At 34.8% G+C, this 57,671-nt stretch carries 57 protein-coding genes; 45 read left to right on the plus strand and 12 right to left on the minus strand.

What is annotated here, in order from left to right:
- Positions 1-41: 41 nt before the first annotated feature.
- Positions 42-1,253 carry a CobW family GTP-binding protein gene (locus TRESU_RS03210; protein WP_013700879.1) on the minus strand — a complete coding sequence of 404 codons (1,212 nt, stop codon included), beginning with the start codon at positions 1,251-1,253 and terminating at the stop codon, positions 42-44.
- A gap of 296 nt (positions 1,254-1,549) precedes the next feature.
- Here TRESU_RS03210 and TRESU_RS03215 point away from each other — a divergent pair, with 296 nt between their 5' ends.
- The 3 genes from TRESU_RS03215 (at position 1,550) to TRESU_RS03225 (ending at position 10,507) form a co-directional block, all read left to right on the plus strand.
- Positions 1,550-3,610, plus strand: coding sequence for a methyl-accepting chemotaxis protein (locus TRESU_RS03215; protein ID WP_013700880.1), 2,061 nt, complete (start codon positions 1,550-1,552; stop codon positions 3,608-3,610).
- A gap of 223 nt (positions 3,611-3,833) precedes the next feature.
- A complete protein-coding gene (locus tag TRESU_RS03220) occupies positions 3,834-6,713 on the plus strand; it encodes a PD-(D/E)XK nuclease family protein (protein ID WP_013700881.1) in 2,880 nt (959 codons plus the stop codon).
- Positions 6,710-10,507, plus strand: coding sequence for a UvrD-helicase domain-containing protein (locus tag TRESU_RS03225; protein WP_013700882.1), 3,798 nt, complete (start codon positions 6,710-6,712; stop codon positions 10,505-10,507). The genes TRESU_RS03220 and TRESU_RS03225 overlap by 4 nt, the downstream gene beginning before the upstream one ends.
- Positions 10,508-10,510: 3 nt before the next feature.
- Here the strand turns inward: TRESU_RS03225 and TRESU_RS03230 are convergent, their stop codons facing one another.
- Positions 10,511-11,257, minus strand: coding sequence for an acyl-[acyl-carrier-protein] thioesterase (locus TRESU_RS03230; RefSeq protein WP_013700883.1), 747 nt, complete (start codon positions 11,255-11,257; stop codon positions 10,511-10,513).
- A gap of 268 nt (positions 11,258-11,525) precedes the next feature.
- Between TRESU_RS03230 and TRESU_RS03235 the strand changes: the two genes are divergently transcribed.
- The gene (locus TRESU_RS03235; RefSeq protein ID WP_013700884.1) at positions 11,526-12,638 is read left to right on the plus strand and encodes a lipoprotein TP_1001-related protein; all 1,113 of its coding nucleotides are present in this window, start codon (positions 11,526-11,528) and stop codon (positions 12,636-12,638) included.
- 13 nt (positions 12,639-12,651) lie between these two features.
- Here the strand turns inward: TRESU_RS03235 and TRESU_RS03240 are convergent, their stop codons facing one another.
- The 8 genes from TRESU_RS03240 to TRESU_RS03275 all read right to left on the minus strand — a co-directional run bounded on the left by TRESU_RS03240 (position 12,652) and on the right by TRESU_RS03275 (position 19,043).
- On the minus strand, positions 12,652-13,359 hold the full coding sequence (locus TRESU_RS03240; protein WP_013700885.1) for a tRNA-uridine aminocarboxypropyltransferase: 708 nt from the start codon (positions 13,357-13,359) through the stop codon (positions 12,652-12,654).
- Between the two features lie 85 nt (positions 13,360-13,444).
- A complete protein-coding gene (gene rpsU / locus TRESU_RS03245) occupies positions 13,445-13,657 on the minus strand; it encodes a 30S ribosomal protein S21 (RefSeq protein WP_013700886.1) in 213 nt (70 codons plus the stop codon).
- Between the two features lie 113 nt (positions 13,658-13,770).
- Positions 13,771-15,285, minus strand: a complete 1,515-nt coding sequence (locus tag TRESU_RS03250) for a phosphohexomutase domain-containing protein (protein WP_013700887.1) — start codon at positions 15,283-15,285, stop codon at positions 13,771-13,773.
- Between the two features lie 74 nt (positions 15,286-15,359).
- Positions 15,360-16,148 (minus strand): NAD(+) diphosphatase, encoded by a 789-nt coding sequence (gene nudC / locus TRESU_RS03255; protein WP_013700888.1) that lies wholly within the window; start codon positions 16,146-16,148, stop codon positions 15,360-15,362.
- Between the two features lie 134 nt (positions 16,149-16,282).
- Positions 16,283-17,053, minus strand: a complete 771-nt coding sequence (locus tag TRESU_RS03260; protein WP_013700889.1) for a DUF4469 domain-containing protein — start codon at positions 17,051-17,053, stop codon at positions 16,283-16,285.
- Between the two features lie 206 nt (positions 17,054-17,259).
- A complete protein-coding gene (locus TRESU_RS14065; protein ID WP_013700890.1) occupies positions 17,260-17,991 on the minus strand; it encodes an ImmA/IrrE family metallo-endopeptidase in 732 nt (243 codons plus the stop codon).
- On the minus strand, positions 17,991-18,323 hold the full coding sequence (locus TRESU_RS03270; RefSeq protein ID WP_013700891.1) for a helix-turn-helix domain-containing protein: 333 nt from the start codon (positions 18,321-18,323) through the stop codon (positions 17,991-17,993). The genes TRESU_RS14065 and TRESU_RS03270 overlap by 1 nt, the downstream gene beginning before the upstream one ends.
- 387 nt (positions 18,324-18,710) lie before the next feature.
- Positions 18,711-19,043, minus strand: a complete 333-nt coding sequence (locus TRESU_RS03275) for a helix-turn-helix domain-containing protein (RefSeq protein WP_013700892.1) — start codon at positions 19,041-19,043, stop codon at positions 18,711-18,713.
- An 80-nt stretch (positions 19,044-19,123) separates the two neighbouring features.
- Between TRESU_RS03275 and TRESU_RS03280 the strand changes: the two genes are divergently transcribed.
- The 22 genes from TRESU_RS03280 (at position 19,124) to TRESU_RS03375 (ending at position 36,873) form a co-directional block, all read left to right on the plus strand.
- The gene (locus TRESU_RS03280; protein WP_081454750.1) at positions 19,124-20,722 is read left to right on the plus strand and encodes a site-specific DNA-methyltransferase; all 1,599 of its coding nucleotides are present in this window, start codon (positions 19,124-19,126) and stop codon (positions 20,720-20,722) included.
- A gap of 72 nt (positions 20,723-20,794) precedes the next feature.
- Positions 20,795-22,792, plus strand: coding sequence for a DEAD/DEAH box helicase (locus TRESU_RS03285; RefSeq protein ID WP_013700894.1), 1,998 nt, complete (start codon positions 20,795-20,797; stop codon positions 22,790-22,792).
- A 95-nt stretch (positions 22,793-22,887) separates the two neighbouring features.
- Positions 22,888-23,673: an IS110 family transposase gene (locus TRESU_RS03290; RefSeq protein WP_013700895.1), complete on the plus strand. Its 786-nt coding sequence runs from the start codon at positions 22,888-22,890 to the stop codon at positions 23,671-23,673.
- A gap of 374 nt (positions 23,674-24,047) precedes the next feature.
- On the plus strand, positions 24,048-24,578 hold the full coding sequence (locus TRESU_RS14070) for a hypothetical protein (protein ID WP_013700896.1): 531 nt from the start codon (positions 24,048-24,050) through the stop codon (positions 24,576-24,578).
- A gap of 395 nt (positions 24,579-24,973) precedes the next feature.
- Entirely contained in the window at positions 24,974-26,206 is a 1,233-nt protein-coding gene (locus tag TRESU_RS03300; RefSeq protein ID WP_013700897.1) for an integron integrase, read from the plus strand.
- Between the two features lie 180 nt (positions 26,207-26,386).
- Positions 26,387-27,178, plus strand: coding sequence for a hypothetical protein (locus TRESU_RS03305; RefSeq protein WP_013700898.1), 792 nt, complete (start codon positions 26,387-26,389; stop codon positions 27,176-27,178).
- Positions 27,179-27,284: 106 nt separating this feature from the next.
- Entirely contained in the window at positions 27,285-27,995 is a 711-nt protein-coding gene (locus tag TRESU_RS15295) for a DUF6998 domain-containing protein (protein ID WP_013700899.1), read from the plus strand.
- A gap of 103 nt (positions 27,996-28,098) precedes the next feature.
- The gene (locus TRESU_RS03315; protein ID WP_013700900.1) at positions 28,099-28,896 is read left to right on the plus strand and encodes a hypothetical protein; all 798 of its coding nucleotides are present in this window, start codon (positions 28,099-28,101) and stop codon (positions 28,894-28,896) included.
- Positions 28,897-29,000: 104 nt separating this feature from the next.
- On the plus strand, positions 29,001-29,642 hold the full coding sequence (locus TRESU_RS03320; RefSeq protein WP_013700901.1) for a hypothetical protein: 642 nt from the start codon (positions 29,001-29,003) through the stop codon (positions 29,640-29,642).
- A 197-nt stretch (positions 29,643-29,839) separates the two neighbouring features.
- The gene (locus tag TRESU_RS03325; RefSeq protein ID WP_013700902.1) at positions 29,840-30,352 is read left to right on the plus strand and encodes an NUDIX hydrolase; all 513 of its coding nucleotides are present in this window, start codon (positions 29,840-29,842) and stop codon (positions 30,350-30,352) included.
- A gap of 70 nt (positions 30,353-30,422) precedes the next feature.
- On the plus strand, positions 30,423-30,710 hold the full coding sequence (locus tag TRESU_RS03330; RefSeq protein WP_013700903.1) for a BrnT family toxin: 288 nt from the start codon (positions 30,423-30,425) through the stop codon (positions 30,708-30,710).
- Position 30,711: 1 nt separating this feature from the next.
- Positions 30,712-30,924 carry a BrnA antitoxin family protein gene (locus TRESU_RS03335; RefSeq protein WP_013700904.1) on the plus strand — a complete coding sequence of 71 codons (213 nt, stop codon included), beginning with the start codon at positions 30,712-30,714 and terminating at the stop codon, positions 30,922-30,924.
- Between the two features lie 111 nt (positions 30,925-31,035).
- Positions 31,036-31,839, plus strand: coding sequence for an Lcl C-terminal domain-containing protein (locus tag TRESU_RS03340; protein WP_013700905.1), 804 nt, complete (start codon positions 31,036-31,038; stop codon positions 31,837-31,839).
- 468 nt (positions 31,840-32,307) lie between these two features.
- Positions 32,308-32,727, plus strand: a complete 420-nt coding sequence (locus TRESU_RS03345) for a hypothetical protein (RefSeq protein WP_013700906.1) — start codon at positions 32,308-32,310, stop codon at positions 32,725-32,727.
- Between the two features lie 6 nt (positions 32,728-32,733).
- Positions 32,734-32,883, plus strand: coding sequence for a hypothetical protein (locus TRESU_RS15080; protein ID WP_169309733.1), 150 nt, complete (start codon positions 32,734-32,736; stop codon positions 32,881-32,883).
- Between the two features lie 86 nt (positions 32,884-32,969).
- Positions 32,970-33,212 (plus strand): DUF7683 domain-containing protein, encoded by a 243-nt coding sequence (locus TRESU_RS03350; RefSeq protein ID WP_013700907.1) that lies wholly within the window; start codon positions 32,970-32,972, stop codon positions 33,210-33,212.
- A gap of 21 nt (positions 33,213-33,233) precedes the next feature.
- Complete coding sequence (locus tag TRESU_RS03355; RefSeq protein ID WP_013700908.1) at positions 33,234-34,052, plus strand: hypothetical protein; 819 nt, start codon at positions 33,234-33,236, stop codon at positions 34,050-34,052.
- 188 nt (positions 34,053-34,240) lie between these two features.
- Positions 34,241-35,362 carry an SH3 domain-containing protein gene (locus TRESU_RS03360; RefSeq protein WP_013700909.1) on the plus strand — a complete coding sequence of 374 codons (1,122 nt, stop codon included), beginning with the start codon at positions 34,241-34,243 and terminating at the stop codon, positions 35,360-35,362.
- Between the two features lie 172 nt (positions 35,363-35,534).
- Positions 35,535-35,870 carry a TM2 domain-containing protein gene (locus TRESU_RS03365; protein ID WP_013700910.1) on the plus strand — a complete coding sequence of 112 codons (336 nt, stop codon included), beginning with the start codon at positions 35,535-35,537 and terminating at the stop codon, positions 35,868-35,870.
- A 64-nt stretch (positions 35,871-35,934) separates the two neighbouring features.
- Positions 35,935-36,195 (plus strand): DUF2752 domain-containing protein, encoded by a 261-nt coding sequence (locus TRESU_RS14605; protein ID WP_013700911.1) that lies wholly within the window; start codon positions 35,935-35,937, stop codon positions 36,193-36,195.
- 76 nt (positions 36,196-36,271) lie between these two features.
- Complete coding sequence (locus TRESU_RS03370) at positions 36,272-36,499, plus strand: DUF2281 domain-containing protein (protein ID WP_013700912.1); 228 nt, start codon at positions 36,272-36,274, stop codon at positions 36,497-36,499.
- A complete protein-coding gene (locus TRESU_RS03375; protein WP_013700913.1) occupies positions 36,496-36,873 on the plus strand; it encodes a type II toxin-antitoxin system VapC family toxin in 378 nt (125 codons plus the stop codon). Before TRESU_RS03370 ends, TRESU_RS03375 begins: the two co-directional genes overlap by 4 nt.
- A 505-nt stretch (positions 36,874-37,378) precedes the next feature.
- Here the strand turns inward: TRESU_RS03375 and TRESU_RS03380 are convergent.
- Entirely contained in the window at positions 37,379-37,753 is a 375-nt protein-coding gene (locus TRESU_RS03380; protein WP_013700914.1) for an HU family DNA-binding protein, read from the minus strand.
- Between the two features lie 359 nt (positions 37,754-38,112).
- Here TRESU_RS03380 and TRESU_RS03385 point away from each other — a divergent pair, with 359 nt between their 5' ends.
- The 6 genes from TRESU_RS03385 (at position 38,113) to TRESU_RS03410 (ending at position 45,165) form a co-directional block, all read left to right on the plus strand.
- The gene (locus TRESU_RS03385) at positions 38,113-38,334 is read left to right on the plus strand and encodes a helix-turn-helix domain-containing protein (protein ID WP_013700915.1); all 222 of its coding nucleotides are present in this window, start codon (positions 38,113-38,115) and stop codon (positions 38,332-38,334) included.
- 88 nt (positions 38,335-38,422) lie between these two features.
- On the plus strand, positions 38,423-39,331 hold the full coding sequence (locus TRESU_RS03390) for a DNA adenine methylase (RefSeq protein ID WP_013700916.1): 909 nt from the start codon (positions 38,423-38,425) through the stop codon (positions 39,329-39,331).
- 1 nt (position 39,332) lies between these two features.
- Positions 39,333-40,400, plus strand: a complete 1,068-nt coding sequence (locus TRESU_RS03395) for a DNA adenine methylase (protein ID WP_013700917.1) — start codon at positions 39,333-39,335, stop codon at positions 40,398-40,400.
- Complete coding sequence (locus TRESU_RS03400) at positions 40,312-41,790, plus strand: hypothetical protein (protein ID WP_215904939.1); 1,479 nt, start codon at positions 40,312-40,314, stop codon at positions 41,788-41,790. Before TRESU_RS03395 ends, TRESU_RS03400 begins: the two co-directional genes overlap by 89 nt.
- A 1-nt stretch (position 41,791) precedes the next feature.
- Positions 41,792-42,925, plus strand: a complete 1,134-nt coding sequence (locus TRESU_RS03405; protein ID WP_013700919.1) for a DNA methyltransferase — start codon at positions 41,792-41,794, stop codon at positions 42,923-42,925.
- Positions 42,922-45,165, plus strand: a complete 2,244-nt coding sequence (locus TRESU_RS03410) for an AAA family ATPase (RefSeq protein WP_013700920.1) — start codon at positions 42,922-42,924, stop codon at positions 45,163-45,165. Before TRESU_RS03405 ends, TRESU_RS03410 begins: the two co-directional genes overlap by 4 nt.
- Before the next feature lie 403 nt (positions 45,166-45,568).
- Here the strand turns inward: TRESU_RS03410 and TRESU_RS03415 are convergent, their stop codons facing one another.
- On the minus strand, positions 45,569-46,876 hold the full coding sequence (locus TRESU_RS03415; protein WP_245535692.1) for an IS110 family RNA-guided transposase: 1,308 nt from the start codon (positions 46,874-46,876) through the stop codon (positions 45,569-45,571).
- Positions 46,877-46,993: 117 nt separating this feature from the next.
- Between TRESU_RS03415 and TRESU_RS03420 the strand changes: the two genes are divergently transcribed.
- The 13 genes from TRESU_RS03420 (at position 46,994) to TRESU_RS03480 (ending at position 57,348) form a co-directional block, all read left to right on the plus strand.
- Positions 46,994-49,285 carry a hypothetical protein gene (locus TRESU_RS03420; protein WP_013700922.1) on the plus strand — a complete coding sequence of 764 codons (2,292 nt, stop codon included), beginning with the start codon at positions 46,994-46,996 and terminating at the stop codon, positions 49,283-49,285.
- Positions 49,286-49,442: 157 nt separating this feature from the next.
- On the plus strand, positions 49,443-50,306 hold the full coding sequence (locus tag TRESU_RS03425) for a hypothetical protein (RefSeq protein WP_013700923.1): 864 nt from the start codon (positions 49,443-49,445) through the stop codon (positions 50,304-50,306).
- A gap of 359 nt (positions 50,307-50,665) precedes the next feature.
- Positions 50,666-51,145, plus strand: coding sequence for a hypothetical protein (locus tag TRESU_RS03435; protein WP_013700924.1), 480 nt, complete (start codon positions 50,666-50,668; stop codon positions 51,143-51,145).
- A 426-nt stretch (positions 51,146-51,571) separates the two neighbouring features.
- Positions 51,572-51,985: a hypothetical protein gene (locus TRESU_RS03440; RefSeq protein WP_013700925.1), complete on the plus strand. Its 414-nt coding sequence runs from the start codon at positions 51,572-51,574 to the stop codon at positions 51,983-51,985.
- Positions 51,986-52,101: 116 nt separating this feature from the next.
- A complete protein-coding gene (locus tag TRESU_RS03445; RefSeq protein WP_013700926.1) occupies positions 52,102-52,713 on the plus strand; it encodes a hypothetical protein in 612 nt (203 codons plus the stop codon).
- 172 nt (positions 52,714-52,885) lie between these two features.
- Positions 52,886-53,221, plus strand: a complete 336-nt coding sequence (locus TRESU_RS03450) for a TM2 domain-containing protein (RefSeq protein WP_013700927.1) — start codon at positions 52,886-52,888, stop codon at positions 53,219-53,221.
- Between the two features lie 64 nt (positions 53,222-53,285).
- A complete protein-coding gene (locus TRESU_RS14610; RefSeq protein ID WP_013700911.1) occupies positions 53,286-53,546 on the plus strand; it encodes a DUF2752 domain-containing protein in 261 nt (86 codons plus the stop codon).
- Between the two features lie 76 nt (positions 53,547-53,622).
- Positions 53,623-53,850, plus strand: a complete 228-nt coding sequence (locus tag TRESU_RS03455) for a DUF2281 domain-containing protein (protein ID WP_013700912.1) — start codon at positions 53,623-53,625, stop codon at positions 53,848-53,850.
- Positions 53,847-54,224, plus strand: a complete 378-nt coding sequence (locus TRESU_RS03460) for a type II toxin-antitoxin system VapC family toxin (RefSeq protein ID WP_013700913.1) — start codon at positions 53,847-53,849, stop codon at positions 54,222-54,224. Before TRESU_RS03455 ends, TRESU_RS03460 begins: the two co-directional genes overlap by 4 nt.
- A 172-nt stretch (positions 54,225-54,396) precedes the next feature.
- Complete coding sequence (locus TRESU_RS03465) at positions 54,397-54,849, plus strand: hypothetical protein (RefSeq protein ID WP_013700928.1); 453 nt, start codon at positions 54,397-54,399, stop codon at positions 54,847-54,849.
- The gene (locus TRESU_RS03470) at positions 54,846-55,586 is read left to right on the plus strand and encodes an NERD domain-containing protein (RefSeq protein ID WP_013700929.1); all 741 of its coding nucleotides are present in this window, start codon (positions 54,846-54,848) and stop codon (positions 55,584-55,586) included. The genes TRESU_RS03465 and TRESU_RS03470 overlap by 4 nt, the downstream gene beginning before the upstream one ends.
- A gap of 94 nt (positions 55,587-55,680) precedes the next feature.
- Positions 55,681-56,478 carry an IS982 family transposase gene (locus TRESU_RS03475; protein ID WP_013700930.1) on the plus strand — a complete coding sequence of 266 codons (798 nt, stop codon included), beginning with the start codon at positions 55,681-55,683 and terminating at the stop codon, positions 56,476-56,478.
- Positions 56,479-56,679: 201 nt separating this feature from the next.
- Positions 56,680-57,348: a hypothetical protein gene (locus TRESU_RS03480; protein WP_013700931.1), complete on the plus strand. Its 669-nt coding sequence runs from the start codon at positions 56,680-56,682 to the stop codon at positions 57,346-57,348.
- The last annotated feature ends 323 nt before the right edge of the window (positions 57,349-57,671 follow it).

The raw sequence follows: 57,671 nt of genomic DNA on the forward strand, positions 1-57,671 counted from the left end.
AGTTTCAGCAGCTTAAACAAAATAAACTGCTGAATGTGCTTTTATTTTGCAAGGCATTTGTCAAGTTCTGCGGAAATCTTTTCTTTGTCTAGATTCTGACCGATTATACAGAGCTTAATCATTCTGTCGCCTACATCTTTATCCCATTCATCCTTTATTTTTGGATTTTCTTCAAGGATTTTTTTCTGCTCAGCTGGTGAACAGGCAGCAACCCACTGTCCGGAATATCCAGCTTGAATCTGTCTGCCGGATGTTTCAAACACCCAAGCCATCTCTGGCTCATCTGCAAACCACATAAGACCTTTGCAACGGATTATATTTCGAGGCCATGTGTTTGCATATTCATCCAAAAGCTGGCGATCAAACGGTTTTCTTCTATAATAGATGAAAGTTCCTATTCCGTACTCGTCTTCACTTTCTCCTTCGTGACGGTGCTCATGATGATGGTGATGCCCGTGTTCTTCATGGTCGTGCTCATCGTGTTCGTGGTGATGATGTTCTTCGTGCTCTTCTTCACGGTGATGGTGCTCTTCGTGATGTTCATCTTCAACTTCGTCTTCTTCAAGATGCTTGCACCAACCTGCGCTTGCATAAACGCTGTCAAATTCAAAGGAATTTGTTCCCATGATTTCTTTTACATCTACATCGCCATGGCTTGTTTCAATTATCTTTACACCTGGGTGAAGAACTTCGATAACTTTGCGTACTTTCTTGAATTCTTCATCAGAAACCAAGTCTTTTTTGTTGATTACAAGAGTAGAACAGAATTCAATCTGCTGAACAAGAAGGCTTTCTACGTCTTCTTCCTCAATGGAATCCTTTTTCAAGAGCTTGTCTCCACCTGCAAATTCATCTACAAGACGTGCTGCGTCAACAACACCTACAACATTGTCAACATTTCCGTTCTTTATTGTTTCAAGTTCCTGAACAATAGGCATTGGCTCGCATACACCGCTTGCTTCAATCATAATATAGTCGAATTTTCCGCTCTTTATGAGATTCTCTATATTCTGTGCGAGCTGAGTTTTGAGTGTGCAGCAGATACATCCGTTTGTTAAAGGAACAATGCTTGATGTGTCTGTAATTTTTGCCCCGTCGGCAATAAGTTTTTCGTCAAAATTCACTTCACCGATGTCATTTACAATAACTGCGACTTTATATCCTTCCTGATTTGAAAGAACTTTGTTTAGAAGAGTTGTTTTTCCTGCTCCAAGATAACCGCATAGGAGTGTTATAGGTGTTAATTTCTTCATAAATTCCTCTATAAATATGTTTTGGACATCTCTAAAAACTCAATTTACAGTTCACTTTTAGAGATGCCTACGAGTTTTAATTTGTTATAATAGCACGAATTAAAACATCGCATTTTCAGAGTTGTTTCTAAAAACTGAAACTTTTAGAAACTCCCTTTGTGTAAAAGATAATACTAAATTTTAGATAAAAAGACAAATTTAAATGAAAATAACTGACTTTTTAAGTTTTGAACACTTTGATTTTTTCTGATATGGATTTATAATATAAAAATCAAGAGTATTTTATAGGTGAGAATATGAAAAAAGGAAAACTTTCAGTCTCGATTGGAATTCAGACATCTCTTATTATAATATTTTTAGTTGCCATTCAGCTTATTGTTATTGTAAATTTAACAAAAAAAGACTTGCTGGAAGACGCTTATTCTAAGTATTCAGAACTTGCAAGGTCTTATTCTTCTGAAATCTCTTCTGTTCTTGAAAAATCTAAAGTTGGAATGGATGTATATGTCAATGCTGACGTTTGCAAAACTGAAAATCCAGCTGAAATAGTTTCTTGGTTGCAAGCCCATGCATATTTAAGAAGAGCCTGGTTTGATTATGTGGCTTTTGTTGATCAAGATGGAAACTTTGAATCAGATATAGGAACTCACACAGTTGTAACAGACCGTGATTATTTTAAGGCGATAATGCAGAATGGAGCCGATTCGTTTATAGACAATCCTACTCCTTCTAAAGTTTCTGGAAAACTAGTTATTCATATTAACCGTGCGCTTAAATTGGACGGAAAAACAATTGGTTTTTTCTCTGGAGTAACAACTTCTGAACGTTTGAGCCGTTTTGTAGAGAATACAGAAATTGGAAATGCTGGAGTTTCTGCCCTTATTTCTGAGAATGGACTTATAATAGCTTCTTCTGGAGATTCAAAAGTAGTTGACAAGCTTTTTGCGACAGAAGATGCAAAGAAAATCCTTTCTACTTCAAGTGTGAACGGCGACGGCATTATAAATACTGCCAACGGAAAATATTATCTTTTCTATTCTATAGTTGAAGGAACTGACTGGCGCAACTGCATAGTTATTTCTGAGGCGGAAGTTCTTAGCATTTTTAGAAAAATTTTTTCTATTATAATTATTTCAAACTTTGTCATTGGAATTGCTGTAATTTTTGGAGTGATTGTCAACTTAATCCGAAAGACGCAGCCTCTTATAGTTCTTGAGCAGTCTATAAATAAGATTGCTTCAGGAAATGCTGATTTAACCAAACGAATTGAGCTTAAGAGAAAAAAGAACGATGAAGTTGGAAGCATTATAGATAGTTTTAACGGCTTTATGGAAAAACTGCAAAGCATAATTGTTGTCATAAAGCAGCTGAAAGATGAACTTCTAAAAGTTGATTCAGACTTGGATGCAGGAACTCAGGATACAGCAACTTCTATAAGCCAGATAATTTCTAATATCAAAAATGTTGAAAACGGCATAAACAGTAACTCTGAGAGTGTGGATCAGACAACAACTGTTCTTGATAAAATTTCCATTGGAATTGACAATCTTAATAATATGATTGAAAGCCAGTCGGCCTGTGTTACAGAAGCGTCTGCGGCTGTTGAGCAGATGATTGGCAACATAAATTCTGTAAATTCTTCTATTGGAAAGATGGCTGCTTCATTTGAAAGCCTTGAGCAAAGCTCTTCTGAAGGTGTGAAAAAGCAGGATGATGTGAACTCAAGAATTCTTGTTATTGCAAGCGAGTCTCAGTCTTTGCAGGAAGCGAATGCCGTTATTTCAAGCATTGCGGAACAGACAAATCTTCTTGCAATGAATGCTGCAATCGAGGCCGCTCACGCAGGCGAGGCAGGAAAAGGATTTAGTGTTGTTGCGGATGAAATCCGCAAGCTTTCTGAAACTTCATCTGAACAGTCAAAGACAATCGGAAATCAGTTGCAGAAAATAACTGATGGAATTGAAGAGATTGTTTCTGCCTCAAAGATTGCATCCGAAACCTTTTCTGCTGTTTCAAATGAAATGGTGGAAACAAACAATCTTGTGTCTCAGATAAAAAATGCCATGCAGGAACAAGGAGAAGGTTCACGTCAGATTTCTCTTGCGCTTACACAAATGAACGACAGCACTGTGCAAGTAAGAGAATCTTCCAAGCAGATGTCGGAGGGCGGAAAGGAAATTCTAAATGAAATAAAAACTTTGCAGAATTCAACTTTGAGCATGAAACAAGGAATGAGCGAAATGTCCGCCGGCGCAAGAAAAATAAACGAAACTGGAAACGCATTGTCTGGAATTTCTAACCTTATGGCGCAGTCTATAAAGAAGCTTGGAAACGAGGTTGATTTGTTCAAAGTATAAAAGAATACAAAAAAAATTTATTGCTAAATAAATTGCATGAGCTGGAAAATGACACTGTTTATTTTCCGGCTTTTGTATTGTAAGTTTGCTATTCCCCAATTTAACTGGGGAAATCTTTTTTTTATGAGAAAAACTTCACTGAAAAATCAAGTTGCTGGAAAAAATCCATAAAAAATTTAGATTTTGTCTAAAAATAAGAAATTATGTGCTATATTATTAGTCTATGAATTTTAGTGAAGATAAGATTTCAGAAGTTATTTCGGCAAATATAAAGAATGTTGATTCACTTTTCGTTTTTCCCACTGATGTTGTTCAGACAAGCTGGATAAACTGGGCTATAAAAAATCCGGACGAGTCTGGCGTGCGGGCCTTTAATCTTGACCAGTTTACAGCATGGGATAAATTCAAGTCTGATTATTTAAAAGCTTCTGATGAAAATCTTATTTGTATTCCTCCTGTTGTACGGAAGGTTTTTGTTCAAAAAATTCTTTCAGAAAACAATGAGATGCATTTCTTTAAAAGAATTGTTTCTTCTGCATCAGAGTTCAAGGATAATGTTTTTAGCTTTACAGATTGGATCGCAAAAATTCTTCCCTCATTAAAACTTTGGAATGAGCACTTTGAAAAATATTGCGCCGCAGGAAAAATTCCTGATGATGAAGATGATGATTATAAAAAACTTTTTGAGCTTTACAAGGAATTTTTGAAGCAGAACAATTTTTACGAGCCTTCTTATTTGGATTCAAATTTCAAGAAGAATGAAAAGCAAATTTTTATTTTTTATCCAGAGATTCTTGAAGACTTCGCGGAATTTCAGAATATTCTTTGTGCGGAAGAAAATGTAACATTGGTTTGTATTCCCAAGAATGCGCAGAGCGGCAGGTGTGTTTTTTATAATGATGCGCGAAAAGAAATTAGAATGCTTGTTCTTAGGCTTAGACAACTGCACCTTGAAAAAATTGACTTGCGTACAGTGGCTGTCAATGTTCCCTGCTTGGAAAATATCAGACCTTATTTGGAAAGAGAACTTTCAATTTATTCTGTTCCTTTTACTGTACGGGCTGGAGTTCCATACACAAAGAATTGCGGAGGAGATATTTTTCAGAAAATAAAAGACTGCGCTTCTTCCGGCTTTTCGTATGACAGCGTGCGTTCGTTTTTGCTTGATGGATATATTCCGTGGAAAAATTTTGATTTAAATGAACGTCTTGTAAGAGCAGGAAATGAAAAAAGATGTGTGTGCAGCTATGAAGAAGGTGAATCCATCAAAGATATATGGCTTTCTTCACTTGATGATGAAAGTGCAGAAAAAGAATTTTATCTAAAAATCAAAGATACTGTTTTGCAATTTGAAAATGCATCTAGTTTTCAAAAGCTGAAATTTGCCTGGGACAGTTTTAAAAGTAAATTTATTGATGAGAAAAAATTTAGTGAAGAGCGTTATACAACAACAGATAAAATTTTAGGACGAATAATTACTGACTTAAACAACCTTATGTCTATTGAACGTGATTATCTTTCAAAAATAAATTACAAATTAAATTCTGCATTTGATTTTTTTATAAATGAAATTAACCAGAAGACTTATACACCTAATGAAAAGAAATATGGAGTTAATATTTTTCCTTATAGGCTTTCTGTTTGCGCGGATTTTGAATATCAATTTGTAATAAATGCGACTCAAAGAGATGTTTCTGTTCCTTTTAGAAAACTTGGATTTATAAATGATGTTGAAAAACGTGCGTTGCTTGAATTAAATGAAAAAGATGTTTCTGTTGATTTTATAAAGCTCTATTGTGCTCAGCAAAGAAACTTAAAAAATAAGCAGATGTTTTTTTCTGCGTCAAAAAAAACATTTTCTGGTTCTGCGATTATGCATACCGCGTTTGAATCCTGTGAACAATCAGATGAAAAAGTTCTTGAGCAATTTGATTTTATTAATAATGAAAAAAATGATTTTAAAGACGGCATTGTTTCGGAACGTGCTTTTTCAGAAATGCAGCAGAAATCTTTTTATAACTGGAAAAATATTTTTGCATCAGGTGATTCTTCTTGCATGTCTGATTCACTAAAAAATAAAATCAATGCTGAGCTAAAAGATAAAGGAAAGAATTCAAATCCTGAAAAAGTAAAAATTTCTCAGACTGAATTAAAAAGTTTTTTTCCTTGTCCAAGAAAATTTATTTTTACAAAAGTCTTAAGTTTAAAAGAAGATTCTTTAGATGTGGATCTTATAAAAAATTATGAAGCTGGTGTTCTTATTCATAAAATAATTGAACTTGTATGCAAAAATTTTCAGGATAAAAATGGAATTTACAAAGGAAAAATACCTATCTTCAATGAAGAGACTTCTGGGCATATAGAGCAGTTGATTTTTTCTGCTTTTGATGAAGCTAAACTTCATGCAGGTTTTTCAAGAAGTCCGCTTGCTCTTAAAATTATTGAAAGCCAGAAAGGGCTTATCTGTAAAAATGTATTTTTGTTTTTTAAACAGTTTTGCGCGTTGCCGGATTATTCTAGTAAAAAAGGAAATAAAAGTTTTGGAGGATATTTTATTGAAGGAGTTGAGCTTGAAAAAGAAGTTCCTTGCAGTTCAAATCAGTTTGACTTCTTTGGAAAGATTGACTGTGTGCTTTTAAATCCTGATGAGCCTGATGAGCTTTTTATCATTGATTACAAAACTGGTTCTGCGCCTTCTATAAAAGATTGCATTTTTAATGCGGATTCAATTCCCGTATTAGGAGACTTTCAAATGGCTTCGTATGTAAAACTTTTGGAAAGCAAGGAAACAAAAGTTTGCTCTGCTATGTTCTATAAAATTAAAAAAGATTCTGCAGACAATTTTGATGTTGTGCAAATTATTTCAAAAACACCGAACGCAAGAAGCCATAACATAGATAGAGAAGGCTTTGAAAAAACTTTGTCTGAGTTTGAAATTTTTGCAGAGTACTTTTATGAAAAATCATCTGGATTTGATTTCGAGCCTAAAAATTTTCAAGCGGACAAAGAACATGGCATAAATGTCTACAAAGACTGCATGAAGTGTGGACTTAATTCAATTTGCAGAACATCATTTAATATTGCAAAAAAGGAAATTTTATGAGCGTTGATTATGATTTTTTAACTGAACCTTTAACTGAAAATCCTGATAACTCAAAGTCGCCTGATATTTTTCAAATTAAGGCAATAACAAAAAAAGATAATGCAGTTGTTTCCGCTGGCGCAGGTTCTGGAAAAACTGATGTTCTTGCTTTGCGTTATGCTTTTTTACTTATGACAGATGAGAATATACATATAAAAAATATTCTGGCTCTTACTTTTACAAAAGAAGCTGCTTCTGAAATTTATGACCGAATATATAAAAAACTTAATTCATTTGTAAAATTTCTTGATAATGACAAATATCCAAAGCAGGTAAAACTTGCAAAAAGAGCATTGGATGAATTTGCAGATGCTAAGATTCAAACACTTGATGCTTACAGTGGTTCTCTTGTAAGAATTGCTGCCAGCCGCTATGGAATTCGTCCCGACTTTACAACTGGCTCTTCGTCTTGCGACCGTGCAGTTGAAGATGCTGCCCTTCCGTTTGTTTTAAAGCATAGAACTGAAGAATGCTTTAATGTTTATTCTATGCCTGGAAAAATTGAAGATTTTGCTGCGGGTTATTTTGCTTCTCCAGTTCTGGAATGTACTTCTGTTGCTACAAGAAAGAACTTTTTTTCGGATAATTTTCAAATACAAAAGGCGCAAATAATTGAAGAATGGAATTCTTTTTTTGCTGAAAATGAAAACTCTATAAAGTCGCAGTTTGAAAATATAAAATCACTTTTAAACGAAGCTGATGAAAAAAATGCTTTTACAAGTGAATTAAAAGAATTGGTTGAAAAAAATGATTTTACAGAAAACGGAAATAATTTTTCATTTGATTATTTAAATGAAGAAAATGCAAATTCTTTTTCTGCAGCTGCTCAGGTTTTTTATTCAGGTATAAATTCCGTTTGCTCAATAAGCATGAATAAAGGCGGAAACAAGGAACCAGTAAAAGAAATCAAGGAAACTATAAAAAGAATAAGAGAAACAATTCCTGTTGTTGTTTCTGTTGTGAATTTTATAAAAAACTTTTCCGCGCAAAAAAGGATGTTTGAGCTTCTTGATGAATTTCTTGAAGAAGTAAATAATACCAAGCGCATTTCTGGAAATCTTTCTTTTAAGGATGTTGGAGACTTGGCTTTGAGAATTCTTATCGAGCAGCCGGACATCAGAAAACAGCAGAAAAATCTTATAAAGAAAATAATGATAGATGAATTTCAGGATAACAACAAAAAAAACAAGGAGCTTTTGTTTCTTATTTCTGAAAATGACGGAAAAGAACTTTTAATTGAAAACAAAACTGAAGCCGAATTTTTTGCTGAGCTTGAAAACAATATTTCCGCAGAAAAGCTTTTTTTCGTTGGAGATGAAAAGCAATCAATTTATAAATTCCGAGGAGCAGATGTAAGTGTATTCAATCAGTTAAAAAAATCCTTAAAGGACAATTCTGGTTCTCAAGAAAATGTTAACTTGAACATGACAAATAATTATCGCTCTTCTGTTCCTTTGCTTTATTCTTTTAATCTAATGTTTGGAAACTGCAATGACAGCCATCCGTTGAATGAAACAGAAATTCCTTCTTTGTTTTATTCAGAAGAAAATGGGATTGAAAATTTAAAAAGCTATGAAGCTGAATACAAGCACAATGCTTTGAAAAAAAACGAACTTCCTTGTTCTGTTGATGCAAGCAATGTTCCTGTTCATTTGTGCCTTTTAAATACAGGAGAAAATGAGGACGGAAATAACTTTGCTGATTTTGTAAACTACGGAAAGTGTCTTAGCGAAAATGAAACAGAAGCATATTTTATAGCCAGAAAAATTTATGAGCTTTCAAAAATTGATTCTAACTTTAACAATTACGCAATTCTAGATAATTCTCGTTCAGGAAGATTTTACTTGCAAAGGTATCTTTCTCTTTTTAACATTCCTTATACGGTTGACCGGCAGACAAATGTTTTTTCAGAAGGAATTGTAAATGATTTTTACAGCTTTTTAAGATTTTGCGTTTATCCTTCAGACTCAAATGCGTTTGCGGCTTTTCTTGCTTCACCGTTTGCAGGAATAAGCATTCAAGGCATTCAAAATATTTTGTCAGCATCAGTTAAAAAAACAAAAAATTCTGAAATTATTTTTTCCGCATTTGAAGAGAATGACGAGATTTCTCTTTCTGATTCCGATATGAAAAAATATTTGGCTGCAAAAAAATTTTATGAAGAACTGCGGGACAATATTCTTTCTCAAAGCCTTACAAAATCGCTTGAACTTTTGTGGTACAAAACCGGATATTACTTTGAAACAATTCTAAACAGAAATCTTACGCTTTATGCAGAACAGTTTGATTTGCTTTATGAAACTGCACGCCAAGCTGAAAACGAAGGCAAAAGCATTTCTTGGTTTGTTGATCAGCTTGGAATTGCAAAGAAAAAAGAAATTTCATCTTACATGAATGATGAGAGTGTTGAACTTGAGCTAAAAGAAATTTCTTATCCAATTGAAAAACCAGACGCTGTAAAAATTATGACAATTCATCAGAGCAAAGGCTTGCAGTTTAAGCATGTCTTTGTTATTGGAATTTGGGGAAATCCTAAAACGCAGATAACAGGAACTTTCTTTTTTGATGAAGACGGATTTGACGAAAAAATTGCAACGGGAGTTTCTTTGTGCGCTTTAGACGAAGGCGGAAATTATTTTTCGGTGCGGCAAAAAGAGGATTCTGCTTTAAGAGAACTTGCTGAACAAAAGAGAAAAATTTATGTTGCAATTACACGTGCGGAAGAAGATGTTCATTTGGTCGGAAGTTTTTCAAGAAGCAAGGAATTAAAGAAATTTGACGAATCCGATAATGCTGAAAAAAGGTATGACGGTTCGATTTCCTTGATGCACAAGCTTTGCCGTTTTTATTATCAGAAGGAACTTTACACCGACAATGATTTTTCTTTTGAATCTTATTGCAATGAGCCTGTATTTAATAAAAATGGCGCACCTTTTGATTTTATAAAAATAAATCCTGTTTCTACAAAAGTCCGTGCGGATGAAAAAACAAATTTAGATGAGCTTAGACAAAAAAAGATAAAACTGTTTTCTGCTTTCTATGACAAAATTCCTTTTGAAAAAGACAATGATTTTCCTCATGAATTTTCTGATAAAACTCAAACACCAAGTGGCCTTGAAAAACTGCCTCCAAAAACAACTGTAAAAGTTGACGGCGCATTTAAAATAAATGAAGAATACTCTTCTATTGATTCGATTTTAAAATCAGCGACTGATATTTCAGAAGACAATGAAGAGGATTCTGCTTATGCTGAATTTAATTATGCTGACTTTGGAAAATTCGCCCATTCTTATCTTGAATGTCTTGTTTCTACTGGAAATATTTTGAATGCTGAAAACTTCATTGACAGGATTGTTTCAAAAAAACTTTCTGAAAATCAAAAAGCTAAGGAAATTCTTTTAAAGGCTATTGTGTCTATGTGTGAGTGTTTTGAAAAAACTTATCTTGGAAAAAAAGTTGCAGATGCAAAAAAATCCAATCGACTTTGCAAAACAGAAAATAAATTCAAGTTTCTTATGGATGACACGATTTTTACAGGTTCAATGGACTTGATTTTTCAAGATTCAGATCAAAAGCTTTTTATTGTTGACTATAAAACAGACCGCGCTGTAAAGCCAGAACTTTATATTGAACAGCTTTCTTGCTACCGTAAAGCCGCTTCTGAAATTTTCCATGTCGATACAAAAGATATAGAAACTTTTCTTTATTATCTTCGCTACGACAAGGAAATTGATATTTCAGCTTATACTTTATAATTTTTAGTATGAAATGACTGCTTCAAAGGAAACTGATTCCGGCGTTTTACCAAGGAATGTTATTTTGTTTTCCTCTTTAAAACCGAAGATTTCCACTTTATCATTCAGCATTGCTTCCTTTGCGAAATTTATTTTGAAGTCTTTTGGTTTTCTTCCGCGGAATTCTTCTGGAATCGCATCTTCAACAAACGCCGCGTATCTTGCGTTGTTTGTGTGCCCGTTTGCATCCAAGTCTGAAAACTTAATTATCCTTGTGTCCCAAAGCTCGCTTTTTTCAGGCTGAAGGATTTTGTCCGGTTTGTCGCAGTCAAGGTCAATGCAAAATTCCGGAGGCGTTCTTAACGTGAATTTTTTTAGCGGAAGAATTCGTCGTTCGTTTATATCAACTAAAAGCCATGATGATTTTCCAGAAACTAAAATGTTTTTGTTTTCATCAAGAATTTTATAGCCACGCATAAACTGAAGTGCCTGCGGTTTTTCCTCCCAAGTTTCAACTTCTATAAATTGATTTTCTTTTGGCCACTTATGAATTCTATATGAGCATCTTGAAACAAGAATTCCAAATCCGTTGTCTTTTAAAATTTTGCGCGACATTCCGCGTTGCCTGTAATCTTCAACTGCAATATCAGAAGTTATTTTTAAAAGCTCGTGCAAGCTCAAGTCTTTGTTTGCGTTGCATTGGCTGAAATAAATATTTGACTGAACATGAAAAATATTTTTGTCTTCTTCAAAAAAAGATTTGTATTCCATAGAAAAAGTTTAATGAATTTTTTATAAAAATGGAATCACAATGCAGTTTTTTTTATTTTCAAGTAATAAAAATATAAGAGTGTTTTGTGCATCAAAAAATACAGGAGCGTGTAATAAAAACTTTGTATAAAATATCGTCAAAGTTTTTATTCACAAGTTTGCGTTGCAAACTTCTTTATTAACTGCATATTCTCATTTCATTGCGAATATGCTTAAAAAGTCAAATCAAAAGTTGATACTTTCTCATTGACTTTTTATTGGAGCGCTTATGAAATTAAATCAATTTGTAAAAAAATTGGCTCAGATGATTTTTGTTTCCGCAGGGCTTTTGTTTGCTGTTACTTTTTCTGTTTGTCCTATGTCGTGCCGTTCTTCTGTTGAAAGTCTTGAACTTTTGTCTGGGGATTTTTCTGTTCCCAATATAACAAAGTTTTGTGCCACGTCTTCTAATTCTGCACGTCTGGATTTTTCAAGAGAAGTCGAGCTGAAAAACACAGAGCTTTTTTTGTCAGATAAAATTTCAAGTTTAGGAAATGTAGAATGTAAATATGAAGAAAAGTCAGTTTTGCTTGAATTTCAAAATGAAACCGCAATTGGAATTGATTACAAAGTTGAAGGCATGGCTTTTGATTCTGCTGGAAATTCCTTGACGTTCAGTGTTCCGTTTAAAGGCTTTAACAATAATCCTGCGAAAGTTATAATCACGGAACTTAGAAATTCCTATGGAACTAAAACTATAAAAGAAACGAAGGAAAAAGTTCATCGCAGCGAATTTGTTGAGCTTTATGTGTTGAAGGGCGGAAATCTTTCTGGACTTGAAGTTATAAGCGCGGCAAATGGCGATAAAACGAAATTCATTCTTCCGGCAGTTGAAGTAAATGAAGGCGATTATGTTACCATGCACATGAGAATGATTATTGCCGAAGGTCTTGATGGCGAAGGAATGAACAATGAGTTTGGGGACAATTTAAAGCTTTCCAAGCATGAGGATTCTTGCGATACTGCCAGGGACTTGTGGAGCGAATGTACAAAAAAGCCTTTTGCTGCCAGTGATATAGTTGTTTTAAGAGATTCCAATACTTCTGAAATTCTTGATGCTGTTGTTTTTGCAAAATCAGATTGCGCCGAATGGAAAAAAGGAATTTCTGATTTTGCTTCTATTGTTTCAGAAAGCGGAATATGGCAGGGAGGCGCTTGTCTTGAAAATGCGATTTGTTGCGATAACATTTCCCCCACAAGAAGTCTTTCGCGTCAAAATTTAAAGGAAGCTGTCGCCTCATATAAAAAAGGACAAGTGATAGCAAATGGAAAAGACTGTTGGATTGTTGCAAAGACTGCAACTCCGGGATACGGGAATTCAAATATTCCGTATGTGAAATAAAAAAAAACGGCTGCTAGAAGTTTGGAATTTCTTTTTTTCGTGTGTATTTCCAGTCTTTTGCATGGCTATTTGGAAGTTTTCCTTCTATGCGGTCGTTTTCTTTTTGAAGTTGAAATTTTATCATCTGCTTAAAAACTGTCATAAGGGGCTCTGGCGAAATTTCTTTATTCACAATTCCTGTTGATTGCAATTCTTTAATCAGATAGTAGCAAGTTTCAATTGTAGAAACGCAATATTCCTGTGGTTCGTGTTTAAAAGTGAAAATACTTTTGTAGTTTCCAGTGAATGAAAATTTCGGTAGAGAATTTATATTTGTGCTGAAGCGCAATATTTTTTTTGAGCAGAACCAAGTTGAGTCTACGATTATTGCAAGCAGTTTTTTTCCTTGTATTGTTTCTTTAAATCCTTCTTTGCTGCAAGTCCAGGCGTCTGGTGAAGGGTAGAGCAAAACGGGATAATACTGCGGGTCATTCAAAAGTTCTTCAAGGCGTTTGTTTTTTGTGAAATCGATTCCCATAAGAATTTCACTTTCTGGAAGACAAAGGGAAGCTAAACGTCCTGTTCCTGTGCGTTGTTTTTTCGCTTCTTTTGGATGCATTAAAAAAACAAATTTAATTCCGCAGTTTATAGGAGCTGTGTATTTGCAGTAGCATGAAGAAATCGGCCGCATACATTTAAAGCAAAGCTGTCTGTAATTTTCATTGTCGTCCTGAATTTTCATAAGCTCCTCTTTTTGAAAAAATGAAATTTTATTTGCTTGTTTTAAAATGTAAAAACCCCGGAGATTTCCAGGGTTTCAATCACAATTAGTAAGCTGATTTAGAATCATGCGGCTTGTGGTTTTTTTTCAAAAGCTTACGAGCCAATGATTTGTTTTTGCGATTGAGGATTGTAGAAGGCTTTTCGTAATATTCGCGCTTTTTGTATTCACGGATAATTCCTTCTTTTTCAACCATTCTCTTAAAGCGTTTGATTGCCTTTTCGAGGTTTTCATTCTCATCAACATTGATTGTTGCCATGTCTTTGTTCACCATCCTCACCAACGAAATATCGCAGGGAACTAAATTATGAATAAAAAACTGAATTATGTCAATGCAGAATCTGTTTTTTACACAAATTCCGCATTTTTTTTTCAGTTATCCAGAACGGTTGTGTCTAGCAATTCAAAGCCTGAAAGAAGTTCCTTTGCTGTTTTTACAATTGCATCTTTGTCTTTTTGAGTTTTTCCTTCTATATTCAATGGCATTACAGGGTCGTGAAGCGAAAGCCGCAGCAAAAGCCAGCCTTCTGCATTTTTATCATGGAATGAAATTCTTACGCCTTCAAAATTTTCAGGAAGGTTGAGTTTGTTTTTTATTGCGCGGGATTTGAATTCTTCAAGGACTTTTTTTCCGTATTGCTTGAAATCTTCTGCCTTGATTTTAAATCTGCATTCCGCTTCAATTCCAGCCGGTGGAAGTTCTGAAATGAAACTTTCAATTTTTTTGTTTTCTTTGGAAGCTTTTGCAAGCGAAGAAATAAGTTTTACAGCAAGGAAAGCTCCATCGTCAAGATAGTAGTTGTCTTTTAACGCTCCATGCCCGGAAGTTTCCATTGCAAGCGGAGAAACGATTCCCTTTTCATTTAGCTCGCGGCATTTGTCAATTACATTTTTATATCCGCGCATATAACGAAGATGTTTTAAGCCAAGTTTTTTTTCAAGGAAGAAAGTCAAACGGTCGCTTGTTACAGAATCGGTTACAATTGTACTGCCCGGAAAATCCGGTGCGAGTATAGCTGAAAAAAGCGCGATTATAGAATCACGGTTTACTTCTTCGCCTGTGTGAAAAACTGCGCTCATTCTGTCAACGTCAGTGTCAAAAATCAGCCCAAGGTCTGCTTTGTTTTGTACTGTGGCTTTTTGAATTGCCTGCATTGCCTGCTTGTTTTCTGGATTTGGAATGTGGTTTGGAAACATTCCGTCCGGTTCAAGAAATTCGCTTCCTTCTGTGTTTGCTCCAAGCGGAATTAAAATTTTGTCTACAAAGAATCCTGCATCTCCGTTTCCTGCATCGACAACGATTTTTAATCCTGCAAGCGGCTTTTCTGATTCAGTTGAATTCAGTTCTTTGCAAATTGTCTGCTTTAAATGTTCCGCATAAATCGAAAGCAAGTCAAAGTTTTCCGCGAATGGAGATGAGTTTTTTTGCGGAGTTAAATTTTGCGCGGTCTTTAAAATTTCCTCAATGTCTTCATGCTCAAGTCCGCCGTCAACATTGAAAAATTTTATTCCGTTTCTGTTGAATGGCAGGTGGCTTGCAGTAATCATAAGTGAACCGTCAAACTTTGTCTGGTCAAAAACAATCGACATGAACATTGCCGGTGTTGTTGCAAGACCGCAGTTTACAACTTTTGCTCCAGTTGAAGAAATTCCTTCCGCAGCTGCAAGCGCAAGTTTTTCTCCTGTGATGCGGGCATCTCGTCCGATTCCGATTTTAAGTTCGTTTGCTTTTTTTCCACATTTTTTTTCAAGCCACAAAACAAATGCCTGGCCTATTAAGTTTGCTGCTTTGTCTGTAAGATTTACGTGTTCACCTTCGACACCTTCTATTGCAATTCCGCGGACATCGCTTCCGTTTTGCAGTTTCATCAAATTAAGTTCGGACATATTTTTCCTCTGTAGAAATTTCAAAATATCTTTTATTCTATATGTTTTTTTTGCTGTGGTCAAACTCTGTTTTTTCAGCTTTTAAAAATTCCATTTATCAAATTCCAAGCTACAGAACCGGGGCGTGGCAGCTGTGATTCTGGCGGAAGTTCAGTTCTTTTAAACCAGTGCGCTTCAAGAATTTCAGACTCTTGAATTTTTATTTCGCCGCTTTTGTATTCCGCCGTGAACGCTAGCATGAGCTGATCGGGAAACGGCCATGCTTGGCTTCCGCAGTATTTTATTCTTTGAACTTCTATGTTTGTTTCTTCTTTTATTTCACGCGCCACGCATTGCTCAAGAGTTTCACCTTGCTCAACAAAACCTGAAACGCAGGCGTAGTTTTTGTATGCGGAATTTTTATTTTTTACAAGGAGAATTTCTTCTCCCTTGGAAACGAGCGTTATTGTCGCAGGCTCTATCCGCGGAAAAAATTTTGTTTTGCAGTCCGGACATTTTCTTGCGGATTCAGTTTCATCATCAATTAATTTTCCTTTGCATGAGGGACAGAATTTAAATGCGCTTCTTTGCTTTAAAATGCTTGCGGCTCTTGAAGCTAGGAATGCGGTTTCTTTATGCTCAAAGCAGAATTGCCGGACGGAAATAAATTTACAGTTTTCAGGAGCCGAACAATTTTCTTTTGCCAAAGCTGCGGCGAACGAAAGATTTTTTTCTATATACCAGTCGTCTGAAAAAGTTTCATTTGCAAAAAATTCAAATTCTTTTTTTGAAATAAAAGAATTGTCTTTTACTAAAATTTCATTTCCTTTGCAGACAAAAAAATAATCTGCGTCAAGACAATTCGGCTTTGTAATAATAGGCATAAAAATTCTCCAGTCAATTTTTAAAACAGTAGCAACAAAAAAGACCGCCACAAAAAATGACGGTCTTAGTCTAGCAAAAGACTTTGCAAAAGTTCAAGTGTTAATTAGTGTATGTAAAGCACTAATTAATTTTGCTATTTTATTTCAACTGCATCAGAGACGGTCGAGACAAGTTCCTTTCGCTTATACTTCAGATTTGAAGTGCATCTTGTTTTCAGCACAATGCGGTACGTGCCGGCAGAAAGTGACTTTGGCAATGGAAAAAGCAGAGTTCCGGGCTTGTTTACGGAAAGTTTTGCCGTTACTGGAATCCAGTCCGTGCCGCTTTCGTCAATTGACGCAGTTTCTCCGGTGGCAGGAGCAAACCAGATTCCACCGCCTTCACCGCCAATCAGAAGTTTTTTGCCTAAAATCTGCACAGAGCCGTTCAACGAAAGATTTCCGTCATCATCCCCTGAGTCGATGTCAACAATTCTGCTGATAGTCGCGGCCGGCTCAGAATAAGACTCATGCTCAACCGTAACATTTGAGATTGCGGACTTTGTAAGCTCTGACGGAATAAATTTTACCGTGATGTTCGGCGAAAAACTGCTTCCGTCAGTTGAGCCTTTGCAGGCGATGTAGAACACGCCAAGGTTCAGGCAGTTTACAGAGTTTCCGCCTCCAAGCGATTCTGTAATGACTTTTTCAAAAGCATCGCAGACGGAATAAACCGTGCCGATGTCCAGCTGAGGAACCTTGTTCGCCACAAGCTGAATGACATTCCCGACGGTATGGGTGTTTCGGACTATTCTTCCAACATACTTGTCGGAAGAATCCTTTGAAAAATAGTTGCGCTGTAACTTTACAGACACACGGCCGTTAGGATTCTCAATGGAATCCATGAGATTTGATTTGGCTGCCATAGGGCATTGCCTCCTCTAATATAGAAGATTGTGGCAACGGCTCTTGCATACGGGGGATCAATAATGATAGTATCAAACAACCACATTTGGTATCGTTATCGATGCCGCAAAGTCTGGGAGCCGCTGCCTGTCGCATAACATGCAACTGTTTTCAGACTTTTTTATTTTAATTTTTATGCCGAATATACTATCGGCTTTATTTTCCGCTAATATCCTTCTGCAAGCCATCTGTTCCGCTCTTCCTGCATTTCCTCTTCATATCTGTATTCTTCCTCATAGCTTTTTCGTCTTGGAGAAATCTTTTTTATAAAATCAGCGAATTTCAGCAGAACCGCATTGTCCAAAGACTTGTCCCTGGTCCAATAAGAAACGTATCTTTGAGAATTCCGCCTTAAAGTCTTTATGCGAATTTCAGATGCGGATTCTGACACTCCAAAAGAAGTCTGCAAGAACTCTTTTGTTATGCGGCAGCCAAACGACTTCAGGCGGTTTATTATGGCTTCCGGCATTAAAAGGCAAGATGCAAAATAATTCGCCTCGATTTCGCTTTGTTCATAAAGCTGCTTGAGCCTTGAATCCTTTTTCTTTCTGTATTCTGTAATATGCTCAATATCATGTCCTAGCACAATATGACCGATTTCGTGCGCAATGCTGAATGCAATTCGGACAGAAGGCATATTCTGATTGTAGAAAATGATGTATCTTCCGCAAAACTCGACAGCTTCTGCATCTTTTGAATTGACGACATCATCCGCATTCATTCCTTTCTCTTCTATCCAGGAGAACGGCATTAGAGCAATTGCAATCTCTTTTCCGATTTCGTCCACAAGCAGAAAGCAGTCTAAAGGAAATTTCTTTATTATGCGGGATTTTATCAAAATCTCATTCACACGCTCTTCTATGTCTGTCTTGTAATCTGCTGAAAATTCTCCGTTCACTATTCCCCTCCAAATGCTTCTGTAAACGCGAGGCGCAGAATGCCTTCCGCACGCTCAAGGTCTTTTTCGCCAAGTTTGCTAAGTCCTCTTTGAATCGAGTTTATTTTTGCGTTTGCAACATCCACTTCTCCTATGCCCAATAAATAGTCAGTTGTTGTTCCAAGAACATCACAGATTTTTTCAAGAGTTTCTTTTCTTGGAACAACGCCCCTTGTCTCCCACATTGCGACTCCGCTTTTTGTTACTCCTACCTTATCGGCAAGAGCTTCCTGAGAAAGTTTCCTAGACTCCCGCAGCTCGCGGACTCTCGCCATAAATTTCTCATTTCCCATCTCTTTACCCTGTCTTTAATAAGATACGTCTGGGCAAGGCACGCTTACGCTCAAAACCCTGACCCAGCCGTTTTTAAGTTTTGTATAAACCTTAAATAAATCAAAATGTTCAAATATTTTGAACCTACATATAATATACAACAGCCAAAACAGGAAGTCAAGAATAAAAATCAAAAAGTTCAATAAGATTTAACCAATATACTAAAACGGAGGCAGTTACTGCACTAATATGGGTGTTGATTAGCGCACTAATTGGGAGACGATTAGTACAGTAAATGGGTGGCAATTACTGCACTAATAAGAAGGCATTTAGTGCAGTAATGGGGAGGCGTTTAGTGCGGGATTTTAGTGGCAATTTGCAGGGAAAGTTTTTCTTCACTTATTTCTCTAAATACTAACATTTATCGATTTGCTTAAATCTAAAATCATCTGCTCGATATTTTTTCTTGGAGCTGCCGGAATTTCTTCCAGAGCCTGAATTGTGGTTTTATATTTACGTAAAAGTTCGTTGTCTTTTTTTGAGTCTTTGCCGGTTACAAGGTATTCGACTGTTGTGTTCAATTTGCTTGCAATTTTTACGGCATTTTCTGCGGAAACCTCGCTTTTACGTTCAAACGATTTATGCAAACTCTGTAATTTTATTCCTGTAAGTATTGAAAGTTCTTTCTTTGTTTTTCCTTGAAAAATCAATTCGTTTTCAACATTTTCCCAAAAATCCATTTTTATAGATTATGGACTGTTGTCTAATATTTCTTTAATTTGTCATACTATAGTCTATTTTTATAAAATACATTAGACTAATGTCTAATTATTCTTTCTTTTCAGGACAAATCAACATGGATTCAACAAGACAATCTCTGATAGACGAAATAAAAAAGCGCGTTCAGGACAGGATTCTTGAGCGGACAAACGCCGACCTTCTGATAAAGCTCATTACTAACGCGGATTCTTTGGACGAGGCGATTAACATTGCGGCTCTTGGAACGACTTACAAGAGAACGGGGCTTCACTTTGACAAGCGGCTTGAAAAAATGGGAAATGCAATCCGATACTTTAAGAAAAACGAGAAGCTTTCTTTCCGCACCGATGACGCAAAGCCGGTCAACAAACTGATTATCGGCGACAACTATCAGGCTCTGCAAAACCTTCTGATTCAATACAGAGGCAAAATCGATGTGATTTATATTGATCCGCCCTACGGAAAAGACAGCATGGGCGAGTTTGCAAAGACGAATTACAACAACGCCATAACAAGAGACAATCTTCTTTCCATGCTTTATCCGCGGCTTGTACTGGCACGGCAGCTTCTTTCTGACGAGGGCGTGATTTTCTGCAGCATAGACGACAAGAATCAGGCTTACGTGAAATGCCTTTTTGATGAGATTTTCGGGGAAACAAACTTTGCAGGAATTTTTCCATGGAGAAAACGAACAGCTAAAAGTGATGTTCCTTTTGGAATATCGCAGGATTACGAATACATTCTTGTTTTTGCAAAAAGCGAATTTTTCAAAGCCAGCATAGAAGGCGGAAACAGAAAATATTTTGAAACGCCGGATTTTCCAAACAGACCTTGGCGATTTCATGATATGACAACACAAAGAACTTCTTTAGAAAGGCCAAACTCAAATTTTACAATTATAAATCCAAAAAACAATGAAACATATCCTGTAAACCCACAAGCAGTTTGGCGTATTACAAAAGAAGGTTTTCCAGAATATTTAAAAGAAAATAGAATTATTTTCCCTGACGATTATGATTTTTTAAAAATTTCAAAACCTGTATTGCGTTATTGGAAAGATGAAGATGAGAAAAAAGCCAAAGATGATTTTGGAAAAATCGCAGTTTCCACCAAATTACCAGATTACGTTGGAATGTCCCAAGACGGAACAAAAGAAATTTCAAATATTTTAGGAGAAAAATCATTCGGCTATCCGAAATCTGTAAAACTTATAAATTTCCTTATAAAAATCTCTTCAAATCAAAATTCCATAATTCTCGACTTCTTCGCAGGCAGCGGCACAACAGGACACGCGGTTCTTGACCTGAACAAATCGGACGGCGGAAACAGGATTTTCATTCTCTGCCAGCTGAACGAGAAAACGGACGCAAATCCCGACGGAATCGCATACGATGTAACCTCAAAGCGGCTCAAGCGGATCATGACAGGCGAGTGTTACGACGGCTCAAAGGATTTTCCGTGGTTACAGGACAACGAGCCTTACGGCGGAAATCTTGATGTCTACGAAATAGAAGAAATTTTTAATTCTGAATCAACCGAAGGCAAAACTCCGTTCGACGTGATTGACGAGACTTTGTACGGCAAGGAAAAATTCCAGACAGTAAAAGAAAAAATCGAATGGGTCTGCCAGAATTTCGACAAGACACAGACAAAATTATAACTGGTGCTGAGCCTGTCGAAGCCACGCATTTCAGTCATTTCGGCAATCTCAATGACCATGGGAAAATAAAATATGTTACAGGAAGCAAAGGACTTACAGAATTCGGCGGTCTCAAAACTTGTGAATGTTGTCGGACAAAAAGAAAAAAGCGAATACACGTTCAAATCTCCTACGGGAAGCGGCAAAACTTATATGATGGCGGACTTTATGAACCGCATAATCTGCGCGAACCCGGACGTGATTTTTCTTGTCTCAACGCTTTCAAAAAGCAGCCTTGCCGAGCAGAATTATAAATCGTTCAAAGCATTGTCGGAAAACGGAACTTTCAGCCGCCTGAATCCGTTCCTGATAAATTCTGACTCCAGCGGCGAGGGAAATATTTTCATTCCTCTGGACTACAACGTCTATGTTCTTCCGCGCGATTTGTACAAGGACAAGTCAAAGCTAAAGGACACAGGAATCTTCAAGAATTTTCTTCTGTCAATAAAAGGCAGTTTTTCTTCGCCTCAAAAAAAGCGGATTTTTGTGATAAAAGACGAGTGCCACATCGCCACAAGCAACCTGGACGAGCTTAAAGACTGTTTTTCCGTAGTGATAAATTTTTCCGCGACGCCAAAGCTAAGCCGAAGCCAGACTCCAGATGTTGAAATCACAAACGAGGAAGCCGAAAACGCAAAGCTCATAAAAACCGTGGAGCAAGGAAGCGAGACCGATACTCTGGAAAACGCGCTTGACAAGTTTGAAAAAGTAAAGGGCGAATACACAAACCTGCTTTCGGTAAATCCGTGCTTTATAGTCCAGATTTCAAACAAGGACAAGGCGGAAGAGGAACTTGAGAAAAATATTTTTCCAACGCTTCAAAAAGAAAAGTTCCAGAATTTAAAATGGGTTTACATTTCAGGAAAAGAAAAGGAGTGCGACACAAACGATTCGGGCTTGAAAAAACTTTCTGTTTCAAAATGGAAAGACTACATGAAAGAAAAAACTTCCTCAATTTCCGTGATTATTTTCAAAATGGTGATTTCTGAAGGCTGGGACATTCCGCGCGCGTGCATGCTTTATCAAATCCGCGACTCAAAAAGCAAGCAGCTTGACGAGCAGGTTATGGGACGCGTGCGCAGAAACCCTCATCTTCTTGATTTTGAAACGCTCTCAAAAGAAGCGCGGAAACTTGCCTGCACTTCCTGGATTTGGGGAATAATGCCGAAAACTGAAAACGCCGCCCGGAACGTGAATCTTTACAGCGGATACAACATTGAAAACGAAATCAGAATCACGCCGACCAAACTGAAGCCAATAAATGAGGCGAAAAACTTAGACTTTGAAGAATATGTCAAAAACTTAAAAGACGACAAAATCACGCACAAAAGCATTTTTGATATGTATCAGGATTTGCAGAAATGCGACGGCGACATTCAGGCAATGTGCTATGAATATGCAAAAAATTATTCTGACTGGAGAATTTTTGCAGAAAACCTAAGCTCGATAAAAACAAAACGCAGCGAATATATTTCGGACTATTCAAAAAGCATGTACGCCTGCGGCAATGTCAGTTTTCCGTCTTTCAGCTGCTACAACGAAAGCGAAAGAACACTGACTTTGAACGACTGGGTTTGGCGCAGAAAAGACAATGAAAGCGATTTTTCATTTGACAGCGAAGCCGAAAGAAAATGGGCGGAACTCTTGAAAGACATACGCTCCGCTTCAATTCAGCAGACAACAAGCGAACTGTTCGGCAACAAATTTCTTTGGGGAAAGAATTTTCCGTTCAATTCGGAAATAAAATTCGAATATTATCTTGACGGAAACATTCACTCATCTTACCCGGATTTTGTGATGAAAGACAAAAAAGGTCGGATTCATATTTTTGAAGTAAAAAGCGTGAACAAATCCGCCCAGCTGAACATCGACGAAGCTGAATACGCAAAAAAAGTGAACGCATTGATAAGCTGCTATCTTGAATGTTCAAGAAAAACGAATCACATTTTCTATCTTCCAGTTCTGGACAAATCGCAATGGCAGATTACAGTCCTGAAAAACGGAGAGAAAAGCACGATAGACAATATGTAGTGCCAACCAGTTTGTAAAAACGTGGATTTAGCGTCAAAATGTTAATGATAAAATTAACAGTATGGGCATTACCTCATACAAAGTGGAGACACTACATGAAAATTATAACACAAAACGAAAAGATTTTGTATATTGGGATTGATGTTCACAAGGACACCTATTCACTTTGCAGCTTTGATTTTCACAAGAATGAACTTTCTGATGAAATGACAATCAAGGCAACAACGAAAGCTGTAATAAAATACCTGGAGGCAATAAAGAAAAAGCACACTGAAAAATTCTTCAAATGGATAAAGACCGTTCAGTTCTCAGAAAAATGGATGCAGGAGGCTTTCAATGAGTATCTTGCGGAAGTTTACAGTCTGAAAGCAAAAATTGAATTGATGGATATGAAAATCAGAGAAATTGCAGAGCTAGAAATCATAAAGGATAAGGTTGATAAGCTTGTGTGTTTCTCAGGTATTGATATAACTACAGCTGTGGAAACAGTCGTGGAAATCCATGATTTTACAAGATTTGCGACGGCAGCTCAGTTCGTAAGTTATCTTGGTCTTTGTCCTGGAGAAGATTCCAGCGGAAAGACTAAGAATATGCTTCCGCTCACCAAGGCAGGAAACTGCAGAATCAGAGCGCTGTTTTGCGAGTCGGCGAAGGCAATAAAACGGACGAATCCTTACGGACAAAAATCAAAGAGGATTCTTGAAAGACAAAAGAATGCAAGTCCTGAAATTGTGGCGTATGCGGATAAGGCAACAAAACGAATCAGAACGAAGATGAGGCATCTTGAAGAACGTGGAAAAAATTACAACGTATCTTCAGCGGCTGGAGCAAGAGAGCTTGCATGTTTTGTCTGGGGAATGATGAACGGAAAAACAGCTTAGTTCATTATTCATATTTTAAGTTTTTGAAATAAAGAAAAGGTGGCGGAAACGGGGCAGATTTGAGTTATCTTCGTTTATCCTATGGGCTAAACAGTAAGAAATTACTGCGAACTCCCGCTTAATAGACAGAAAGAACTTTTGGCGGATCATTGACCTGTCGGTAATGGTGGAAACAAAGTTTCAACCTAAATCCACGAATATCAGGATGGTCTAGTGCCGAAAATCTTGATTTCTAAAGCCTTTTCTTTTTTTATATTAAAGTTTGTTTTGTCATTGACAAATGGCACAACATATCAGGAGATCCAAGAATAAAATATCAAAATATTTCCATTCCTGAAAAAGGACAAATTGTAACTGCAAATTTAGGAATGAATATGATTACACAAGGAAAATCTAGTGTAGCAGTAGGAGTTCGTATAAATAAAGAACAGCTAAATGGCTTTGTAAAAGTCGGAGATTATATGCCGACTCAAGAAAATAACGAAAAAATTGTTTTTGAGAATTATCCAAATGGAAATCATATAACAGGAAATACTTTCGGGATTACAGATTATATTTTAGTTTATTACAAAAACACTAATGAACTTAAATATGAAATGTATGGCGGAAGTATGAAAGTAAAAAACTTCAGTGATACAGTTACTAATTTTGAACTTAGAGATGTATATTCTGTTTCTGCAGATAATTTCCAACAAACATTGATTTATCTAGGAAAATCTGGTCAGACAATCAAACTCGCATATAGAGAATTTAACGGAGATTTTATAAAACCAGCTTTTTCTACTGAAGTATCATACGATTTGTCAGAAACAAAAAAAATTGGTTATATGAATTGTGAAATGGAAATTCTGGAAGCAACCAATTCTTATATAAAATATAAAGTAATAAAAAATTTTAATGATTAACCAATAAAGTCTTACTTTAAATAAGTAAAACACATAACAAAGGTTCGTAGCCGACAGGCAGTCAAGCTGCCTGCGGTACAACCAGTTGATATGGTGAGCCAAAAGTCAATATGTAAAAAACAGGAAAAGAACAGTGTCCGCTCTTGTCCGGTAGTGACCACTATGATATTCGTACATAGGCCGAGGCCCGCTCCAGGTCAATGATCTGCCGTAGAACCCTTTTGCTATGTTAACAGGAATCAGATTCTGAAAATCAGAAAATGTCCTAAAACTGGTTTCGAAGATGGTTGTTTATGTACTGCAATCCCCGAATCACTTCGTCCCCTTCCTGAAAATACCGGCCTGCTGTTTTTTTTAATTTGTTAAAACCAAGTTTTTGCATTATTTTTAGAGATATGCAAGTATTAATACAGCCATATGGCAAATCTGAGATTTCTCTATCGTTTCTGTCTGGTTTTACAGAACCTGTATTAAATGCTGTACGAAGGCTTCCCAACCGCAGGTACGAACCCTCACAAAGAATCTGGATTATACCGGATAGTCAGGAATGTATCGATTCGCTCTTACAGAATCTCTACTTAACGGGGCTTTTCACTTATGAGGATGTTAATGAAAATCAGAATTATCCGAGAAATACAAACGACGAATTAATTAATGATTATGTTCAAAATGAAACAAAAAAACTTGAAGAAGTGTTGAAGGTTCGTCATTATTCAAAATGTACAATTGACCGCTATAAAAAATGGGTTCAACTTTTTCTTACTCAAAATAGTGCATCGGAAAGCAATTGTAATAATCAGTCTGCACAGAAAGAAATAAATGAATATTTAAAGTTTCTGGCACTAAAAAAGAATGTCAGTGCATCAACGCAGAATCAGGCTCTCGCAGCGCTTCTTTTCTATTATAGATTTGTAAAAAATGAGCCTATGGAAAAATTAACGAATGTTGTCCATGCAAAGAAAAAAACAAGAATTCCTGTTGTCTTTAGCCGGCAGGAAGTTTCTAAAATCATTGGAAATCTGACAGGAACAAAAAAACTTATAGCAAAGCTTCTTTATGGAACCGGACTGAGACTAAATGAGGCTTTGTCGCTTAGAATCTTAGATTTAGATTTTGACAGAAATGAAATAATTGTTCGTCACGGAAAAGGCGACAAAGACCGCCATGTAATGATTCCCCGAACGCTCATTTGCGAATTAAAATCTCATATAGAAAATTTACGAAAAATTCACGAAGAAGATTTAAAGGCTGGTTTTGGCTCCGTAAAACTTCCCCAGGCTCTTTCTGATAAGTATCAGGGCGGAAGCAAGGAATTTAAATGGCAATGGCTTTTTCCACAAAAAAATAGATGGAAAAATCCCCAGACAGGTGAGGAAGGCAGATGGCATTTAGATGAATCACTTATGCAGCGTGCCGTAAAACAAGCCATTTTGGAAGCTGGCATCAATAAAAACGCAAGTTGCCACACCTTTCGTCATTCTTTTGCAACTCACTTGCTGGAAAACGGATACGATATAAGGACAATCCAGGAGCTTCTTGGTCACAGCGATGTGAGTACCACAATGATTTATACCCATGTCCTAAATCGCGGAGCCGGTGGTGTAATAAGTCCTCTGGATAAAATGTAAAACTTACCAGTATCCGTGTAAAAATCTGTACACATTCGTGAAAGTGTTGTATATTAAGGAATAAGTAAAATGATGTAAGATTTTACACTGACACTTTTTGCAGTGTAAACTTCTTACAACTGATACGGAGAAATTTTGTTATGCTCACAGCCCACTGGGCTGGTGAGGAGGAGTAAAAAAATGAAAAGAAATTTGATATTGATTTTTGTACTTCTGCTTGCGTTATTTAATTCTTGTCAAAATGAAACAGAAAATGGAAATCTAGTTGGAGATAAAACTTCAACTGATATTTCCGATGATGCAAAAAAAGAAAATGAAGAAGATAATATTGGAACTGCCTATATTATGAATGGTTCATTATATAATATTAATTGGTATGTTCCTGATGTTAGCAATGACACTCAATATTTTTCTTTTACAAACTCAAAAATATACTATAGATTTCATTATAATAAGAACTCTACTTTTAGTAGTTTAGGCTCATCCAAAGTTGGTAATATAACGTTTTTAAAAACAGATTTATCAAAATTTGAATATCGCTGGGATGGAAGTATAAGTGGTTCCGAAAAAACAGAAAATATTTTACTTCTCGATAAAGATGTCTTGGTTGTAAATAGTGGATTCGACTGTACAAATGAAATCGCAAAAACTCATATTTGTTATAGAGATTTATCAGCGTATACAAATGATATTCCATTTATGGGTTTTGGAAAAACTGCTCAAAACAGCTATTCCGAGTGGTTTATATTTACTCCATCTGGAAATTGCTATAAGCGATATTTAAATTTTCAAAGTAATGAATTATTAATTGTAAGTGGAACATGGGAAAAAACTGATGACCAGACATATAAAATATTTTGGTCTAAAAATAATAAAAGTAAATATGATATTTTAAGAGGGACACAGTTATATCAAAATGCAAGTGGAAATATAAGTTCTGTTCCTGTAAATTTATATGTTACAAGATATTAAATAGCATAACAAAGGTTCGTAGCCGACAGGCAGTCAAGCTGCCTGCGGTACAACCAGTTGTTATGCTTACACGCCACTGGCGTGATCTAAAGTGGAGGAATTATTTATGACTTTAACAGAAAATATTTTGAAACTATTCGAAATAGTTAATGATTTAAGGAAGAATTTTCCAAATAAAGAATTTACTTTAGATGGTCGTTTAGTTGGCGATATTGGCGAAATCTTAGTTCAAGAAAATTATGATGTTCATTTATATTCTACTTTAGAAAAAACATACGATGGCTATGATTCGTATAATAGAAAAGTTCAAATAAAGGCAACATTTAAAGATAAACTAAGTTTTCCTTGCAATAAAAGTGAAGTTCCTGATTATTACATTGGGATAAAAATTAATTCTGATGGGTCCTTTGAGGAAATTTACAATGGAAAAGGTTCTTATATTTGGGAATTAGTAAAAAGTCGACAAAAGACAAAAACTTCTTCTTTTCAAATTAGTGTTTCATCTCTGAAAAAATTAAATGATAGTGTTGATGTTTTTGATAAAATTGAAGAAAAAAATAATAAAATGAGCGAAGATTCTATTGGTTCATCAATGTATACAATTGGAGAAAGAAAAAACAATAAATATTTGAAAGAAATAGATATCTCTATACTTACTGATTCTATTATGGAAAAATATAGTAAACAGTTAGATTACTGTAATTTAGATAAAGAAGCTTTGGAGGGGAAATATTATGATAGAAAAGGATGGGTTTATTATGGAGAAGGTCCGTTCCATTGTTTTGATTTACAGATTAAAGAACTTGTAAAAAATTAGCATAACATGCACTTCAAAGCGGACGGCAAGTCAAGCTTGCCGCCGTTTAAGTGCGTAGTTATGTGGACGCCCGCACTGGGGCGCTTTTGGAGAAAGAAAAAAAATGAATGGTCCAATAGTTCTAAATATTGCTTTATGTTTGTATGGAAATGCATTTCAACAAAATGAAATAATCCCTGATTTTTTTAGTAATTCAACAGCACAATTTTGTAAGAAAATAGAATTCTCATTAATTAGAAAAAGTCTTTTAGGAAAAACGGAAAAAAAGATAATTTATGAAAATCCAAATAACTTTTTTGATAAACTTGGAGCTTTATATACTCAGTTTAATTTATATTATGAAAGTATTAATAAAAATGATGGTCTTGAAGAGAGAATGAGTGCTGGATTTATTGGTGGCGGTGGAAAGTGGAATTTAGTATCTAAAAATGAAAAAGACACTTCCGTATGGACAGCCTTTTGGGATGTTATTGATCAGAATAATCCAAATAAAAAAATATGGGGTGTAAACTATATAAAAACCGGGAATCAATATTTATGTAATGAAGATGATGATAATTATATAAATAATTTTTATTCAGCTTTAGAAGAAATCTATAATTTTACAATAAAAAAGAATGATTCTGCTTTTGCAAATTGTTTTAAAAATGCAATGACAACGTTAAATTCTAATGGAAAAGAATTATTCGGCTATCATAAAGATTTAGTTCCAAATTGTTATAAAAAAATTGAATACCTGCTTGATGCATGTCAAAGTGCTTGGGTATTCGGTGGAATGGGCTCTTGGAATGATATATGGATAGAAGATGAAAATATTTTAAATGAATATAAAATTGTATCTAATAATTTATATTCTTCGCTTATATCAACTATAATTCAAAGTGTAAATAGTGTAATATAGAGAATAACACATAACACAGGTTCGTAGCCGACAGGCAGTCAAGCTGCCTGCGGTACAACCCATTGTTAGGTGGACGCCCGCACTGGGGCGCTTTTGGAGAAAGAATGAAGAAAAGATTTATTTTTATTGCAAATTTGATTTTGGTTTCGACGGTATTTATTTCCTGTTCCAATTTTAATATATTCAAGGATATTACTTTTGGAAGCGACATGAAAAATGTGGAAAAGATTCTTTCGCAAAACAAGATAAAATATAAAACCTATCCTGCCGCCCCAATGTTGGATATAGACTTAGAAAATCCTGAAGAGATTGCTGATGCACTTAGAAATAAAAGTGCGGGATTGCTTGGCGATATGCTTTATAAAGAATCTATTTATTACTTAAAAAGTATTTGTGGTATTAATTTTCAATCACAAATATTCTTTTTTAATGATAAGTGTACTAACATAAGCCTTCGATGGCATATAAAAAGCAATCCTTCGCTGAGAAACGGTTATATAGCTTCGGAAAAATTAAGAACATATATCACTCAGCAATATCCAGAAAAAAAATTTGAACCTGCAGAAGATAAATTTCACGATGAAACATATGTAATGCAAATTTCAGACACAGTTTCTATTTCCGTTAGAGCTAACACTGAAAACCTTTACTGCGATATGGAAGATTCTGTTTTGCAAGAGCCATATGAAGAATTAAAGAAAAAGGTAAAAGAATTTACTGATTATTATGGAAATGAAGATGATTAAAAAGATACAATAGATGAAGCTCTGAATATATAATCATTGATGTATAAAACATATAACGATGTTTTCAAAACCGATAAAAAGTAAGTCTATAAAAAACAACACATAACAAAGGTTCGTAGCCGACAGCGGGTCGAGCCCGCTGCGGTACAACCCGTTGTTATGTGGACGCTCGCACTGGGGCGCTGTTAGGAAACGAAATGAAAACAATTCAATTAAAAAATGATGATTACAAAGGCTATGTAAACAATCTTCGGCATGCTTGTCGCGGGATTATAATAAATAATGGAAATGTTTTGTTGTGTTATGAATCAAATGAAGACAAGTACATTATTCCGGGTGGTGGACAAGAAGAAAATGAAACTCTTGAACAATGTTGTCAAAGGGAACTTTTAGAAGAAACTGGGATGATTGTAAAAACAAATCCTTGTTATCTAGAAATTGAAGAGTTATTCTTAGATTGGAGACATATTAATCATTATTTTGTTTGTGAAATCATTGAAGATACAGGTACATTCCATCTTACAGAAAATGAAAAACAGGCTGGGTATAAGACAGTTTGGATTCCATTAGATAAGGCTATAGAAATATTTGGAAACTATGAGACTTTTCATAAAACCAACATTGCAGATTATGGGTTGTACAGAAGAGAATTTTTTGCATTAAACGAACTAAAAAAAATCTTAAAAGATGAAAAATCAGGTCAAGTCTGATTTTTAGTACGGCGGGTCAAGCCCGCCTTTTTATTTGACAAAATCAGCATGGTATAATTATAATATAATTATGAATAAAATAATCTTTGAATGGGATCCCGTAAAAGCTGAATTGAATTATACGAAACACAAAGTAACTTTTGAGGAAGCAAAAAGTGTTTTTTATGATGAAAATGCAATCTTAATTGCGGATCCAGACCATTCAAGTATGGATGAAGACAGATTTATCATGCTTGGACTTAGTTCCGAGTTACATATGTTGGTTGTCTGTCATTGTTACAGAGAAAATGACAGAATTCGTATCATTTCGGCACGAAAAGCAGATACGCTTGAAGCCGCACAATATGGAGGAAGATAATATGAGAGACCACTACGATTTTTCAAACGGAATAAAAAATCCTTATGCAGATAGACTCAAAAAACAGATAACAATTCGCCTTGACGACCAGGTAATTGAATATTTTAAGAATATGGCAGAAGAAACTGGTATGCCTTATCAGAATATAATCAATTATTATCTGTTGGATTGTGTAAAAGAAAAGAAATATCTGGAAGTTGCGTTTAGTAAGTAAATCACATAACAAAGGTTCGTAGCCGACAGCGGGTCAAGCCCGCTGCGGTACAACCAGTTGTTAGGCTGACGGCTCACTGAGCCGCTTTTTTTGTGGTATAAGGAGCGAAAAATGAAAGCAAAGACAATCATCATCGGCATACTGGCTGCGGCCGTGCTTGTGGGAACGTCGGCGGCACAGTCCTACGGCGAGAAGAGCCGCCCCGACAGCGTGGGCGACATCGTGTTTGATGACGGCTCGGCGACGGCATGGCACGAGGGGCTTAGGCTCACGGACGAGCAGAAGATGTCTGCTGTAGCGGTCATCTTTTATGTGGGAACGGAGTGCTCCAACAACGGTGAGAAACGCATCCTCGGCGTGGGCCTGGCACAGAAACACCTTTTGTGGTGCACGGAGGACGCGAGTGCATACAGCGTGAATATTGCCACGATTCAGTGCGAAGAAAGCGGAAGCAAGGGCATGTCTACATTTTCGGGTGACAAGGACGGAAGCGACAATCTTGAGCAAATGGGCGCGTATCTTTCAGAAAACGGCATAGAAAACGATACGGCGTATAAAAGCCATTACCCTGCGTTCTACTTCGCCAAGAACTACGCAGAGGAGGTGGAAGAAAGCAATGTGTTCGGCACGAAGTTTGGAAGTGGCTGGTATCTTCCGAGCAGTGCGGAGTTGTTCCAAATCTGGAAGAGCCGTGAGACCGTGAACGCGGCGCTTGCCTCGTGCGGGGGGATGCCGTTTGATTTGGAGGACGGTTGCTACTGGTCGTCAACACAGGCTGCCTCCTTGGACTACTTCGCTCTCTCCCTCGTATTCTCTGATGGGGGCTTTGGCATGAGTTCCAAATATTACGGCAACGACTGTGCTTGTGCAATCCGTGCCTTCCATACTGTGTCCGCGGACAAAAGTCGGTTTTAGGTATTTTAGTGCTAGGGCAAAGAAGCCGTTATAAAACAGTAGCGGAGCGAAGAAGCGGTTGTACGCGACTTTCGTCGCTTGGGATTTGCAAAACAGGAGCGTTGCTTCTAAAAAATATATGGATTTTAGTTTCATAAATATAGAAAGAAATATAAAATCTGTAAGAAATATTTCAGCCTAACATGCACTTCAAAGCCGATGCCGTGTCAAGCACGGCACGCTTTAAGTGCGTAGTTATGTGGACGCCCGCACTGGGTCGCGTTTAAGGAAAAAGTAAATGAATTATAGTCTAGAAAATTTTGAGAATATCTCATTTGATGAATATGACTTAGATTTAAGACAGAAAGAAGTCGATGGAGAGAAAATGAGGTGTAAACATTTGTTTAAAGGTCATTTTCGCACCAAAACGGCAAAAAAACAAAAAAAAAGGTAAATTAAGAGAAATATTTTACGCAAAAGGAGAAAATAATGCATAGTTATTCTGAAAATGATTTTTTTGACAAAATCGAAGATTTGACGCTCCAAAAATACGAAGATGGTACGTTTTTTTGCAGAATCACAAAACCGCATGTTTGCGACGGTGATTTAATCGACATTCAAGATGTCGGCGACGAAGTGCGTTTTGAGAAGCTCAAGCCGAAAATCCTTTTGTTTGCCAAAAAGTTCCTCGCGATTTTGAAAACCGTCCTCGATTACACCGAAAAAAATGAATCAGGGCTAAAATATGACGTGGGCGGAGTTTATATGGAAGACGATACTCATTTTGTCTTCGATATGTGGCAAGAGGACGTAAACAACCAGTTTGACGTTTATATTTCTTACAAAGACGGTGTTTTCATTTTTGAGAACTTCAACAACAGCGTTGATGTCGGTACAGTCGTAGAGTAGCAGAAAATGAAATCGCTTGCCAAGCAAATCGGATTCACAATCATCGCAATACAGTCTCTTCTCGTTCTTTCCTCATGTTTTGCAGGAGGAAAAATTATAAAAGTAAAAAAGGAAACTTTCAGAAAGCAAGTCAAGCTTGCTGAAAAAAAGAATTGAACTTTAATCTTGGAACGAAGAAACGGTTATATTGGTAAACAAAAAAATCAGGTCAAGCCTGATTTTTTAATGAAAAGGAAGTATGAATGTTAGAACGTTCAATAACAATTTTTGACAATAAAACTGAATTGTTAATAAAGGAAATTGTTATTACACCTAATTTTAGTCTTTTAAAGAAAAAATATAAAGAAGAATTAAATACCGACCCGTTACTATATTATGAATATGAAATAAAAAAAGACGATGTTGAATTTTATAAAAAGTTAATAGATATTGATTTTGAATTTGATAAATATAGTTATTTCTTATCATGTTCAGAAGTAAAATAAAAAACACATAACAAAGGTTATGTGGACGCCCGCACTGGGGCGCTTTTTGACAAAATAAATAAACATTGGGAAAAAAAATTGAACATTGAAAAAATTAAAAAGAATATATCAAAAATCATCTTTGTTTTAGTTTTTATAGAAAACTTATGTAGACTTCTGATAAATCATGAAAATGTACAAACATTTGGATGGTTGGAGTTGATTCCGCTTAGTATATTAGTTGTTTTGACATTTTATGAATTCAAGAATACTGAAAGAGCAAAGATGCTTTTTACAATATATTGGGCTTTTGATTTTATAACGGGATTTTCTTATTTATTAAAAAAAATAAATCCTGTGTATTTTTCTATGTTCCCGTCAAGCTCTTGGCTTTTTGAAATTATCTATATAATTAAATATTCTCAAAATCAACTGTTTGTTGACCTGATAAGTATTATTTTACTTTGGGTTGGATATTATTTTGAATACAAGAGAATTTGCAAATTTGAAAAGAAAAATTATAAAGAAGTTGAATATAAAAAAATAACAGTTTCGTCAGTGATTGCTTTAGTAAACATTTTGATTTTATGTTACTCAGTTTTTATAATCTTTAACAACCATTTTGTAGACATGGAAATATCAAGTACTGGCATTTCATACAAAAAAGCACAAATTGTGATGGTTTTCTATTTTCTTTTAGAAGCTGCGATAATTTCAATTCCATTGGCAATAGTCGGCTTGATATTTGAATTAATTGCAAAGTATAAAAACAAAATAGGAAAGATTATCAATAAGCTGCTTTTGACATTGTATCTGCTAGTAATAATTATAAACATTATTATTTATGAAGTATGGTATTGAAGTAAATGTTCAAAAAAATCACATAACATGGTTTTCAAAACCGATAAAAACTTTGTCACAAAAGTTGCTTTTCGTGGCTTTACGCCACCGCAACTTTTGCGCCAATTCTGCCGTTGGCAGAACCGTTTTTGCGGTTTAAAACGCTAGTTATGTGGACGCCCGCACTGGGGCGCTTGAGGAGAAAAAAATTGAAAAAAAATATTATTTTGGGAATGGGAATATTATTACTTTTTTCACAATTCCTTTTTTCACAATCATATTATATTAATAAAGATACTCATAATTATAATCCGAGAGGTTTCCAACCTGATGTGGATTTACCTAAGGGTTCTATAATATATTTGGATAAGGATTCCGAGGTTAGTTCATATAGACCAGATGAAGATACAAACATTATAAAAATATCAGGTCTATATCAAGAGCAAAAATTAACATTTTATTCTTCTGATGTCAATATTTTAAATAATGATACGTTTGATTCGGAGTTATTAGAAAAAAAATGGATTCCTTCATATTATTTTTCTATTTTAAAATCAAAACAAATACAACAGTCTTTATTGGATTATGAACCGTTTTGGAAAAAGTGGGTGGCTATTGATTCCTGGGAAACAAACTGGATAGATGCTTATAATATAACAAATATCATTTTATCAAATACAAATTTGTTTATCCCGATGATAGGTCATTTAGAATCTTCATATGTTATTTTTTCAACATTAAAACGAACTGATACCGGATACATAGCAAAAATAAAAAGTGTTGATTCTTATACAAATCATCCCGAATTTGTTTCTTTGTTAAATGCAAATGATAATTCTTTATTAAGTTTTATTATTGATGGAGATTATATGACAATGAAACTTGATGATAAAGAAATTATCAAACTATGTGCTTGTGATGATTCTATGTATTTTTTTATCAAAAATTGTATAAAAAATAACACCTGCGACCTTTCCCGCGTTACCTGGCCTCGCCACGCTGACGGTTCATGCGACTACGACGGAAGTAAAAAAACAACTGCAGTTCAAACTGCAAAAGCAACTCCTTCTACCAACGTTGCACAAAAAAAAACAATGACCGTCAAAGAAAACCTGAAGCTCCGTTCCGGCGAAGCAACATCTACACAGGTTCTTACAGTAATGCAAGCTGGCGCTAAGGTAAAAATCCTTGAACTAGGCAAATCCGAGACAATCGATGGAATAAGCAGCAACTGGGTAAAAGTTGAAGTTCAAAAAGGTGCGAAAGACCGCGATGGGAACCCGATTAAGGCCGGTACTGTTGGCTGGTGTTACGGTGGTTATTTAGAGTAAAATCACATAACAAAGGTTCGTAGCCGACAGCGGGTCAAGCCCGCTGCGGTACAACCAGTTGTTAGGCGGACGGGCCACTGGCCCGCTTATTGTTAATAAGAAAGTCCTCCAACATTTTTCTCTAAAGTCATTCGTTGAATGACAAAAAAGTAAAAATCGTAGGAGGATTTTTATGGACGCAAACAAAATTGACATGTTTTTTGTAGCAAATGGAAAGAAACTACCTTCAGAAAAGGCTGTTCTTATTCGTGAAAAAATGGCACAGGCAGATGACTCACGATATGCCACAATCAGCTCTGTTGAACTGAAAGACCCGACAACTATGCTTCTTGTAAGTATTTTCCTTGGAGAACTTGGAGTTGACCGTTTTATGCTGGGGGAAACAGGTATGGGAATTTTGAAACTTCTTACAGCCGGCTTATGCGGTATTCTATGGCTCATCGATTTGATTGGCATTACAAAGAAAGTAAAGGACTACAACTACAATGAATTGATGAAGATTCTGTAATCCGAGATAAGGAAACTTTTGTTTCAAGCACGAAAGTTTCCTTTAATTTTTTTCAAATTAATATATGACCTGCATTATTAGAGAGATTTTTAATTGTCCATGCCCTACTTGTGGAGTAACAAGAGCTTTGATTTCCTTGTTAAAAGGAGATTTACAGGGGTATTTTCACTACAATTTGATGGCAGTTCCATTATGCATAGCGACAGTTTTGATGATTATTGGCACAAAAGTAAAAATAAAAAAGCTCCAGATTATAAGTGTTGTAATTTTATTAATAAACATACCGTATTATTTTTATAGACTGAGGCTTGGGGTAATTCCATAAAAACACACTTTCAAGTCGAAAAAAAAATAAATTCTATGATATAATAAAGGGAAAATTTGGTTGCAAGGAGGAACATATGCCTTTGACTGAAGTACAGGAAAAATTGAAAAAAATTCCAGACGAATATCTGGGTGAAGTATATAATTACCTTGAATTGCTGGAATATAAAATTCTATACAAAAAACAAAACGAACCTTCCAAAAGAAAGTTTCCAAATCGTCACCCTGGAATTTTAAAAGATCCGAATTTCTATATGTCTCCAGATTTTGATGAGCCTTTAGAAGATTTTAAGGAGTATATGTGAAATATCTTTTAGACACACATGCACTGCTGTGGTATTTATATGACGATAATAATCTTTCCTCAACAGCAAAAGAACTGATCACAAATGAGTATTGCTATTACAGTAAAGTTTCACTATGGGAAATTGCCATAAAGCAGACTAGGAAACTTCTTGAATATAAACAGTCAATTTCTGAAATTATCGAAGCCTGCAGGGAGGAAGAATTCGAGGAGCTTGCTGTATCAGGAACCTCATTGGAATTGATAAAAACGTTGCCTGATGTTCATCGAGATCCATTTGACAGACTGTTGATTGCCATGGCAAAAGAAAATAGTTTTACAATTATTACAAAAGACTCAAAAATTCCATTGTATGATGTAAAGACAATTTGGTAGATAATCGCCTAACATGGTTTTCAAAACCGATAAAAACTTTGTCACAAAAGTTGCTATTCGTGGCTTTGCGCTACCGCAACTTTTGCGCCAATTTTGCCTACGGCAAAACCGTTTTTACGGTTTAAAACGCTAGTTAGGCGGACGGGCCATTGGCCCGCTGGGTTTTAAAGTATAAAAATTCTTTTGTAAAGGTAAAAATCCACTGTACGCCCTTTACGGGCTAAAAGAATAATTCCTTGTAAACGAGAAATAAAGGAAAAAGGAATATTTTGAGAGCAAGTCAAGCTTGCTCTCAAAATGAATTGAACATAGAAATTAAAAAATCCCCTGTCGGAGCTGGCTTTGCAGTCGAAGGGGATTGGATTCGTAGTTTAGGCTTGCATCTGTTGCAACCAAGATTAGCAGCCGTGAATTAATAATGAATTAATTTTATGTCGCAGTTTCAAGTCACTGCGGAACTGATATTTGAGTACAAGTTTTTTTACGCTACCTCAAGAAGCTGTACTTACTTCCTTGTGTAGCTCACATCAGACAGCTCTTTCTTAAGCTCGGCACTTGGGGTAAAGAGAACACGCAGGTTCTTAATATCATTCGAACTTACGTCCTCTGCCTTTTCATGCCCTACAGAACTGAATGAAAGCTTAAATATTCCAAACTTGTTCAGTCTGATGCGGTTGGAACTTTTCAGGTATTGCGGCATCTTATCCAAGAAACTCTCGATAACAGCTACAATATCTGCCGGGGTCAGCGTGCAGGACTTGGAAATTTCCTTTGCCAATGCATTGACATCGATTTCCTCGCCGTACTCAGCCGACGCATAATACTTAGAATCCGCCTCTCTGTTGAGCGGGTTCTGTCTCTTTGTTACAGAATACATCATATAATGTACCCTCCATGATTAAACTACTTTTGAAGTACCGTATAAGCACCTCCGCTAGCGATTTTTTCTCTGGGAACTCCAACGGAGCCCATATCTTCGGCCGAAAGATACGATTTAAAAATAATAAATTCATGTGGCAGTCGGCAAGTCTTTTTCCGAAAATTTTAAGGATTTTACCGTAAAATTCTCAGTGAGTTTTACCCAAAAAGTCTCTGAGTTTTTTAAAATTCTCACTGCCTTTTTAAAAATTCTCAGTGAGAATTTTGCATGTCTGGAAAAGAAAAAAAAATAATTTGTTTTTCTCTTGTTATCGTGAGTTTTTATTGTGTTTTCTGTTAAAATATGATATAATACATCTAATGAGTGCAAGTTATAAAAAACTTTGGAAAATCTTAATTGACCGAGACATGAATAAAAGTGATTTAATTCAAAAGGCGAACATTACTAGCAATATTGTAGCCAAGATGGGAAGAGGTGAAGACGTGTCAATGGAAAGCCTTCGTAAAATATGCCTTGCACTTGATTGTGAGATTGGAGATATCATGGAACTAAATATAAAAGAAACAAAAGATAATAAATAGAGTGTCATTATTTGGCATTATGTATACTGTAAAATGTTTGAAAAGGTTTCTTTTAAAATTTAATTATCTTTGCTAAGGAGCGAGCAGTATGAATGGAATCATTGCTTCGCCTATGAATTATATAGGCGGGAAATATAAGATACTTCCACAAATTTTACCTCTGTTTCCAGAGAATATAGGAACTTTTGTTGATTTGTTTTGTGGTGGCTGTAATGTAGGAATAAATGTTCCAGCAAAAAAAACTGTTTTTAATGATAATCTTACCTTTTTAGTAGATTTGTATAAGAGTTTCAATTCATTATCTGTAGACGAAATTTTAAATCACATAGAAACTCGTATAAAACAGTTTAATCTTTCTTTAACAAACAAAGAAGGTTATCTTGAACTTAGAAAACTCTATAATTCTGAAAAAAATCCCTTGGACTTGTTTGTCTTAACGGCATACTCATTCAATCACCAGATAAGATTCAATAATTCTCACGAATTCAACAATCCTTTTGGAAAAGACAGGAGTTGCTTCAACGAACACATGAAAAACAATTTGTTAAGTTTCTTAAAAGAGTTGGAATCTAGAAATGTTGAGTTTACCTCCTTAAATTTTGATGTTTTTGATTTTTCAAATCTTTCCAATAACGACTTTGTATATTGTGATCCACCATATTTGATAACAACAGGTACTTACAATGACGGCAAGCGAGGTTTTACCGGCTGGGGCGAAGAGCAAGAAAGAAAACTCTTACAGATTCTTGATGAGATAAACAAGAATAATGTTTATTTTGCACTGTCAAATGTTCTTGTGCATAAAGGTAAAGAGAATCTGATTTTGAAAAGTTGGGTTGCAGAGAAGAAATATTTTGTTTCATATCTTTCAAAAGATTATTCAAATTCAAATTATCATACAATTGACAGGAATAAGAATTCTACTGTTGAGGTTTTAATAACGAATTACAATCCTCAAACGATAGTTCAAGAAAATTTTGCTCTAAAGTTGGCTTAAAATGCGGTACATTGGAAATAAAGAAAACATTTTGGAAAACATTTATACAATTCTCCAAGCAAATAATGTATCTGGTAAAACATTTTTTGATTTCTTTGCAGGAACTACAAATGTAGGTCGTTTTTTTAAATCCAAAAATTATCAGGTTTCGTCTTCCGATATTCTCTACCTTTCCTATTGTTTACAAAAAGCATACATTGAAAATAACTCTGAGCCAAAGTTTGAAAAATTACTAAAGATACTTCCAGAACCAAATAATAAGAATTTGTTTTCAACGCCACTTGAGACTGTTTCAAATTATCTAAATTCACTTGATGGTGTTGAAGGTTTCATATTTCAAAATTATACACCAGCAGGAACCAAAGAACTGCAACAGCCAAGAATGTATTTTATTGACGAAAATGGGAAAAAGATAGATGCAATTCGTCAACAAATTGAAAACTGGAAAAACGATAATTTAATTTCGGAATCAGAATACTACGTTTTACTTACTTCTCTAATAGAAACAATTGGTTTTTATTCAAATATTGCAGGTGTTTATGCAGCATTCCATAAACATTGGGATTTTAGAGCTTTAAGACCATTGGAATTGAGAACGATTCAATTTGTGGATAATGGAAAAGAAAATAAAGTCTATAATGACGACAGCATGAACCTTCTTGACAAAATAAATGTAGACATTTTGTATCTTGACCCACCCTATAATGAAAGACAATATGCTCCGAATTATCATATTTTAGAAACAATTGCGAAATACGACGAACCAAAATTGCGTGGTGTTACTGGAATGAGGGATTATTCATCTCAAAAATCTAGATTCTGTAATCCTACAACAGCTTTAGAAGATTTGAATAAAATTGCAAAAGAAGCGAAGTACAATTTTCTTGTTTTAAGTTACAATTCAGAAGGAATAATGCCGTCTGAAAAAATTTTAGATACATTAAAACAATATGGAACTGTAAAACTTGAACAGTTTGAGTATGCAAGATTTAAAAGTAATAATAACGGTCTTGCTCGTACAAAAAAAACAGTTTTCGAACAATTATATATACTTAAAAGAGAGGCATAAAATGAATTTGTGGATTTTGACAGAAGAAAGACCTAAGAAAGAAGTATTGAAAATGATTTTTGAATACTTCGCCAAAGACCAAAACTGTGGATTCTTTGGAGATTCTATCCGTATTATTCCTCTTTTATACAAAGACAAAACATTCTCTTTTACTTATGAGGTTATTGGCTTCAAATGTGCGAAAGTTGATAGAATTTACATTAAAACTGTTTCGGGAAGTTCAAGTTTTACAGATTTCCTCGTTTTTTATCAGGACAATTTACCAACCGTAAAAGATACTCCACTTTATGCGATTGAGGAAACAAAAACTGATGATAAGGAAAGCCGTAATACAGGTGTTTATCAGCGTTGTTCAAAGTTTGTTTTCATTCAGAATTATTATCCAAAAACAAAATTGGTAATGCTTTATGCTTTACAAGTGGGACAAAAAGAGAAACCGACAGAAACATACATTTTTGGAACTCGTTTACTTTTGACCTTAGGTGTAGAAATCCTCGGAAAGAAACTTGATCCTAATATTTTTAAACCTTTTACATCGATAGAAGAGTTAAGAATCGCAAAAGCAAATATGCGACCTGCTCCTGCAGGGAATATCCCAATCGCAATAAACATTGCAGATGAGGACTGGATTCAAGTTTCAGGTCGTTTGTTTAAAAGCGGCGGACTTTCCCATGACCCGAATATTGGAGCCTTGAGTATTATTTCTGCAGTCATTAGGAAACTTGGGTTTAAGGGAAAAATTGAAATCATTATGCATGGTCTTGAACAAAGGCATGTTGGAAAAACAAACAAATTTGTTCAGATTGCAAATGTTCTTGGAATAGAATTGGAAGGATTAACACTCCCAAAAGCAACCTTGCCAGAAGATTACTGGCATTACGAAACAAAAGGTGAAAAACTTGGAACAATATTCATTCACTTGGTTGTAGAAAATTTTACAGAAAGTTATTCAATTTTTGAAAACCATGCAGGATGTGAAAAAGGATATTTCGTAACAAAAGATGGACAGCACTTAGCTCTTGAGAAATATGCCGATAGAGATGCATATAAAGCCGGAGATAAAAATCAGATAATCTATATTCCTGATTTAGTTTTGCTCGACATTTCAGAAACAGAAGTTATCACAATTGAGGGTAAGAAATATGAGTTCAAGCAGAACGGCATCGACGAACTGAACAATTATGACACATTTGATGAGAGATATTTAAAAGTCTACTACCCTGAATTTAAGATTGTTCGTACTGTAGTACTTTATGGCAGTAAAAATGAACAAATCGCCGAAATTGAAGTAGGATTTTTGCTCAATGAAAACGGAAAACTTGTTCTTGGTATAAAAGCTCCTAAACTATTCAAACGAGCAATTTCAAATCTGTTAGACTATTGGAATTAAAATGGCTAGTAAAAAGAGTTTTCTTGATTTAGAAAAGGTCAAAGCAGAACTTCAAAAATATAGAGTTGAAGACATTGATTCTGAAATTGAGAAAATTGAAAAACAAGTAAAAGCAACTCTTAATTCTCATAAGGAAAAGAATAAAATTGCCCGTGAGCAATATAAAGAAGCACTTCCTTTTTCAGAAATATACAAAACTACAGAAGGGTTAAACCTTCCGAGTTGGATTTTAGAAAAACTAGATGTCGCTCGTATTTATGGAAACTCAAAGCAAATGATAGTTTTCCCGGAAGGAGAGAAATATCAAATCAACAATCAATTAAATAATCTTTCAGGCGGAGATTGGCTAAATTTTACAACATCTGTTTTTTCGACTTTTTACACAACAAATGGAAAAGATTCTTATGCACATGACATAAGAAAAATACATCCAACGCCAAAGCCACCACAACTGATGAAAGAAATAATTGAATTCTTTACTAAAGAAAATGAAATCGTTTTTGATTACTTCATGGGTGTTGGTGGTTCTTTGCTCGGTGCTGGCTTAGCAAACAGAAAAGCCATTGGAATTGATTTGAATCAAAATTATATTGATGCTTATAAATTGGCAGCAAAAGAAATAGGTGTAAAAGAGTTCCCAACAATCTGCGGAGATTGTATCGAGATTTTAAGTAATGAAAATCAAATGAAAGGTCTCCTTTCAGATGAAAATATCAGTTTAGTTTTAATTGATCCACCTTATGCAAATATGATGAGTAAAGAAAAAACTGGAGCAGACATCAATGTATATGGAAATGTTGCGACTCCTTTTACAAATGATGAAAGAGATTTCGGAAATCTATCAATAGAAAACTTTTACAATTTATTGAAGATGTCAGTAGAACTAACTCTACCTTACCTCAAAAAACACGGTTATATTGTAGTTTTTGTAAAGGATCTGCAGCCTGTAAAAAAAGAAACCAATTTACTTCATGCAAAAATTATTGAAAAAATAAATGAGTTAAAAGACATAAACTATAAAGGACTTAAAATTTGGGCAGATAGGTCGGCAAAATTATTCCCCTATGGCTACCCATTTTCATTTGTTGCTAATCAGATACATCAGTATATAATGGTGTTCAGGAAGGAAAAATGATAAGAAAAATAAATTTAAAGTGTGCAAGTTATAAAGAAGTTGCTTCATTAGAAACTGATAAGAAAATTAATCTTATATATGGATTAAACGGAAGTGGTAAGAGCACTTTTTCTGAATATCTAAGAAGATTAGATGATAATGATGAAAGATTTTCAAGGTGCTCCATTGAAACAGACAATGCTGAAAATAAATCAAAGCTTTCTCAGAACGAAAAGATACTTGTCTATAATCAAAAATGGGTAAACGAATCATTTTATGAAAATCCAACATTAAAAGGAATATTCTCATTATCAAAAGAAAACACAAATGCAAAAAAGAAAATTGATTCTGCAAATCAAGAAAAAGAGAAACTTGAAAAGTTAAAAAACACAAAAGAAGCCGACAAGGAAAAATCCAAGAAATCTTTCGATAATAAAAAATCAAAAGTTATTGATTCAGTGTGGAAAGTAAAAACTGATTACACTGGCGGAGAACGAAAAACTGACAAATTTTTCAAAGGCTTAAAAAGTGATAAAACTGAATTCTTTAATCATATTCTCAAAATATCAAAACCAGCTTCTGCCCCTTTAAAAAGTATTGATGATATAAAAAAGGAACTTGATATAATTACTAACAAAAACGTAACAAAGATACTCCCTTTGAATCTTGTTAAATTCAATGGATTATCAGATGATGACATTTCTTTTTTGAAAAAGGAAATAGTAGGTAGTAGAAATTCAACTTTTTCATCTTTGCTTGAACATCTTCAAAATAGTGATTGGGTAAATGCAGGTTTTAAATATGTTGAAAATCAAAATGAATCGGCACTTTGTCCGTTTTGCCAGCAAAAGATTGATAAATCTCATCTTCTATCTGAATTGAAATCTTGTTTTGATAAATCTTATGAGCAAGACAAACATAAACTGCAAAGCATACGTGACAATTATAAAAATCAAATTGAAAACATCTCTACCGAATCGATTTTTAAACAAAATGATTTATTGAAGGAGTATTCTCTAAATTATGAAACTACTCTTGAAAGTCTAAAAAACAAATTAAATAAGAACTTAGACGTTATAAAAGAAAAGATTTCCACTCCAAGCAAACCTGTTGTTTTAAATTCTGTAGAGTCTGAATTATTATCTTTGAATACAGTTATACAATCAGCAAATACTAAGATAGATGATTTTAATACCAAAATTGATCAAAAGGATAAAACCCTAAAAATCTTGGAAAATCTGTTTTGGCAAAACATTAGACTACAATATGATGTATCCATCTCGAATTATGAAATTGAGAAAACAGAATTTGAAAAAGAACAGAAAACTTTTGACAGCGAAATTGAAGAAATCAAGGAAAAAATTGAAGAACAGAATAATATTATAGCCGAGCAATCAAAGTTGGTTTCTAATATTGATGAGGCTGTTTCAAACATAAATAATCGCCTTGTAGATTTGGGTATCGATAGTTTTCAAATAGTGAAACACGACAATGACAAGGCAGAGTACAAACTTGTTCGCTTGGAAGAATCTGTTGATGATGTTTTTGAATCTTTAAGTGAAGGCGAAAAAATGATTATCAGTTTTCTTTATTTTATCGAAGAATGCAAAGGAAAAGAAGATTCTAAAACAATGGACAAGAAAAAAATTGTTGTAATAGACGACCCTATTTCTAGTTTATCACACATTTATGTTTTTAATGTTGCTGAATTAGTTAAAGCCGAGTTTACCAAAGATAATTTTGACAAATGGGAACAAGTCTTTATTTTAACGCATAGTTTATACTTTTTTTATGAATTGGTTGGCCAAAAAAAGTTTTCTCGTAAAGAACTTTCTGAAGCTCAACTGGCAAAGTTTCCTAATCTTTATCGACTCATAAAATCTCCATCTGGAACTAAAATTGTCACAATGCAAGCAAACGAAATTCAAAATGATTATCAAATGTATTGGTCTGTTGTGAATAATAAAGATAATCAGCCAGCATTAATAGCAAATTGTATGAGAAATATAATCGATTATTTCTTTGGATTTATAGAAAAGAATGCTTTGGTGGAAGTATTTCAAAGGAAAGAATTTAAAGATACAAAATATCAGGCTTTCTATAGATACATAAACAGAGAATCTCATTCAGATAACATAAATATTTATGATATGAAGGAATTTGATTATTCTAATTTTCAAGAGGCTTTTCATGAAGTATTTAGCTTAGCTGGTTATGAAGAACACTATAATACAATGAAAAAAATTGGAATTGAAGGTTAAAATATTAAAGGAATAATATTCTTTGTAAAAAATCGCCTAACATTGTTTTCAAAGCCGACACAGCGGTCAAGCCGCTGTGCGGTTTGATATGTTGTGCCATTTGTCAACATAAAAAACTCCTTTTGAGAAAAAATATAAAAAAAAACGGAAGGAAAGCGATAGATCGGCACATGGCCATTCTGATATACGTGGATTCGCCTGAAAATCAGGTTTACCGACAGGTCAATGGTCCGCCTGGAATTCTTTCTCTCTAACTGCGAGCATAGGAAGTTAAAAAGTTTCCCGCTCATAAACCGCTCGAAGATAATTCCTTAAATGCTCACAAATTCCTTCCGTTATGATACAAGTTAATTTTTCGCCAGAATATCTTTAGCGAAAGTTTCATCCCGCAGGTGATTTGATTTCATTGCGCAATAAACTCCTCGACCGTTTTTTGAATGTCGGAAAGCTCCCCCTCATCAATTTTGTTCAAGGCAGTTTTCCTGTTGTCAACAAAATTCATCATTCCCCAGACAAAACATGCAAGCTCCCTTGCCCCCGCCGTCGTTACTAGATTGTAGGGGAGCCCTTTTTGGGAAAGATAAAGCATTCTTTTTCTGAGCCTGAGCGTGCACTTGTCCGCGTAAGAAACGATGGCGGCGGACGCATTTTTCTGCCGCTCTTTTACCCTGACTGATTTTGCCGTGACAACAGAATGCATTCTAAGGCTTCCCGCACACTCAACAAGAAGACTTCTGACTCTTGAATTCCCAGCTTTCGTAATCGCCGTGTGCCGTACTCTATTTCCGCTTGAATCCTCGCCGGGACAAAGTCCTATAAAGCTTACGAAGGACTTCGCCTTTGAAAAACGGGAAAAATCCCCGATTTCCGCGACAATCGAAATAGCGGAGACATAACTGATTCCAGAGATGCACACCAGAGCATCAATTTTTTCCCTCACTTCATCATCCTTGCAGAGTTCCAGAATCTTCGCCTCAATTCTCTGAACTTTGTCCATGAGCGTTATTACTTCGGCGTGATATTCCTCAAATGATTCCTGAAGCCACTTGTCAGCGAAGTTCATCGTCCTGAGCCAAGCCATGTGAGCCTGCGTCCAGTAATGGCCGCTCTGAGGATAAGGCAAGCCCATTCGCAGCAGGAAAGAAAGGAGGTTCTGCTTTGCTTTTTTGAGCATGGTGATTTTTGCCGTCCTGACCCGTGTATATTCCTTTATCGCCTCAAGTTTTTCAGAAGGAAGGCAGACAGGGCTGTAGGTTTTGAAGGCGAGAGTCTTTGCAAGAAGGCGGGCGTCCATCCTGTCTGTCTTGACTTTCTGACCAGGTGCCTTTGCTATTGTCGATGGGGCGATAATGACGCAGGCGAAGTCTTCTTTTTGAAGTTTTCTGCAAAGTCCGTATCCTGTGGGACCTGCCTCGTATCCAATAAGAAAAACTGCATCTTGCCCGACTGATTTTTGAAGGTTCTTCAGGTAGTGAAGCGTGCTTTCAAATTTGGAAGAGCTTTTGTGCTCCGCGAATAATTTGTCTTCACGGCTGTCATAAGCACAGAAAGAATTTGTGTCCTTGTGCACGTCAATTCCGACATAGATTACTTTTGTGTTCTCTGTTACATTGTTCATTGTAGTGCTCCTTTTTGCATGAGGCAGGTCATGCTTGTTGTTTTCTATTCCAAGTTTACGACCGAACCCTCGATTCTGCAAACCTGGTGGCACTACATATTGTCTAAAACGATAGTTATGCCCACGCCCCACTGGGGCGGTAGGATTTTTAGTATTTAAAATTTTTGGACATACAAATTTTCTCCAAAAAATAAAAATTGGAAGTAATGTATGTCCGAAAAATTTTCAACAGAAAAAGATGGCCAAATAGATTTCTACAATCAGTTTCTGCCAAGAATAAATCCTAATTTAACAGTTGAAGATATTATTGCAAATAATAATGACGGAGTATTAAATGGCAATTTAATTGAGTTTAAGCTTTCCGTGAAAGATTTAAATGAAGTTCTTTTTCAGTGTATAAAATATCTTTCGGCATTAAGAATAAAAGGAACTCCTGTTCCTGCAAGTATTGTAATCGTAGATTTAAATTCAACAAAATCATATTTGTACAAATCAGAGAATTATCTTGAATTCATAGAAAAAATATATAACGGTGGTGCTTCAAAAAATAATTCAGGCTTTATCGGTGGTGAACCAGAACAAATATTTAACTATTCAAAATCCGTAGAAACTGAAAATTTAATTTCATTGTTAAAGGAAAATACTTTTACAAAAATCCACATTGATGAAAACTGTATTGTAGGTTGGGCAGAACATTATTACAGAATAAAAGAAATAGCTAGAAAAGAAGATTTTCTTGGTGATGATAAAGGAAAACATAAAACAATAGGTGAAATCAGAAATCCGACAGTTTTTAAAGATTATATTTATGCTTATGAAGGTGAAACAAACGTTAAGTTCAATTACCTTATGGATAAACTTAACGATACAATCCTAAAGAAAAATCTCGGTGCTTTTTACACACATCCTCTTTACGCTCAAAAAGCTGCTGAACTTGTAAGGAAAGCAATTGAACGAGTTCCAGAAGGTAATGATTACATCATTCTTGACCGCTGTGCCGGAACTGGTAATTTGGAAAGTGCCTTGACAGATGAAGAATTATCTCATTGTATTGTATCTACGGTAGAATACTATGAGTATAAAGTTTTACAAGAACTTATCGGCTCAAAAGTCAGGGCTATAATTCCGCCTACAGAAACAAAGGAAACTTTTAACGCAGGTTTAGTAAACGGAGCAGATGCACTTTCAAAAGAATATGTTGAAAATGAAGTTATAAAACAATATATAGATAACCCCAAATATACTATCATTCTTTTTGAAAATCCACCGTATGCCGAAACAACTTCCATCGAACATCAGAAGTCTGGCAAAGGAAAAGAATCATCTGCCTGGAAGCAGTCATATGTTGTTACGGAAATGAAAAAGGAAGTCAAAGGCACAGTTTCAAATGATTTGGGCAATGCATTTATATGGTCTGCTTTTAAATTTTATCTTCGTCAGCCAACAGATAGTTACATTGTTTTCTCTCCAGTAAAATATTGGAAGGCTCAGCATCTAATAAATAAAAAATTCCTTGACGGTTACGCATTCAATCGCCGACATTTTCATACAAATATAGATGCTTGTGTTATGTGTGCATTATGGAGCAATGAAAATTCAAATATTAATGAGATAAAAATCAACGGTATTGACATTGATGAAAAAACAAATAAATTCAGAGATGAAATAGTTTTACCAGTTAAACAGATTTTTAATTCTTACAGCGACTTTTATTTTGATAAACAGAAATATGACGCAGATAAACAAAGTTCAATTCTTTGCAATCTTGATGGTACTGAATACACAGGTAATACACGAAGAGTAAATCCAGTTGTAAATGAAAATATCATTGGATATTTGGCTGTTTATAGTTCAGGTTTTGATAATCCAGATTTACATTCAAGTTTACTTACTTGTGGAAGATATGATGGTAATGGATTTTATCTTCGTAAAACTAATTATTTGGAAAAACTTCCAATGTTTGCTGCAAGTCGTTATATAACTTACAACCGGGAATGGACGGAACGGGCAAGAATTATGAAATCTGCCGATAAAGCGGAAACATTTTTTGCTGACGCAAAAAATGGAAAATTAAACAATTTCTTTTTGAAATGTCTTTTGTTCACTTGTATTGAAATGCAGAATCACTGCCGAACTTTTACAGGTTCAGACGGTCGTTTTTACAGAAATGAACTTTGTTTGGATACAACAAACGGCGAAACTGTTGCTTCAAAGGATATAAAAAATCTAAAGGCAAACGAAACGGAAAAGACAATTCTAGAATTATATTCGACCTTGTTAAATCATGTAAAAGAAACAAAAGAATACAGGAAAGAATTAACTTATGGTATTTATCAAATCTTTGCAGAAATAGATACATCATATACCGATGAAATAACTGGAAAAACGGTGTATAATAACATTCAGGTACATTCAGATTTACAGGCAATGAAAGAATTGTGTAAGACTTACTACAATACGGAAATAGTTCCCGTACTATTTAAATATGAATTTTTGAAGTAAATCTATTGTACGCGGCAGTCGGTGCTGCCGCTAAAAGATATATTTTTGTAGTAACAAGGCATAACAAGAGGTTCGTAGCCGACACGCGGTCAAGCCGCGTGCGGTACAACCCATTGTTATACGGACGGCTTATTGAGCCGCTTTTTAGAGGAATAAAATGGAAATTCAGAAACTAAAACCAATAGATTTAAAGACTTCAACTTGTGTAAATGAAAAATGGATACAAGAACAAATCGCGAATGATCCTTCAATGTTGGGTCTTGGCGATATTGTATTAAAAGATAAAGAAAGAATACAGCCTAATGCTGGTAGATTAGATTTACTGTTTCAAGATTCTGAAGCAAATAAACGCTATGAAATAGAATTGCAATTAGGAAAAACAGATGAAAGTCATATTATCAGAACGATTGAGTATTGGGACATAGAACGGAAAAGATATCCGCAATATGAACACTGTGCTGTTATAATTGCAGAAGATATTACTTCTCGATTCTTAAATGTTATACAATTATTTAATGGGAATATACCTTTAATTGCTTTAAAAATGTCTGCATTTGAAGTAAATGGTGGAATTTCACTAATTTTTACAAAAATACTTGATGAAATAAAACTTGGTCTTGATGGGGATGACGAAGAAATTGAAGAAATTACAGATAGAAATTATTGGGAACAAAAAGGAACAAAAGACACTATAAAACAGGTTGACGAAATTTTTGAGATAATAAAAGAAATAGATAATACCTTTGAGTTAAAATACAATAAATTTTATATTGGTTTAAGTAAAAATGGAATTGCAAGCAATTTTGCAATTATGCGTGCGAAAAAATCATTTGTGCGACTTGAGATAAAATCTGAGCCAGATGATGAAATCAAGAATATTTTGGAAACAAATGAACTTGATGAAATGGAGTATTCTTCAAGAAATAACCGCTATAGAATTAATTTCAGTAAAAATGAGATAAAAGAGAAAAGAGACGCTATAAAGCAATTATTGGAATTGTCTTATAAAAAATGGAATTAGGAACAATTTTTCAGCAAGTCAAGCTTGCTGAAAAATTGAAACATTGAATTTTAGGGCGAAGCAAGGAAGCGGTTGTACGCGGCTTTGCGCCGCTTGAAAATATAAGAAGTAAAAACTTTTTATATAGAAAGATTTTTTGAAATGCAATAAATATGAACTTTATGGATTTGTAAAATCTGTAAATGTATCGTATAACATGGTTTTCAAAACCGATAAAAACTTTGTCACAAAAGTTGCTCATCGTGGCTTTACGCCACCGCAACTTTTGCGCCAATTTTGCCTTCGGCAAAACCGTTTTTACGGTTTAAAACGCTAGTTATGACGACAGGCACACTGGCCTGCTTTTGGGAGAAGTGAAAATGAAAAGGTTAATTTCTTTGGTGTTTATAATTTTCGCATATTGCACAATAGTTTCTTCACAAGAAGCAAAACTGCCTGATATTATAGAAACACCAGTAGGTAACTTTATAAAAGACGGACGTCTTTATAGCTGCGAACTTGAAAAAGACGGCCATTGGATTTTTCTTAGAGCATTCGCTGAGGAAAACATATCTCAACAACAACTTGACCAAAAACTTCTTATCCTTCAAGAAAAATTTTTACATTTGTCAGAATTTGAAAAAAAAGTTTTTTCTTACGCAGCCAAAAATGCAGCTGACGGTAAATATAAAAAATTAATTGAAAAATCGACAAAGCATATTGTATCTATAATGATTGATGATTCTGACAAATTGCAATTCTGTCTTATGACGGAAGAAAGTATTATTCACGGTTGTGATTTTATTGTCGTGTATTGTGAGCTGGATGGTTCTTTTGAAACAGTAGCACTTGTCGGATAGGAATATATTTTAGAGAGTTAAATTTTTCTTCTAAAAATTAAAAAAGGAATATTTTAGAAAGCAAGTCAAGCTTGCTTTCTAAAATTAAATTGAACTTTAGGGGTTACGCAGAGAAGCGATTTTAGGAAAAGAAGAATAATTTTTTATTCGAGTCAAGCTCGAATAAAAAATTATGAAATTTAACTTTAGGGCTTGGACGAAGAAGCGGTTGTACGCGGCTTTACGCCGCTTAGAATTTTACAAAATGAAGCATTGTTCTAAAATATAATACATAATCTTCTTAAAGGAAAAGATTTAAGAAATCTAATTCTGTATAAGAAATATAATTTGTCATAACAAGAGGTTCGTAGCCGACAGGCAGTCAAGCTGCCTGCGGTACAACCCATTGTTATGTGGACGCCCGCACTGGGGCGCTTAGGAGTAAAAATGTTATTAATTGGTGTTAAAAAAGAAAAAGATTGGCTTCGTTCACAATGGAATTTAACCTATCCAACTGGCTGGAATAATATTTGTAGAGGTATTTCTACTGTTTATGAATATTATGAAACACCTGAAATTTTATACAGTAAATTTCCGGCTCCAGAAGGAGAATTGTTAAACATAAAAGCTAAAGAAGATATCTTGAATATTGAGGAAGGCAGTTTTCTTACGATTCGTGGCATTTCCAAAATAATAAAGATGCCTTTAATGATGACAATTTTTAATCAAACACCAATTGTGAATGTTTCAGTTCCTGCTTTAGATAAAGAATTCAAAAAAACTGATTATGAAAAATTTAATAAATCATTATGTACTTATATGGATAGTATTGAATTATATATGCACGGATTAGGTAAATAATTTAATTCTTTAGAGAATACTTTTTTTGGAAATGGAATATTTTAGAAAGCAAGTCAAGCTTGCTTTCTAAAATGAAATTGAACTTTAGGGCTAGGACGAAGAAGCGGTTATAAAAAATGAAAGAAAAAAGCATAGTTATAAATTACTGTAATCTTCTTTTGGGCATAATACTTTTGTTTCTCATTTTGACAAATGTGGAATTAAATTCGACTATTGCAAATTTTATCTTTCCATTATTTGTTTTACTTTTTGGATTTCTTTCGTATAAGAAAATCACGACTAAGCAAAAAGGAAAGCTGTTATTTTATCTTCCGTCATTTATCGGTGTATTTGGTTTTTATATAGTAATTATCTTATTTTTTCTCATCAATTTTTTTGGCAGTCTCTTTTGGATCAATGAAGAAATAAACAAAGAAAGAATACAACGATGCTATTCCCCGAATAAAATAGAATACTGCGATGCTTATCATTATCCTGTAGGTGCATATTCAGGCGGCTCAGGACGCGTTCGTGTTTTTCTGGTGAATAAGTTTTTCCCAATTGTACGGAAAGAAGTCTTTTATAAACCTAAGGCTCATGTATGGATTGAAGGTAAAGAAGATATTCCGTATGAATATTTTGTTTGGGAAGATAACGATAGTATAAAAATTTATAAAAGTAATATTGTAAATGTTCGTGGTATAATTTTTTATCCTGTAGCCATGATAAAAGCTGTAAGGAGTAAGTAAAATCACATAACAAAGGTTCGTAGCCGACAGCGGGTCAAGCCCGCTGCGGTACAACCAGTTGTTAGGCGGACGGGCCACTGGCCCGCTTATTGTTAATAAGAAAGTCCTCCAACATTTTTCTCTAAAGTCATTCGTTGAATGACAAAAAAGTAAAAATCGTAGGAGGATTTTTATGGACGCAAACAAAATTGGCATGTTTTTTGTAGCAAATGGAAAGAAACTACCTTCAGAAAAGGCTGTTCTTATTCGTGAAAAAATGGCACAGGCAGATGACTCACGATATGCCACAATCAGCTCTGTTGAACTGAAAGACCCGACAACTATGCTTCTTGTAAGTATTTTCCTTGGAGAACTTGGAGTTGACCGTTTTATGCTGGGGGAAACAGGTATGGGAATTTTGAAACTTCTTACAGCCGGCTTATGCGGTATTCTATGGCTCATCGATTTGATTGGCATTACAAAGAAAGTAAAGGACTACAACTACAATGAATTGATGAAGATTCTGTAATCCGAGATAAGGAAACTTTTGTTTCAAGCACGAAAGTTTCCTTTAATTTTTTTCAAATTAATATATGACCTGCATTATTAGAGAGATTTTTAATTGTCCATGCCCTACTTGTGGAGTAACAAGAGCTTTGATTTCCTTGTTAAAAGGAGATTTACAGGGGTATTTTCACTACAATTTGATGGCAGTTCCATTATGCATAGCGACAGTTTTGATGATTATTGGCACAAAAGTAAAAATAAAAAAGCTCCAGATTATAAGTGTTGTAATTTTATTAATAAACATACCGTATTATTTTTATAGACTGAGGCTTGGGGTAATTCCATAAAAACACACTTTCAAGTCGAAAAAAAAATAAATTCTATGATATAATAAAGGGAAAATTTGGTTGCAAGGAGGAACATATGCCTTTGACTGAAGTACAGGAAAAATTGAAAAAAATTCCAGACGAATATCTGGGTGAAGTATATAATTACCTTGAATTGCTGGAATATAAAATTCTATACAAAAAACAAAACGAACCTTCCAAAAGAAAGTTTCCAAATCGTCACCCTGGAATTTTAAAAGATCCGAATTTCTATATGTCTCCAGATTTTGATGAGCCTTTAGAAGATTTTAAGGAGTATATGTGAAATATCTTTTAGACACACATGCACTGCTGTGGTATTTATATGACGATAATAATCTTTCCTCAACAGCAAAAGAACTGATCACAAATGAGTATTGCTATTACAGTAAAGTTTCACTATGGGAAATTGCCATAAAGCAGACTAGGAAACTTCTTGAATATAAACAGTCAATTTCTGAAATTATCGAAGCCTGCAGGGAGGAAGAATTCGAGGAGCTTGCTGTATCAGGAACCTCATTGGAATTGATAAAAACGTTGCCTGATGTTCATCGAGATCCATTTGACAGACTGTTGATTGCCATGGCAAAAGAAAATAGTTTTACAATTATTACAAAAGACTCAAAAATTCCATTGTATGATGTAAAGACAATTTGGTAGATAATCGCCTAACATGGTTTTCAAAACCGATAAAAACTTTGTCACAAAAGTTGCTATTCGTGGCTTTGCGCTACCGCAACTTTTGCGCCAATTTTGCCTACGGCAAAACCGTTTTTACGGTTTAAAACGCTAGTTATACGGACGCCCGCACTGGGGCGCTTTTGGAGAAAGAATGAAAAGGAAACTTATTTTTTGCATCTTTATAATTTTTCTTACATCAATTAAGTGTTTTGCCCAAAATACAGATTTTAAATATTATTCAGATTATGATAAAGGTTTTTCCGGCTGTTCAGCTGCTGTTTACTATGGAAATTTAAGTGAATTGGAAGCTATAGGACAAGAACAGGAATTCCTTGATTATCTTGACGAAGAAATTGGTGATAAATTAAATTCAATTTCTAAATTGACAAAAAATAATGACTGGCTTTTTAGACAAGCTTTAAGAGAATGGGATTATAAAAAAGGTGAAGTTTACGCGGTATTTTGTGCAAATTCAAAATTTTCAAGAGAAGGAATTTTTCTGATCGTTGTTATTGCGGAAAAAGAAAACATTTTATGGAAAGCCTATTCAATAGATGAAAATACGAATTTTGACGATTTATTTCCTAACACAGAAGAAGAATGATAGTAATTATTTTTATAGTCTTAATATTGGTAATAGTCTTTAAAATCAACTCTTCTAAAATAAAAGGTTCTGTTGGAGAGTTTAAAGTAAATACAAGATTAAATTTTCTTGGAAATGAATATATTTCCTTGAATGATATTCTGATAAAAAGTTCTAATGGAAATACTTCACAAATAGATGAATTGGTATTATCCGAGTATGGAATTTTTATAATTGAAACCAAGAATTATAAAGGCTGGATTTTTGGAAATGAAAAATCAGAAAACTGGACACAGGTAATTTTCAAAGAAAAGCATACATTCAGAAATCCAATAAAGCAAAATTGGAGTCATGTATATGCATTAAAAAATGTATTATCGGAATTTCCAAATATACATTATTTTCCAATTGTAGTCTTTACAGGAGATGCGACCTTAAAAGGTATAGAATCAACTGTCCCTGTTATTTATAGTAATAGATTAAATTCAACGATTAAAAATCTGAGTTCAGAAAAATGTTTATCACAAACAGAAGTTGAAAAAATAAAATCGATTTTGGAATCAGTAGAAATTACTGAAAAAATGGCAAGAAAAGAACATGTAAAAAATATAAAACAAAATATTGTTGAGAAACAACTGAAAATGGAGAATTTAATTTGTCCAAGATGTAATGGTGAATTAAAATTACGAAATGGAAGGAATGGTAAATTCTACGGATGTTCAAACTATCCTAGATGCAGATTTACTATGCCTTATTAGCCTAAATTTCGAGTTTCACTGAGAATTTACAAAAAAAAGCGTAAATCTTTAAAATCTTAATCACAACAAAAAAAAATCAAAAAGAGTTACGCTTATGTATGAACAAATTTACAACTTAACCAGCATGTTTTTCAAGAGCCTTAAAGGAAATTTGATGTATGAATTTCTTATTTCAAAGTTCAATGGAAAACGAGGTCCTCAAAGGAAATTAAGTCTTGAGCAGATTGTCGCGCTGAACATCTACAGATTTCATTTCAAAATGGGAGATTTGAAAAATTATCATAAAATGATAAAAGAACTGATGAGTGACAAAGTTCCAAATCTCCCCAATTATGAAAATTTCATGAAGGTAACAAATAAATCGACTGTATTTATCCTTGCATTTATGAACTTCTTGATGGCTATGAACAGAAAAAAAGAATCCGAAATACATTACATGGATTCTACACCGATAACAGTCTGCATGAATCATAAAATTTACTCTCACAAAGTAACAAAGGGCATTGCAAAAAGAAGTAAATCTACAAAAGGATGGTGGTACGGATTCAAAATGAGCGGAATCTGCAATGAACAGGGCGATTTTGAAAACATCATTCTCAGTTATGCAAATATTGCTGACTGTAATATTGCAGAAAAACTGGCAGAAGTTGTAAAGGGGACAATATTTGCGGATGCAGGGTATTTACAGAAAAAAGATGTTTTGAAGCGAATGGAAGAAGATGGAATTAAATTTGAGGCGGCTCCAAGAAAAAATATGAACAAACTTATGAGCCGCTTTGAATGTTATCATATCAAGCACAGAAGCATCATTGAATCCAACTGGGGAACATTGAAAAATAACTTTCAGCTTGAATATCATAAGGCACGAAGTATTGTCGGTCTTTTTCTATAGCATTGCAGCTTATATGATTAACCGCAATCTGGACTTTTATCAAAACTTTTTCAGATTACGGTTAATTTAGAAAACTCGAATTTCAGGCTTATTAGAAAATATCGTATAACAAAGGTTCGTAGCCGACAGGCAGTCAAGCTGCCTGCGGTACAACCAATTGTTATGACGACAGGCGCACTGGCCTGCCTTAGGAGGAAATGAATGGGTAGATTTGTGCAAGATAGCGAATCTCACGGAAGCTTAAGAGATTTACAAATTTTGATTAATGAGAAAAGTGATTTGCTGGATAAAGAAGTTTCAAACATCTTAAAAAAAAATATCTGTATAACATGGAAATCACCAATAAAAACTGATCAATTTGCAGAATATAGAGATGAAGATTTCTTAAAACTGCTTAATTTAGAATCAAAAATAAAAGTTCCCTTAGAAAATTTTTGGCCAAAACTTGGACCTCAATGGGATGCACTCGGATTAAATGATAAAACTGTCTTTTTAGTTGAGGCAAAAGCAAATGTTCCTGAGATTGTTTCTTCGCCGACAGGTGCAGGTCCAGAATCTAAATCAAAGATTATAGATGCATTCGCAGAAGTAAAAGAATATTTAAATATACATAATAATGTTGATTGGACAGGAACTTTTTATCAATATGCAAACAGGATTGCACATTTATATTATTTAAAAATTCTTAATGGTATTGATGCATATCTTATAAATATTTATTTCTTGAATGATAAATCCGTTGAAGGACCTTCAACAAAAGAAGAATGGAAAGGTGCATTAACTGTTATAAAACAATATCTTGGAATATCTAAAAGAAATAAATTAGATAAATATATGTTAGATATTTTTATTGATACAAATAATCTGTAGTTAATATAATTTAAAATATGTATATTTCAGAAAGCAAGTCAAGCTTGCTTTCTGAAATGAAATTTAACTTTAGGGCTTGGACGAAGAAGCGGTTGTACGCGGCTTTACGCCGCTTAGAATTTACAAAATGAAGCATTGCTTCTAAAATATAATACATAATCTTCTTAAAGGAAAAGATTTATGAAATCCAATTCTGTATAAGAAATATAATTTGTCATAACAAAGGTTCGTAGCCGACAGGCAGTCAAGCTGCCTGCGGTACAACCCATTGTTATGCTCACAGCCCACTGGGCTGGTAGTTTTATAGAAATATAGAATTTTGA

This window comes from Treponema succinifaciens DSM 2489, from assembly GCF_000195275.1.
GTDB classification, from domain to species: Bacteria; Spirochaetota; Spirochaetia; order Treponematales; family Treponemataceae; genus Treponema_D; species Treponema_D succinifaciens.

Coding starts and splice junctions, on each gene's coding strand:
- TRESU_RS03210 (WP_013700879.1), bottom strand. CDS start 1,253: ATGAAGAAATTAACACCTATAACACTCCTATGCGGTTATCTTGGAGCA.
- TRESU_RS03215 (WP_013700880.1), top strand. CDS start 1,550: ATGAAAAAAGGAAAACTTTCAGTCTCGATTGGAATTCAGACATCTCTT.
- TRESU_RS03220 (WP_013700881.1), top strand. CDS start 3,834: ATGAATTTTAGTGAAGATAAGATTTCAGAAGTTATTTCGGCAAATATA.
- TRESU_RS03225 (WP_013700882.1), top strand. CDS start 6,710: ATGAGCGTTGATTATGATTTTTTAACTGAACCTTTAACTGAAAATCCT.
- TRESU_RS03230 (WP_013700883.1), bottom strand. CDS start 11,257: ATGGAATACAAATCTTTTTTTGAAGAAGACAAAAATATTTTTCATGTT.
- TRESU_RS03235 (WP_013700884.1), top strand. CDS start 11,526: ATGAAATTAAATCAATTTGTAAAAAAATTGGCTCAGATGATTTTTGTT.
- TRESU_RS03240 (WP_013700885.1), bottom strand. CDS start 13,359: ATGAAAATTCAGGACGACAATGAAAATTACAGACAGCTTTGCTTTAAA.
- rpsU (WP_013700886.1), bottom strand. CDS start 13,657: ATGGCAACAATCAATGTTGATGAGAATGAAAACCTCGAAAAGGCAATC.
- TRESU_RS03250 (WP_013700887.1), bottom strand. CDS start 15,285: ATGTCCGAACTTAATTTGATGAAACTGCAAAACGGAAGCGATGTCCGC.
- nudC (WP_013700888.1), bottom strand. CDS start 16,148: ATGCCTATTATTACAAAGCCGAATTGTCTTGACGCAGATTATTTTTTT.
- TRESU_RS03260 (WP_013700889.1), bottom strand. CDS start 17,053: ATGGCAGCCAAATCAAATCTCATGGATTCCATTGAGAATCCTAACGGC.
- TRESU_RS03270 (WP_013700891.1), bottom strand. CDS start 18,323: ATGGGAAATGAGAAATTTATGGCGAGAGTCCGCGAGCTGCGGGAGTCT.
- TRESU_RS03275 (WP_013700892.1), bottom strand. CDS start 19,043: ATGGATTTTTGGGAAAATGTTGAAAACGAATTGATTTTTCAAGGAAAA.
- TRESU_RS03280 (WP_081454750.1), top strand. CDS start 19,124: ATGTCTAATTATTCTTTCTTTTCAGGACAAATCAACATGGATTCAACA.
- TRESU_RS03285 (WP_013700894.1), top strand. CDS start 20,795: ATGTTACAGGAAGCAAAGGACTTACAGAATTCGGCGGTCTCAAAACTT.
- TRESU_RS03290 (WP_013700895.1), top strand. CDS start 22,888: ATGAAAATTATAACACAAAACGAAAAGATTTTGTATATTGGGATTGAT.
- TRESU_RS14070 (WP_013700896.1), top strand. CDS start 24,048: ATGATTACACAAGGAAAATCTAGTGTAGCAGTAGGAGTTCGTATAAAT.
- TRESU_RS03300 (WP_013700897.1), top strand. CDS start 24,974: ATGCAAGTATTAATACAGCCATATGGCAAATCTGAGATTTCTCTATCG.
- TRESU_RS03305 (WP_013700898.1), top strand. CDS start 26,387: ATGAAAAGAAATTTGATATTGATTTTTGTACTTCTGCTTGCGTTATTT.
- TRESU_RS15295 (WP_013700899.1), top strand. CDS start 27,285: ATGACTTTAACAGAAAATATTTTGAAACTATTCGAAATAGTTAATGAT.
- TRESU_RS03315 (WP_013700900.1), top strand. CDS start 28,099: ATGAATGGTCCAATAGTTCTAAATATTGCTTTATGTTTGTATGGAAAT.
- TRESU_RS03320 (WP_013700901.1), top strand. CDS start 29,001: ATGAAGAAAAGATTTATTTTTATTGCAAATTTGATTTTGGTTTCGACG.
- TRESU_RS03325 (WP_013700902.1), top strand. CDS start 29,840: ATGAAAACAATTCAATTAAAAAATGATGATTACAAAGGCTATGTAAAC.
- TRESU_RS03330 (WP_013700903.1), top strand. CDS start 30,423: ATGAATAAAATAATCTTTGAATGGGATCCCGTAAAAGCTGAATTGAAT.
- TRESU_RS03335 (WP_013700904.1), top strand. CDS start 30,712: ATGAGAGACCACTACGATTTTTCAAACGGAATAAAAAATCCTTATGCA.
- TRESU_RS03340 (WP_013700905.1), top strand. CDS start 31,036: ATGAAAGCAAAGACAATCATCATCGGCATACTGGCTGCGGCCGTGCTT.
- TRESU_RS03345 (WP_013700906.1), top strand. CDS start 32,308: ATGCATAGTTATTCTGAAAATGATTTTTTTGACAAAATCGAAGATTTG.
- TRESU_RS15080 (WP_169309733.1), top strand. CDS start 32,734: ATGAAATCGCTTGCCAAGCAAATCGGATTCACAATCATCGCAATACAG.
- TRESU_RS03350 (WP_013700907.1), top strand. CDS start 32,970: ATGTTAGAACGTTCAATAACAATTTTTGACAATAAAACTGAATTGTTA.
- TRESU_RS03365 (WP_013700910.1), top strand. CDS start 35,535: ATGGACGCAAACAAAATTGACATGTTTTTTGTAGCAAATGGAAAGAAA.
- TRESU_RS14605 (WP_013700911.1), top strand. CDS start 35,935: ATGACCTGCATTATTAGAGAGATTTTTAATTGTCCATGCCCTACTTGT.
- TRESU_RS03370 (WP_013700912.1), top strand. CDS start 36,272: ATGCCTTTGACTGAAGTACAGGAAAAATTGAAAAAAATTCCAGACGAA.
- TRESU_RS03380 (WP_013700914.1), bottom strand. CDS start 37,753: ATGATGTATTCTGTAACAAAGAGACAGAACCCGCTCAACAGAGAGGCG.
- TRESU_RS03385 (WP_013700915.1), top strand. CDS start 38,113: ATGAGTGCAAGTTATAAAAAACTTTGGAAAATCTTAATTGACCGAGAC.
- TRESU_RS03390 (WP_013700916.1), top strand. CDS start 38,423: ATGAATGGAATCATTGCTTCGCCTATGAATTATATAGGCGGGAAATAT.
- TRESU_RS03395 (WP_013700917.1), top strand. CDS start 39,333: ATGCGGTACATTGGAAATAAAGAAAACATTTTGGAAAACATTTATACA.
- TRESU_RS03400 (WP_215904939.1), top strand. CDS start 40,312: ATGCAAGATTTAAAAGTAATAATAACGGTCTTGCTCGTACAAAAAAAA.
- TRESU_RS03405 (WP_013700919.1), top strand. CDS start 41,792: ATGGCTAGTAAAAAGAGTTTTCTTGATTTAGAAAAGGTCAAAGCAGAA.
- TRESU_RS03410 (WP_013700920.1), top strand. CDS start 42,922: ATGATAAGAAAAATAAATTTAAAGTGTGCAAGTTATAAAGAAGTTGCT.
- TRESU_RS03420 (WP_013700922.1), top strand. CDS start 46,994: ATGTCCGAAAAATTTTCAACAGAAAAAGATGGCCAAATAGATTTCTAC.
- TRESU_RS03425 (WP_013700923.1), top strand. CDS start 49,443: ATGGAAATTCAGAAACTAAAACCAATAGATTTAAAGACTTCAACTTGT.
- TRESU_RS03435 (WP_013700924.1), top strand. CDS start 50,666: ATGAAAAGGTTAATTTCTTTGGTGTTTATAATTTTCGCATATTGCACA.
- TRESU_RS03440 (WP_013700925.1), top strand. CDS start 51,572: ATGTTATTAATTGGTGTTAAAAAAGAAAAAGATTGGCTTCGTTCACAA.
- TRESU_RS03445 (WP_013700926.1), top strand. CDS start 52,102: ATGAAAGAAAAAAGCATAGTTATAAATTACTGTAATCTTCTTTTGGGC.
- TRESU_RS03450 (WP_013700927.1), top strand. CDS start 52,886: ATGGACGCAAACAAAATTGGCATGTTTTTTGTAGCAAATGGAAAGAAA.
- TRESU_RS14610 (WP_013700911.1), top strand. CDS start 53,286: ATGACCTGCATTATTAGAGAGATTTTTAATTGTCCATGCCCTACTTGT.
- TRESU_RS03455 (WP_013700912.1), top strand. CDS start 53,623: ATGCCTTTGACTGAAGTACAGGAAAAATTGAAAAAAATTCCAGACGAA.
- TRESU_RS03465 (WP_013700928.1), top strand. CDS start 54,397: ATGAAAAGGAAACTTATTTTTTGCATCTTTATAATTTTTCTTACATCA.
- TRESU_RS03470 (WP_013700929.1), top strand. CDS start 54,846: ATGATAGTAATTATTTTTATAGTCTTAATATTGGTAATAGTCTTTAAA.
- TRESU_RS03475 (WP_013700930.1), top strand. CDS start 55,681: ATGTATGAACAAATTTACAACTTAACCAGCATGTTTTTCAAGAGCCTT.
- TRESU_RS03480 (WP_013700931.1), top strand. CDS start 56,680: ATGGGTAGATTTGTGCAAGATAGCGAATCTCACGGAAGCTTAAGAGAT.